Below are 54,764 nucleotides of genomic sequence, written 5' to 3'. Positions count from 1 at the left end.
GGCGACGAGACTCACGGTCGCGGTTCTGTCACCTGAACACAAAGGGGATCCGGTCGACCCGGCTCACTCGTCGTCGGCGAACGCCCCGGCGGTGCCCAACACGAACGGGCCGGCCGACAGCGTCCGCAGCGCGACCGTCGCCGCGCGCAGCACGTACGCGGCCAGCGTCATGAACGGCGCGAGCGAGACGGCGTAGGCGGCCGTCATGAACACCAGCACCGTCGGCAGCCCGAGGACGGTGCCGTCCAACCGCGCGACGTCGACCGCGAGGATGACGTACGAGATGCAGACGATGACGGGGATGGAGACGAGCAGGAGGTCGCGCGCCAGCCGGGCGAACTCCCGCTCGAAGTACAGCGACTTCACGAACTCGCGGGCGGCGGCGAACCGCTGGAGCGCCTCCTCCATCTCGCCGACCGCCTCGTCGGCGGCCGCGGGCAGTTCCGCCCCCGGCGCGCGCGGAACGCCCGGAGCCCGTGCAGTTGGGCGGCGTAGTCGTACTCCAGCGCCGCGAGCAACACGCCGATGCCGCCCGACGCGGCCCCTCCAGCGACCGCGCGGTCCGGGCGGACTCCGCGTTCGCCAGCGCCACGATGCGCTCGGCCTCCGCGGCCGGGTCGCCGGCGGTCGCCTCGTCGAGCCCCGGGTGGCCGGGGTTCGCCTCGACGGCCGCACGGAGGTCCTGCGCGGCCGACAGCGCCGCGCCCGCGACCGCCCGGAGGAACGCCCCGACGCTCGCGGGCGCCATGCTCGTCTCCAGCAGGTCCTCCGTGTCGCGGCGGAACCGGGCGGCGCGCTCGATGCGGTCGCGCTGCTGGCCGACGGGGGACAGCTCCTGGGAGACGACGAGGGAGGCGACCGAGACGACGATGGAGACGAGCAGGATCACCCCCGAGAGGAACGTGTCGAACAGCCGGCCGGTGTTCGCGCGGGTGAACAGCACGGTCACGTCGACCGCGGAGTACGCCGACAGCGGGATCACGACGCCGGGCACCACGAGCACCAGCGCCGCCGCGACGGCCCGGCGGTCGCCGGTGAGCAGCAGCCACCGGCGTAGCCGTGCGAACGGCGAGCGGTCCGGGAGGCCCGGTGCGTCGTCGCCGTCGCCGGCGGCGGTGCTGTCGTCGGCGCCGACCGCGGCGTCGGCCGCCGGGTCCGGCGTGTCGATCCCCGACGGCTCCGAGGGCCCGCTCATCGTCCGGGCCACGACCGCCGGCGGCTTAACTCCGGGCGACTCCGGCAGGCACGCGCGGGCCGGCGCGAACGGGGGCGGCGGCGCGCCGTCGCGCGCGGTCGCGGCTCACTCGGCGCCGAGCGCCGCCCGGAGTTCCCCCGCGTCACCGTCTCGGCGTCGACGCTCATGGACCCGCCGCCGTAGCCGACGCCGGTGGCGACGCACGCGACGTGCTCGCCGGCGTCGACCGCCCCCTCGGCGCGGAGCCGCCGGAGCGCGGCCAGCGGCGTCGCCGAGGCGGCCTCCACGCGGAGGCCGGCGCCCGCGAGGTCGCACTGCGCGTCGCGGATCGCCGCGTCGTCGACGGCGACGACGGCGCCGCCGGTGTCGCGCGCGGCCGCGAGGGCGCGCGTGCCGCTCGGCGGGTCCGGGTTCGCGATGGAGTACGCGACCGTCTCGCCGACGGCGTCGGCGTCGAGCCGCGTCACCGCGTCGTCGCCGCGGGCGTACGCCCGGGCGACCGGGGCACAGGCGGCCGCCTGCACGAAGTACAGCCGCGGCGGGTCGTCGAGCAGGCCCGCCGCCGTCGCCTCGCGCACCGCCTTCCACGCGGCGCTGGCGTGGCCGCCGCTGCTGACCGGCATGACGACCGCGTCGGGGGCGGCGGGCGCGTCGGCGCCCGCCTCGCCCGCGGCGAACGCGCGCAACAGCTCCAGCGTCGTCGTCTTCTGCCCGGCCACGCGGAGGGGGGAGTCGGAGTTGACGAACTCGACCCCCGCGGCCGGCCCGAGTGCCAGCGCGTCGTGGTACAGCCGGCCGTAGTCGCCGTCGACGCGGAGGATCCGCGGACCGTACGTCGCGATCCGCTCGAGCCGCGCCGTCGGGATGTCCGCCGGGACGAGCACGACGCAGTCGAGGTCGGCGCCGGCGGCGTGGGCGGCCATCGAGGCGGCCATGTTGCCGTGGGAGACGGTGCCGACGGCGTCGGTGCCGGCGGCGAGGGCGGCCGCGACGCCGACGGCGCTCCCGCGGTCCTTGAACGAGCCCGTCGGGTTCGTCCCCTCCACTTTCACGTGGACTCGCGCGCCGTCGACGTCGAGGTCGGGAGTTCGCACCAGCGGCGTCCCCCGGCGGCGGCGGCCAGCCCGTCCGCCGGCCGGGCGACCGGGAGGAGGTCGGCGAACGCCCACACGCCGTCGCGGGCCGGCCAGTCGACCCCCGCGGCGTCGGCGTCGAACCACAGCGGCTCGCCGCAGTCGCACCGCTGGCCCCCTCGGCGGTCCGGCCGCAGGCGTAACACGAGCGCATACGCGATGGCCGCGGGCCGCGAGCAAAAGCCCCGCGCCGTCGACGGCCTGTCGGCCCGCCGGGCGGGTCGCCCCCGTCGCGAGGCGGTCCCCGGCGGCCGACGTCACCCCGGACTCACGGGCGGGTGTCGCGGCGACATCCCGGTCCGCGTTTCGGTAGCGATCCCCACGCCGTATGCCAGTATTCCACGTTCGGGAGCGACGGATTCTTTCGTCCGTGTCGTCGACTTCGACCCACTCCGGTGTCCCGTACACCGTGAGTGTCTCCCCACATGAACGCACGAACCACGCTCCCCGCGCTCGTCCTGCTCTCCGTGCTGGTCGGCGCCGTCGCCCTCGCGGGCGGCCTCGCCGCCGGCACCGCGACCGCACAGACCGCGAACGCCACCGCGGACGTCTCCGTCGACGACCAGTCCGGCGCCGAGTCGGTCGTCGTCGCCTCCGCGACGCTCCCCGACGGCGGCTTCGTCGTCGTCCTGAACGCCTCCGGCGGCGTCGTCGGCAGCTCCGAGTACCTCGAGGCCGGCAGCCACGAGGACGTCACCGTCGAGGTGTCGCCCGAACTGGCGCGCAGTCAGGTCGTCATCGGACAGGTGTACGCCAACAACGGCTCGCAGACGTTCGACGCCGCCGCCGACCCGGTGTACACGAACGACAACGGCCAGCCGATCGGCGACACGGCGTACGTGACCGTCGAGACGACCGAGACCGCCACCGCGACGGCGACGCCGACCGCGACGGCGACCGAGTCCGCCGACTCGACGACCGAGTCGGCCGCGAGCGCCACCGAGACGACCGGGCCCGGCTTCGGCGCCGTGGCCGCGCTCGTCGCGCTCGCGGGCGCCGCGCTGCTCGCGCGCCGGTAACCGCGCCGCCGCGTCGCCGCCTCCGACCCGTTCGACGACCGCGGCCCGGGGCTCCGGGTCGTCCGCGACTTCTCCGCGCGCTCGCGCCGCCAGCGGCCGCTTCGGCGAGGGCGGCCGCGGAACGCGGGATTGAACCCGCGGCGCGCGCAAGCGGCGTCCATGACCGACGAGGCGACCGCGGCCGACACCGACGACCCGGACGAGGAGGCGTGGCGCGAGCGCCTCGCCGAGATGCGCGCCGAGAAGGACGCGTTCCTCGCGGACGACCCGCAGTCGCCGGTCGCCCCCGAGCGCCGCGCCGACTTCGACGGGCTCGACTACTTCGCCCCCGACCCCGCCTACCGCGTCGAGGCGGCCGTCGAGGTCCACGACGACCCGGACGCGGTGGAGCTGACGGTCCGCAACGGCAGCGCCGAACGGTTCCACGCGGTCGCGACGCTGTCGTTCGCCGTGCCGAACGCCGCGGGCGAGCCGGTCGAGCAGACGCTCACGGCGCTGCGCGCGCAGGGGTCGGCCGCGCTGTTCCTCCCGTTCCGCGACAAGACGACCGGGCAGCAGACGTACGACGGCGGCCGCTACATGGACCTCCACCCGGAGGGCGACCTCGCGGCCGTCGACGCGGTGACGCTGGACTTCAACCTCGCGTACACGCCCTTCTGCGCGTTCTCCGAGGCGTTCGCGTGTCCGCTGCCCCCGACGGACAACTGGCTTGACGTGGCGATCCCCGCGGGCGAACGCGACCCCGAGCTGTGAGCGACGCCGCGGCGGGCCCCGCCGGGGCCGTCCGCCGCGAGAACCGGCGACGCGGGCCGCCCGAAAAGTAACCCTTAGTACGCGCCGTCCCCCTACACCGCTGCATGGAGCGAAACGCGATCATCGGCGGCGTCCTCATGCTCGTCGGCACCGTGCTGTTCATCCCGGGGCTCGGGGCGCAGGCGAGCCAGCTCGCGACGCTGGCGCTGCTCCCGGCGGCCGCGCTGCTCACGTACGGCACGTACCTCCTCGGCACCAGCGAGGACGGGCGCGCGGTCTGACCCGCCGGACCGGCCGACTACTCCTCCCCGACCCGCTCGTACCGCTCCAGCGCCGCCTCGGCCCCCGCCGCGAGGTAGCCCGCGTCGACGCCGACGATCTGGAAGTCGAACCCGAGCGTCGCCCACCGCTCCACCTCCGCGGGCGACGTCGCCAGCGTCCCCACCGGCACCTCGCTGGCCGCCAACACGTCCTCGACGGCCCCGACGAAGCGGTCGGCCCCGTACTCGCCGAACACCCCCAGGTCCGCCGAGAGGTCCGCCGGCCCGACGAGCAGCGCGTCGAGGCCGTCGACCGCGGCGATGGCGCCGGCGTTCGCGACCGCCTCGGCCGTCTCCACCTGCGCGATCGTCGCCACCTCCCGGTTCGCGCGCCCGTAGTAGTCGTCAAGGTCGCGCCCGTACGCCGACGCGCGGGCGCCGGCGACGCCGCGGCGACCCGCGGGCGGGTACCGCGCCGCCGCGACGAACGCCTCGGCCGCCTCCGGGGTACTCACCTGCGGCGCCATCACGCCCGCGGCGCCGGTGTCGAGCACGCGCTTGATCCGGACGTGGTCGTTCCACGCGACCCGGACGACCGCGGCGGTGTCGGCGGTGTCGCCGCCCGCGTCGCGGGCGTTCGCGGCGTCGACCGCCCGGACCGCGGCCTCGACCGACTCGATCCCCGTCGGGGCGTGTTCGGTGTCGACCACGACGAAGTCGGCGTCGGTGAGCGCGAGCCGTTCGGCGACCTGCGGGGAGGGGATCGAGAGCCAGTGGCCCGCGGGGTTCGACCGGAGCGTCGCGCGCAGGCCGCTCACGTCGCTGTCGTCGTCCATGCGCACGCTCCGCGTCGGCGTCACATGAAGCCGTGAGAACCCCCGCTCGCCTGCCGCTACGCCGACGCCGAGCGGACGATGCCCGCGAGGAAGGCGCCCCCGACCGCCGCCACCGCCACGACGGAGACGCCGACGGCCTGCTCGGGGGAGGTGTCCACCCACCGCTGGAGCCACCACGCCCAGTACTGGAGCTGTGTGTACACCGCGAAGCGGTACGGGAAGTGGAGCCACGCGAGCAGCGTCACTACCGAGATGCCGAGGTAGTCGACGACGTCGCGCTCCCGGACCAGCATGGCTCGCCCTCCCCGGTCGGGACCCAAAAGCGTTCGTCCCCGACTCTCGGGTGTGAGAACCGGTAGCGCGGCGGTCGGTGCGGTCGCCGACGGGGCGGTCGGCGGGTCGCGGACGCGCGCGGCGCCGGGGCGCCGGGGCGCCTACTCGTCGCCGCGGGCCGCCTCGACGCGGGCGGCGTACGTCTCCAGTTCGTCGGCGAGCTCCCGCGCCTCCGCCGCCGACAGGGTGACCCCCTCGGCGTGGGCGGGGAGGTGGTCGAGGCCGCTGTTGTCGAGTTCGAGTTCGAGCGTGACCTCCTGCGGGTTCTCCCGGGGCGCCGTGACGTTCAACACGGCGACGCTCTCCTCCTCGAAGTCGTGGCCGCGCGCGAAGCCGTCGAGCAGGTCGAACGTGGTGTAGGCGTTGACGCGGATGAGGCGGTCGGGCATGGACTCGCTCAGTCGTCGGAGGTGATGGGTGTTCCGTCGGCGCGGGCGGGCGCCGGCGAGTCGTCCATCCCGTCGGCGTCGGCGTACGGGTACCACGTCAGCTTCGTGTTGTGCATGTACGGGTCCTCGTAGTCCGTCTCCTCGGGCTCGACGAGGGCGGCCAGCGTCTCCTCGTCGGTGCGCTCGACGAAGTCGCGGAACGACTCGTCGCCCTCGCGGCGCTCCGCGAAGGTGGCGAGCAGGTTCGCGATGGCGCCGGGCACCTCGTCGGCGGGGACGCGCTGTTCGACCCAGTCGGCGAAGCGCGGGTCGGCGCCGAGGCCGCCGCCGAGGCCGATGTCGAGCGCCTCGACCGCCTCGCCGTTCTTCCGGGTCTTCATCCCGCGGAGGCTGATGTCGGCGATCTGGGGCTGCGCACACGACGCCGTGCAGCCCGACAGGTGGATGTGGAAGTCCTCGACGCCGGCGGGCACCGCGACGTTGTCCTTGAGCCAGCGGGCGTAGCGCACCTGCCGGTTCTTCGTCTCGACGATGGACAGCGAACAGAACTCCGTCCCCGTGCAGGCGATGGAGCCGCGCATGAACGGGTGCGGGTCCGGCTCGTACGTGTCGAGGAGGTCCTCCGCGAGCAGGCCGTCGAGGTTCGCCTCGGGCACGTCGGTGACGATGACGTTCTGGCGCTGGGTGAGGCGCACCTCGCCGGAGCCGTACTCGTCGGCGATGCGCGCGAGTTCACGGGTGTCGGCGGCGCCCATCCGCCCGACGAGCACGTTCAGGCCGACGTAGTAGTTGCCGTCGTGCTGCTCGTGGACGCCGACGTGGTCGTGGTGGCCCGCGTCGTTGCGCCCGGAGTTGTACGTGTACTCGTCGCGGAGGTCCTCGCCCGCGGTGGAGAGGTCGACGTCGACGTACTCCTCCTGCAGCACCCGCCGGATCTTCTCGGTGCCCCACTCGTCGGTGAGGAACTTCATCCGGGCGTTGTAGCGGTCCTCGCGGTCGCCGTGCTCGCGGAACAGCGCCGACAGCCCCGCGGCCACCTCCTGTGCCTCCTCGGGCGTGACGAACACGTCGATGGAGCGCGCGAGGCGGGGTTCGTTGCGCGAGAGGCCGCCGCCGACGCGGACGTTGAACCCCTTCACGCCGTCCTTCTCGGCCGGCTCGAACGCGAGGTCGTTGATGTCGCCCTGCCCGCAGCCCTCCTCGCAGCCGGTGACGCTCACCTTCCACTTGCGCGGGAGGTTGGCGTACTCCTCGTCGCCTTTGAACGTGTCGTGGAGGTCGAGCGCGACCGGGAGCGCGTCGACGAACTCGTTGGCGTCCTTGCCGGCGACGGGACAGCCGACGATGTTGCGCCAGGAGTCGCCACACGCCTGCTGGGTCGAGAGGCCGTTCGCCTCCAACGTCTCGAAGATCTCGGGGACGTCCTCCAGCCGGATCCAGTGCAGTTGGATCGACTGACGAGTGGTCCAGTCGCAGTACGCCGCGCCGAACTCGGGGTTGTCGGCGGGGCCGCGGGCGTACTCGTCGGCGACGTCGGCGACGACCTCCAGCTGTCCCGGCTCCAACACGCCGTTCGGCGTGCCGATCCGCATCATGAAGTAGCTCTCCTGGCCGTTCCGCTGGTGGTACAGTCCCCACCACTTGAAGCGCTCGAACCACGCGTCGCGTTCGTCGTCGGGGATCGACTCCCACCCCGCCTCGGCGAACTCGAACAGGTGCTCCCTGATCTCGTTGCCGTACACCTCCGACTTCCAGTTCTCGACGTCCGTGGGCATTCGTGGACCGATCCACGCGCCCCACCTACATGACGCGCGTCGCCGCGTCAATCCTCCCCGGCGCTACCGGGAACCGGCAAGCGTTGCACGGCCGGCCGACCCGCCCCGGGGAGACCGAACCGCGTCGGCCGCGAGCGGCCGGAACGTCCCGTCGACGACGCGCCCGACCGGGAGGCCAGCGACGCTCGCCGTCTCGCCACACCGGATACACTGGCCGTACACGTCGGCGGTGACGGTGCGGCCGTCGGCGCCGACGTCGGTGAACCCCTCGACGACGAAGTCCGCGCAGTCGCACGCGCAGACCCGTCCGTCACCGGCGCCCGCGACGCGCCACAGTTCGCTCACGCTGACCCGGCGCTCGTCGTTCACCGACACCCACGCGCCGTCGTCGAGTACCCGGAGGGCGACGCCCATACTCCGCGGGAGGCGGCGGCGAGCCATACCCCCACCGTCGTCCGCAACCGCCGACGCTTCCGGTGACGGGGGATCCCCGGGGATCGCGCCGCCCGCGGTCGGTTCCGTCGACGGGGGGCGTGCGAGGTACCGGCAACCCCGTACGCTACCGGGGAGCGTCGGACACGATTGACCCTGCGGACTCGGTTAAGCCGGTCGGGACCGTGGGTCGTCGTGATGGCAGAACAGTCGGACGACGAGCGGTACGGCGACGACGACGTCGACACCTCCCACCTCGACGACCTGGAGGACGGCTGCGGCTGTGCGGAGGTGTGGGAGCACCTCTCCGAGGAGGCGGAGGAGCCCGCGGCCGACGCGGAGTAGCGCCGTCGCCGCGGTGCCGCCAGTCGGGCGGGTCGTCGCGGACGCCGACCGGAGCGCGACGGCGGTCCCTCCCCGACGGCCGTGTCAGGACGAGTCCGCGCGCCTCGCCGTCACCGTGCGGTCGTGGGCGACGCGAACGACGACGCCCTCGTACTCGAACTCGACGTGGCCCCGCCCGCCGACGAACAGCGCCTCGACCGCCTCCGGGTCGACCGCCTCGTACAGCGGGGTCGTCAGCGACTCGACCGGCGCGTCGCGGGCGTCCGCGACCGCCTCCAACACCGCTCCGACGACGCCGTCGGGGACCGCCCGTCCGCCGGCGACTCCACGGCCCGGTGTGCTCCCGGGGTCCGCGTGTCGGTTGCGTCCCGATTGGTCCTCTGACATGTGTTCGGTAGTAGCACTCCGCGGCCATGAGGGGGGTCCCGAAATACTTCGACTCTTTATCAGTCTGTGGCGGCCTCTCGCCGCGGACCGGACCGGTGTCGACCGTCGGCTTCACCCCCGATCACCCGATCTCGGGGGGCGGTGCGGACCGCTCCCGGGATCCGGACGGGGCAGTACGAGACGTCCACCGAGCCGCCGGGCCGCCGTGGGTGCTGTTCTGGGTCGCCGCCGACGGGGGCGGGACGTACGGCGCGTTCGAACGGACGATCGCGGACGCGGAGCTATCGGAGGCGGTCGACCGGGCACTCGGTCGGGGACGCGACGGGCCGCGGGAGGGCGGCCGCGTCGCTCGTCGGGACGATCCGCGTTCGAGAACGTGTCGATGCCGGGGGTGGGCTCCGAACCCACGATCTCCGCATGGCCCAGGTACGAGGCTCGGCGGGCCCCGTTGGGGCGGAGGCTTCCAAGGCGTTCCGCACCGAATCTCGAAACCCTATGAGTGCGGCGCTATGTCCAGCTAAGCCACCCCGGCTCGTCTTCACGTCGGGCGGTCCCGCTCTTGAACCTTCTCATCCGCGGTCGGTACGCCACCGCGGGCCACACCGAGGCGACGGGTCGAGGGGCCGCGCGCCGGGCGACGTGTCGGGCGCGCGACCGACGTACCCGCCGGGTTTAAGCCACGCGGCGGGTGAGACGGAGGCATGAGCCTGCCGGAACTGGTCCGGGGGGAACTGGGCGACGAGGACCCCGTCGCCCGGGTCCACCTCGGCGGGGACGACGAGCTGTTCGTCACCCCGACCCGCACACTGATCTACCGCGCCGAGGGGCTGCTCTCCGACGAGTCCGTCGCGGAGTTCCCCCACGACGCCGAGCGCGTCGCCGTCGCCGAGTCGCGCCGGAAGGCGAAGTTCTCGCTCGAGTACGGCCTCGACGACGACCGGACGTTCTCGGTCCCGCGCGGCAAACTCGACGAAGTCCTCCACCCCGTGCTCGCGGGCGTCCTCGCCGCGGCCGGCATCACCGAGCCCGGCGAGACCGTCGAGCGCACCTTCCGCTTCTCGGAGCTGACGCTCGTCGTCACCTCCGCGCGCCTCGTGAAACACGTCGGCGCCGCCGTCTGGGACGGCGACTACGAGGAGTTCCACTACGACGACGTGAGCGACCTCGACTTCGAGGAGGGGAGCGTCGCCACCTCGATCGTTCTCACGGCCAACGGCCGCCACGAGCGGTTCAAGGCGCCCAGCGACAGCGCGCGCGAGATCCGCGACCGGCTCACGAACGCCCTCCTCGCCCACTACGACGTCGGGTCGCTGGAGGCGTTCCGCGCCCTCTCCGCGGAGGCCGACGGCGAGGAGGACGCCGCCGGCGACGCGACCGACAACACCGACTTCGGCGACGGGCCCGACCCGCTGTCGGCCGAGCCCGCGGAGGTGGACACGGACGCCGGCACGCGCGAGGACCCGCTCGTGGACGACGCCGGCGAGTCGGCGTCGGCGTCGGCGGGCGCCGGCGCCGCCGCCGCGGCCGAGGTGCGCCCCGAGCCGGACGACGCCGCCGCGGCGGCCGCGGACGCGGCCGTCGACGACGACGCCTTCGGCGACACCGGCTTCGAGCCGGCCGAACCCACCGACGACGTGGCCGCGGAGGTGGCGGCGCTTCGCGAGACCGTCGAGCGACAGGCCGAACAGCTGGAGCGACAGAACGAGCTCGTCGAACAGCTGATCGCGGAACTGCGCCGCGGGCGCTGACGCCGGGGGCGCTCGGGCGGTCGGCCGCGGCTCACTCCTCGCGGCCCGTCACTTTCCGGATACACGACGAGCCGAACGGCCCCAACTCGCCCGCGTCGAGCTTCACGAAGTGGCCCGTGGTGATCCCCGCGCCACAGCGCCGGCACGAGAAGTCGCCCTCGCGGGCGACGACCTGCGAGTCGAACCGGACGACCCCGGAGCCGTGGACGCGCACGACGGCGTCCTCGCGCTCGATGACGCCGCGCCGTTCGGCCTCCTCCAGCACCTCGCGGGTGACGGCCGGGCTCGTCGTCACCGTCTCCAGCCGGTCGAGCAGCTCCGGCAGCGGCAGCTCCTCGTCCTCCAGGTGGGCGAGCAGTTCGACGCCGAGCGCGACCGTCTCCTCGCGGGGCCGCATCGGCGCGTCGTCGTCCGGGGACACGTCGCCGGGGGTTGCCCGCGGCGGCGCTTAAGCCTCCCGAGACCCGGGCAGCACGCCCGCGACCGGCGTTCGCCGCCGGGATCGCGCCGCTTATTCGGCCGACGAACCCATCACCGACGTGAAGCGTCGCGTCCTCGCCGGCGGGCTCGCGGTCGCCGCCGTCCTCGTCGCCGCCCTCCTCACGTCGCCGGCGGCGGTGCTCGAGCGGCTCGCGTGGGTCGCGGCCGACCCCGTGCGCCTGCTCGCGGTGCTCGTCGCCATCGCGGTCGTCCGGCCGTTCCTCGCGTGGCCGGTGACGCTCGTGGCCGTCGTCGCCGGCTACGGGTTCGGGCTGGCGGCGGCGCCGCTGTCGCTCGCGCTGATGGTGTGTACGTCGGTGCCGCCGTACCTCCTCGCGCGCCGCGGCCGCGCCGACGACGGCAGTCTCGCGTTCGCGGCGGGCGGGGGCCGCGCGAGCGACGCGCTCGGACGGCTCGTCGGCGCGAGCGAGCGGGCCGTCTCCGTCGCTGGGGGACGCGCTCCATCGCCGCCTCCCGACTGCTCCCGCTCCCGTCCGACGCCGTCTCCGTCGCCGCCGGGCTCGCCGGCGTCCGGACGGTGCCGTTCGTCGTCGGCAGCGCCGTCGGCGAACTCCCGTGGGCCGTCGCCGGCACCGTGGCCGGCGCCTCGGCCGGCCGGATCGCGACCGACGGCCTCGCGAGCGTGTTCGACCCGTGGCTCGTCGCGGCGGCGGGGCTCGCGGGCCTGCTCCTCCTCGCGGGGCCGGCGTACCGCCACTACCGGTCGTCGGCCGCCTGAGCGGGGTCGCCGACGAGCAACAGCGCGTCGGTCCCGTCGTCGTAGAACGCCGGCCGACGCTCGACCCGCTCGAACCCCAGCGAGTCGTACAGCCGTCGCGCCGGCCCGTTGTCGACGGCGACGAGGAGGGTCACCGGCCCCGTGGCGTCCGCGAGCAGCCGCGAGAGCAGCGCCGACGCCCGACCCTCGCGCCGGCGGGCCGGGCGGACGACGGCTCCGCGACGTGGAGCCCGTCGCCGGCGACCGCGAGGAGGTAGCCGGCGGGGTCGCCGCCCCCGGTTCCCCCGGTCGTGTCGGCCGCCGGCGTCGCCGCGTCGACGAGGACCCCGCCCGTGCGGAGGCCGTGCGACAGCAGCGAGGGGCTCGGCTCGCGGAGGTGGGTCTGGAGGCGGCGCAGCGCGGGTTCGTCCGCCGGCCGGCCCCGACGGACGGTCACGCGACCGTCGCGACGCCGGCGGCGGCCGCGAGCGCGTCGACGACCGTCGCGAGCGCCGCCGGCGTCGGGAGCGGCGCCGCGCCGAGGAGCACCGCGAGCAGGACGCCCGCGAGCGCGCCCGACAGCGTCGCCAGCGTGTTCACCGCCTGGTTCCCCAGGTCGTCGCCCTCGACGGTCGCGCCGAGCACGCTGTCGACGGTCATACCGACGACCCCCGCGCCGGCGACGGCGACGACGACGGGGGCCACCCCGCCGCCCTGGTAGCCGGCGACGACGGCCGGCGCGAGGCCGACGCCCGCGCCGAGCGGCATCGCGAGCGCGGCGATGGCGGCGACCAGCGCCGCGCCGGCGACGCCCGCGACCTCGCCCTGCCACGTGACCGCGCCGTCTGTGCCCGGGTCGACCCGTCGCAGCGTCGTGACGAGCCGCGGCGAGTCGAACAGGCCCCCGAACTCCGAGGAGAGCGTGTCGGCCATCGCGGTCGCGACCGACCCCGCGAACGCGAACGCGAGGACGGCGGGCACCGGCGTGTCGGGGACGGCCGCGCGGGCGGCCGCGTACCCGAGCACCGCCACCAGCGCGACCCCGGAGTTGCCGAGGACGTTGCCCGCGCCCCGGGCGCCGTCGTTCCCCTCGGCGACGCCGCGGGCGTCCTTCTCCGCGAAGCGGAACTTCGCGGCGAGCCCGCCGATGGCGAAGAAGGAGATCAGCACGGCGAACCAGCCGACGCCGCCGAGCACGACCGTCGTGAACCCCAGCAGGACGCCCGTGAGCATCCCGGAGACGGACGCGGTCTCCAGCACGTACGAGACGATGCCGAGGCCGACGGTGACGGCGAGGCCGGCGGCCACGAGCGTCGGCGTCGGCGCCACGCCGCCGGCGGCCACGAGCGCCGACAGCAGCCACAGCAGGAACCCCACCGACACCATCACCAGCGGGTCGTCGCGGGGGAACAGCACCGACCGGAGGAGCGCGGCCACGAGCGCCGCGGTGGCCGCGAGGAACACGTACTCGGGGACGGCGGCGACGGCGAAGGCGTCGGCGGCGACCGCGACGGCGACCTGCCCGACGGTCGCGGCGGCGAACGCCGTCACCGCGAACGCGGTGGAGGTCGCGAACTCGTCGCTCGTCGACTCGCGGACGAACTCGCGCCCGAGGACGCCGTACGCCAGCGCGAGCACGCTGGCGGCGTACACGGTCGTCGGCATCGGCGCCTGCGGGAGCGCGGTCAACACGCCCAGCGCCGTCGCCGCGAGCGCGAACCCCGCGAGGCCGTTGAGGCGGCGGTCCTCGTAGTCGCCCGGCCGGGCGAACAGCTCGAAGAACCGACCCTCGTCGACGACGAACGCGGCCAGCACCGCGACGGCGGCGAACGGGGCGGCGGCGGCCGGCCCCAGCGCGGGCGCGGCCAGCACCGCGGAGGCGACGACGGCGAACCCCCGCGCGCCGGAGTCGGTGTCTCACGGGCGGTGGTTTCCCCGACGCACACTTAACCGTCTCGGGACGACCACAGGCGGCCGCGCGGCCGCCGCGGCCCGGTCGGGGGCGGTGCGGAGGGCGCGGAAGGAGCGGACCGGAGGGAGCGGAGGGGAAAGCTTTCGGCCGCCGGGGGTGGACGTGCGAGCGACCGTGGGACTGTACGACGCGTACCTCGGCCTCCGGCACCGCCGCAACGAGGGGGAGCCGCCGGCCCACGTCGCGCTCGTCATCACCGAGCGCGACCTGCTCGAACAGGGCGCCTACGACACGCTGGCGGCGTTCCTCGGGTGGGCGTTCGAGTTCGGCGCCGAGCGCGTCACCGTCTCCGTCTCCGTGCTCGACGAGGCGGTCGTCGACACGCTGGCGCGCGAACTCGCGGACCTCGACGTCCCCCCGCGACGTCGCCGTGCGCACGCCCGACGACACCGCCCGCGCCGACGCCCCCATCCGGGTGAACATCGGCCTCGGCGGGAAGCGGGAGTTCGCCGCCGCCGTCCGCGACATCGCGGCGGCCGTCGAAGCCGGCGACCTCGACCCCGACGCCGTCGCGGAGGCGGACATCGAGGAGCGCCTCGTGTTCCCCGAGGAGCCGGATCTCGTGATCAAGACCGGCGCCGAACGCCTCTCGGACTTCCTCATCTGGCAGTCCGTCTACTCGGGAGCTGTACTTCACCGACGTGAACTGGCGCGACTTCCGCAAGCGCGACTACCTCCGGGCGGTGCTCGACTACCAGAACCGGCAGCGCCGGTTCGGCCGGTGAGCGGCGGGCACCCGTCGACGCGACCGGACGATACTTCCTCCCGCGCTCGTCCCGAAGGGTATGGAGCACTCCACCGCCGTCGCCGCGGTCGGCGTCCAACTGACCCTCCTGAGCGTCGTCGTCTTCCAACACGCGTCGACGGCCGACGCCGGCCCGCTGCTGTCGGGCCTCCTCGCGGTCGCCGGGACGTTCCTCGTCGGCTACGCCGCCGCGAGGCAGCGGTGACGGCGGGCGCTCGCCGACACCGACCCGGCCGCTCACCGTTCGTCTGCGTCCGTGACTCCTGCTCGCCGCCGTCGCCCCCGTCGCCGCCGCGTCGGCGCCGGGCGTCCGGCGGTTCGTGGCGCGGCTGCTGACGTAGTCAGTCGGTCGACCGCCCCTCGGCGAGCGCCTCGTCCAACTCCGCCCCGCTGGTCTCGACCGGAAGCCGCTCGCGAAGGCGGGCGGCGACCGCCCGCGCCTCGTCGAACTCGACGGCCGCCAGCGACCGCACCAGCGCGGCCGCCCGCTTCGCGCGCGCCCGGCGCCACGACTCCTCGCGCGCCTCGTACGTGCGGATCGACCGCAGGAAGTCCACCTTCGAGAACTCCGGCCAGTACGGCGAACAGAAGTACGCCGCCGCCTCGTTGCCGTTGGCGTGCCACGGGAGGAAGTTCGAGGTGCGCTCGTCGCCGCCGGTGCGGATGATGAGGTCCACGTCGCGCACCGGGCGGCGGTACAGCCGCGACTCCACCTCGGCGACGCCCACGTCGTCGACGGCGAGGTCGCCGTCGGCCACGTCGCGCGCGACCGCCCGCACCGCCCCGAGCAGTTCGTTGCGGCCGCCGTACGCCAGCGCGATGTTGAGCGTGAACCCGTCGTAGTCGGCGGTGCGCTCCTCGGCGTACGCGACCGCCTCGCGCACGCGTTCGGGCAGGCGGTCGACGTCGCCGAGCGCGCGGATACAGACGCCCTGCTCGTGGACGCGGTCGGCGTCGGCGAACTCCCGGAGCTTCGCCTCCAGCAGGTCGAACAGCGGCTCCAACTCCTCGGGCGGGCGGTCGAAGTTCTCCGTCGAGAACGCGTACAGCGTCAGCTCCTCGACGCCCAGGTCCGCACACCAGTCGAGGACGCGCTCGGTCGTGTCGGCGCCGGCGCGGTGGCCGTCGGGCGCGTCGCCGCCGCGGCGGCGGGCGTACCGGCGGTTGCCGTCCTGGATGATCGCGACGTGGTCCGGACCGTCGCCGACCTCCCGCCGCAGCACGCGCTCGTAGGCGGCGTCGACGAGCGTCCGAACGCGCGAACGGAGGGTCACTACCGGCCCAGTAACCGCGCTGGGGTATGTGTCTTTTGACGGGACCCGGGGGGCGGCGGGGGCCGCACGACCGGGAGGCGCCCGGGTCGCTGCCGGCCGGTCACCGGCCGGTCACCGATCGGTCACCGGCCTTTCACTCGCCGGGCGCGGCGTCGCTGCCGCCGTCGGCCGTGACGGACTGGTCGGCGACCGACTCCAGCACCTCCACCTCGCCGGTGAGCTGACGGTGGACGTACGGCATGTCGATCCCCTCCTCGTCGAAGCGCTCCTTCACGGCCTGCACGTACTGCGAGCGGGTACGCACGAAGTCCGCGCGGTCGGGCTGGTCGATCCAAAAGCGGCTCTGGAGGCCGACCGCCGAGTCGCCCAGTTCGGTGACGCGCACCGAGGGCGCGGGGTCGTCGAGGATGCCGTCGACCCGCTCGGCCTCCTCGACGATCGCGTCGGTGGCGTGGTCGATGTCGTCGTCGTAGCCGATGCCGAAGACGAACTTCTGGCGCAGCGTGTCGTACGCGACCGGGTTGGTGATGGCGTTGTTCGCCAGCTCCCCGTTCGGGACGGTGATCCGCTCGTTGTCGAAGGTGCGGACGCGCGAGACCCGCAGGTCGATGTCCTCGACGCGGCCGCTGTTGCCGTTCCACTCGATCCAGTCGCCGACCTCGAACGGCTTGTCCTTGATGATGAAGATGCCCGCGACGAAGTTGCCGATGAGGTCCTGCGCGGCGAACCCGATCGCCAGCGCGAGCGCGCCGCCGAGCGTCGCCGCGGCGGTGAGGAACCGGGGGAAACCGGCGGCCATGAAGCCGATGGAGATCGCGAGGACGACGACGAGCGCGCCCATCACGCTGTCCACGAGGCTCAACACGGTGCGGTCGAAGCCCCGCCGCTCCAGCACGCGCCGGACCAGCGGCACCACGGCGTACTTCCCGATCAGGTACGTCAGGACGAAGCCGGCGACGAAGCCGATCACGTTCGTGACGTAGCCGCTCAACGTCTCCTGTAACCCGGCGACCGTCGTCTGCACCACGACAGGATCCATGTCGCACGGCGGTTGGGTAGTGGCGCCAAAGAACTTGCCGGCCGCTTGAACGCTTGTTCGGCCCGGAGGCGGCCGTTCACACCGACAGGGGCCCGTCGCGACGGGCGACCCCGCGGAAGCGCTCGGCGTGGACGTCGTCGCCGGCGAGGGCGGCCGGGATCCGGCCGTGGAGCCACTCCCCGGCGGCCGGTTCGCGGCGACCGTCGGCGGACCCCGTCCGGCGGTACGCGGCGGGGAGGTAGCGCTCGTGGGTCGGCAGGCGCTCGGCGAGCGGGACGCCGCCGGCGTCGGCGATCGCCCGGAGTTCGTCGAGCGCGGGCCACGCGTAGTCGGGGTTGATGTAGTCGTCCGTCACCGGCGAGACGCCGCCCAGATCGTCGACGCCGCAGTCGAGCAGGTCGCTGACGGGCGCGAGGTTCGGCGGCGACTGCACCGACACCGTCGCCGGGAGCGCGGCCCGGGCCATCGCCGTCACCCGGCGCATCGTCGCCGACGAGGGCGCGTCGAAGTCGGAGCGCTCGTTGGGGACGACCGGCTGGACGATCACCTCCTGCACGTGGCCGTAGCGCTCGTGGAGGTCGCGGATCGCCAGCAGCGACTCGGCGCGGTCGCGCCAGTCCTCGCCGATGCCGACGAGGATGCCCGTGGTGAACGGGACGCGCGCCTCCCCGGCGGCCCGGATCGTGGCGAGGCGCTGGCCGGGCGTCTTCCGGCGTCCCCCCGCGTGGGCGTCGACGTCGGCGGTCGTCTCCAGCATCACGCCCATCGAGGCGTTCACGTCGCGCAGGCGTCGGAACTCCGCCTCGGTGAGGTCGCCGGGGTTCGAGTGGGGGAGCAGCCCCTCCTCCAGCGCGATCTCGCAGGCGCGCTCGTGGTAGTCGACGATCGAGTCGTACCCCCAGTCGGCCAGTTGCTCGTGGATCGCGGTGTAGCGGTCGTCGGGCTTGTCGCCGAAGGTGAACAGCGCCTCCGTGCAGCCGGCGTCGGCGCCGACGCGACACCGCTCGCGCACCTCCTCGGGCGACAGGAGGCTCGCCTCGCCGGGCACGTCGTAGTAGGTGCAGTACGTGCAGGTGTAGCGGCAGGCGGTCGTCAGCGGGACGAACACGTTGCGGGCGAACGTCAACTCGGGCGCGGCGTCGACGTCGCCGGGGCCGACCGACAGCAGGCGCTCGACGTCCGTGTCGGCGACCGTCACGTCGACTCCGTACTCCTCGGCGCCCGGGAACACGCCGTGGAATCGCCGACGGAGGGGCAAAAGGGAGTCGGTCGCGGCGGAGCGGGGGCGGGTGCGGGCGGGGGAGGCGACGGCCACGACGGTGCCGCGTGGAGGAACCGATAACACCGCCGTCACTGCCTGACGCGGGCGTCCGCGAGTGGTTATCCGCGCCGGCGACCGCCGGTCGGACACGATGACCACACCGTACGGCCCGTCCGGATCGGGTTCCGCCACCACAACGGCTTCCCCCGTGGCGGGAGGTGCATCGAGCGATGACTGACATCGACACGACGGGCGTCGAGGGCCCCCACGGCGGCCAGCCGGTCCGCCACGCGGGCGCGGACCTGGCGGACGCGAACGCGGCGGTCGTGATGGTCCACGGCCGGGGCGCGACCGCCCACAGCATCCTCGGGATGGCCGGGGAGTTCGGCACCGACGGCGTCGCGTACCTCGCGCCGTCGGCCGCCCGCAACACGTGGTACCCCTACTCGTTCATGGAGGAGCCGACGAAGAACCAGCCCCACCTCGACTCGGCGCTCGCGTTCGTCGGGAGCGTGGTCGACGCCGCCGCCGACGCCGTCGGCCGTGAGAACGTCCTCCTGCTCGGCTTCTCGCAGGGGGCGTGTCTCTCCTCGGAGTGGCTGGCGCGCAACGCCGCCCGCTACGGCGGGCTCGTCGGCTTCTCCGGGGGGCTCATCGGCCCCGAGGGGACCCCGCGCGACTACGACGGCGACCTCGACGGGACGCCCGTGTTCCTCGGCTGCTCGGACGTCGACCCGCACATCCCGCTGGAGCGCGTGAAGGAGACGACCGAGGTGCTGGAGGGGCTGGGCGCGGCGGTCGACGAGCGCATCTACGAGGGGATGGGCCACGGCGTCAACGAGGACGAACTCGCGGCGGCGAAGGCGATGGTGACGAGCCTCGACGTGGAGTAGCCGCGCGACCCCCGCCCCGACCGGTCACCCCTCCCGCACGACCGACACCCGCCCGTCGCCGGTGTCGAGCTCGAAGCCCGCGTCGACCAGCCAATCGCGCGCGGCGCCGTCGCCGTGCGACAGCACTTCCGCGAGGTCGGCGCGTTCGTCGACGTCCGTCGCCAGCAGCCGCGAGTCAACCTCGCGGACGCTCGCGTCGACGCGGCGGGCCGCGCGCAGGTGGTCGAGGTAGGAGCCGCCGTGGTAGTCCACGCGGAACTCGGGGCGGCGCGTGAGCAGCGCGTTCGTCCCGCCGCCGAGTCCCGCCGCGAGCACCACGTCGCCCGGCGCGCGCAGCCGCGAGAGCGCCCGCGGCGTCGCCAGCGCGAGGTCGGCCATCACGACCGCCAGCGGCGCCGCGGGCGACGGGTCGTGTGCCGCGACGGCGGCGTTGACCGCGTCGCTCAGCGGCCGTTCGTCGACGGTCTCGGGCACGTCGCGGTCGGTCGGCTCGGTGGTCAACAGTCGCGGCCGGAAGCCGGCCGCCGACAGGGCCGCGAGCACGTCGTCGAGCATCGCGTCCGCGAACGCGCGCCGCTCGGCGGGCGAGAGCACGTCGGAGAGGCGCGTCTTCGGGCGGTCGGCCGCGAACGGAACGAGCGTGTCGGTGGGGTCGGCCACGGCAGAAAACGAGGGAGACGCTCAGCCGAGTTTGTCGTAGCCGCTGTCGCGACTCCGGAGGAACAAGAAGACCCCGCCCGCGACGAGCGCCAACACGACGACTGCCGCGACGCCGTAGATGATGAGTTGGGTCTGCTGTTGTGAGCTCTCGGCCTGGTTCGCCTCGGTCTCGGCGCGTTCGGCGTTGCTGATGGCGTTGTCGAAGTTACCTGCCTCGTACGCGTCGACCGCACTCGCGAACGACGTCTCTGCGGTTTCGGGGTTGCCCGCGGCGTCGATGGCCGCCCGCGCGGACTCGAGCGCCTCACGAGCCTCCTGGCTCTCGGCCGTGTACTGGGCGGCCGAGACGTTCGAGAGCGCGTTCGAGGTGCCGCCCTCGCGGGTCTGATCGAGTGCGAACAGCGTGAACGACTGCTGTGGGTCGTAGCTGTACTCCTCGATTTCGGGCACAGTACCCGTCACGCGAACGCGCACCTCGGCGGTGCCCTCGTTGATGTCGACGGTCGCGCCGGAGAAGTTCTGTCCGTCGAACGACTCCTGGCGCACCTGGTTCCCGGCCTGATTGACGAACGTGACGGTCCACGTCACGTCCTGAAGCCCGGTCGACCCGGCGAGTTGCCACGTCTCGTAGGTATCGTACAGTTCCGTCAGCGTCACCGTGGCCGTCACCTGCGACCCCACCTCACCCTCTTCGGGAACGTCGGTCTGCCCGACGGAGACGGCCGCCGCTGGGGCGGCCGCCGCGAGCAGGAGGGCGAAGACGGCGAGGACCGCGGTGAGCCTAGAACAGCGACTCAAGTTCGTCCTCGTCATCGCTGATGAGGCTGTCGAGGTTGTCCTGGCTCTCCTGCCGGATGTCCTCGATGTTGTCCTGCGCCTCGATGGCGACCTGCTGGAGCTCCTTGATCCGCGGGACGTTCGTCACGCCCGACAGCAGGATCACCGAGGCGACGAACCCCGAGCCGGTGACGGGGTAGTCCCCGCCGCGGACCTCCATCGAGCCCGTCTGCTCCTCGAGCCACTTGCGGCCGCGCTCGATCCCCTTCCGGTTGAGGTGCTGGGGCGGGCCCGCCATGACCAGCAGCGCGCGCTCGGAGCCCTCGATCTCACACGGCAGCGTGAGGCGGCCAAGCGCCGCCTTCCGCACGAGCGAGGTGATCCGGTTGGTCGTGTGGGCGGTGTCGAGGTCGTCGTCGCCGTTGTCGCCGGTGAGCCGCGAGAGCAGCCCGCCGCCGCCGGCGGCCTCCTCGACCTCCTCGCTGGCGTAGCCGACCGTCGAGACCCCGCCGCCGGCGAGCGTGTTGATGATCTCCGAGGAGTCGACGACGGACTCGGCGACCTCCTGCCCTTGGTCGATCTCGCCGGCGCCGAACAGGATGCCGAACCGCTTGACGATCTCCTCGTTGATCTCGTCGTAGCCGCCGGAGACGGACTCCCCGGTCTTGCGCCACGCGTCGTTGTCGAACACCATGAGGTTGTCCACCTCGCGGACGAACGTCTGGAACGAACGCGCCGCGTTGAGCGTGTAGATGCCACCCTCGTCGGAGCCGGGCAGGACGCCCAGCCCGTACACCGGTTCGGTGTAGATGCGCTTCAGGTGCTTCGCCAGCACCGGCGCGCCGCCGGAGCCGGTGCCGCCGCCGAGCCCGGCGACGACGAGGAACGCGTCGACCTCGTGGACCGGGATCGAGTCGATGGCGCCCTGCACCTCGTCGATGTCCTCCTCGGCGACTTCCGCGCCGAGCTCGTTGTCCGCGCCGACCCCGTGCCCTTTGACCCGCGACTGTCCGATGAGGACGCGCTGGTCGTTCGGGATGTTCGTGAGGCCCATCAGGTCCGCCTTGGCCGTGTTCACCGCGACGGCCGCGCGAACGATGTCGCTGCCGGTACGCTGATCGTACTCGACGAACTTGTCGACGATCTTCCCCCCCGCTTGCCCGAAGCCGATGAGTGCTAGTTTCATGCGTCTCCCCTCCTCATTAGGCGTGAACGAATCGCACGACAGTAAAAAGCCTTGTGATGCGGGTATCAAAGACGAGAGGTGTGGAGCGCCGCCGAACCCCCGAGATCGCCGGATGGCGGCGGGACGATTCTGTCCTCTCCCCTGCGACAACGACCACGACGGTCGGCTCGTCTGACACGTTTATCCCTTACGGCCGGAGCGGTCCGATACTAGGGCGTTTCGGCCGCCCCGCCGGTTCGATCCCCGTCCCGCGCGGCCGTCGTAGGGCCGGATTACCTCTCGCCGTCGCGAGACGTGTGCCGAGTACGGCGCCCGTTACGGGGTCGCCGTGGCGCCGGCCTGTTCGTTGCCCGACACCAGTCCGAGGTACTCGTCGAACGTCCGCAGGTCCGCCTCGTTCACTCCGAACGCGCCGACGTCGTTGTCGGCAGTCACGTTGTCCAACTGCAGCGACCGGTACTGGTCTTTGCCCATCGGGAAGCCGACCGAGCCCAGCACCGTGAGGCCGACCTTCGCCAGCCCCATCGGGAGCGGGACGACGCTGATGGAGTCGCCGTCGGCCTCGAACACCTTGTTCGAGATGTCGCGCAGCGACAGCACGTCGGGGCCGCCGATCTCGTACGTCTGCCCCTCGTGTTCGGCCTCGGTGACGCCGTCGGCGAGCATCGGCGCGAGGTCCCCGACCCAGATCGGCTGGAAGCGGTTGCGGCCGCCGCCGGGCAGCGGGTAGACGGGGACGCCCGGCGCGAAGATCTCCTTCAGGCGCTTCGTGAAGTGGACGAACTCGCCGCCGTCGCCGAAGACGACCGACGGCCGGAAGATCACGTGCTCGGGGTCGGCCTCGCGGACGATCCCCTCCGCGCGGCCCTTCGCCCGGATGTAGTGGGTGCTGCCGTTCGGGTCCGCGCCGAGCGCGGACATCTGGACGAACCGGTCGACGCCCGCCTCCTCGGCGGCGTCGACGAGGTTGGCCGTCCCCTGTCGGTGGATCCGGTCGTGCATCTCGTCGCCGCCGTCGGGCTTGAACAGCGGCGACAGCGCCACGAGGTTGACGACGACGTCCGCGCCCTCGACGAGCGGGGCGATCGACTTGCGGTCGGTCACGTCGCCCGCCTTCGTGACGACGCCGTCGGGGAGGCCCGCGCTCGACGGCTCGCGGGCGATCGCCACCACGTCGTGGCCGCGTTGGTCGAGCTCCGTACAGAGGTGCGTGCCGATGAACCCGGTACCGCCGGCGATGATTACGCGCATGGGCTATGCAGGAGTGGACGAACCATAACGATGTGGTCACCGACAGCCGTCGCCCCTGTCGGTTCCGAGGCGCCGCGCGCGGCGGCCCACCGGCGGAGGACGCGGCGCGCGGCCGGCGACACCGGTCGGGCGCGAGACACGTCCAGACGGCTCCGAAACGGTTTTCCACCGCCTCGCCGGACGGGCAGTATGCCGACAGAACAAACGGGGTACGACCCCTCGCTGGGTCGCAAGTTCATCTTCGTCACGGGCGGGGTGATGTCCGGACTGGGGAAGGGCATCACCGCCGCGTCCACGGGCCGGCTGCTCGCCAACGCCGGCTTCGACGTGACCGCGGTCAAGATCGACCCGTACCTGAACGTCGACGCGGGGACGATGAACCCGTACCAGCACGGCGAGGTGTACGTGCTGAAGGACGGGGGCGAGGTCGACCTCGACCTCGGGAACTACGAGCGCTTCCTCGGGACGGACATGACCTCCGACCACAACGTCACCACGGGGAAGACGTACCAGCACGTCATCGAGAAGGAGCGCGCCGGCGACTACCTCGGCAAGACGGTGCAGGTGATCCCCCACGTCACCGACGACATCAAGCGTCGCATCCGCGAGGCCGCCGCGGGCACCGACGTCTGTCTCGTCGAGATCGGCGGCACCGTCGGCGACATCGAGGGGATGCCGTACCTCGAGGCGCTCCGGCAGTTCGCCCACGAGGAGGACGACGAGGACATCCTGTTCACCCACGTCACGCTCGTCCCCTACTCGAAGAACGGCGAGCAGAAGACGAAGCCGACCCAGCACTCGGTGAAGGAACTGCGCTCCATCGGCCTCCAGCCGGACATCCTCGTCGGGCGCTGTGACGACGAACTGGACCCCGAGACGAAGGAGAAGATCGGGCTGTTCTGCGACGTGCCCACCGAGGCCGTCTTCTCGAACCCCGACGTCGAGGACATCTACCACGTCCCCCTCACCGTCGAGGAGGAGGGCCTCGACGAGTACGTGATGGAACGGCTGGGGCTCGCCGACGAGGCGCTCCCCCCCGCCGAGCGCGAGAACACCTGGCGCGAACTCGTCACCCGCGAGCGCACGGGCGAGGTCGACGTCGCGCTCGTCGGCAAGTACGACCTCGAGGACGCGTACATGAGCGTCCACGAGGCGCTCAAACACGCCGGCCTCGAACACGGCGTCGACGTGAACGTCGTCTGGGTCGACGCCGACGAGGCCGACGGCGCCCACGCCGACCGCCTCGCGAGCGCCGACGGCGTCGTCGTCCCCGGCGGCTTCGGCTCCCGGGGCACCGAGGGGAAGGTCGAGGCCGTCCGCTACGCCCGCGAGCACGACGTCCCGTTCCTCGGGCTGTGTCTCGGCTTCCAGATGGCCGTCGTCGAGCACGCGCGCAACGTCCTCGGCTGGGAGGGCGCCGACTCCGCGGAGTTCGAGCCGGAGACCCCGTACCCGGTGATCGACCTGCTCCCGGACCAGCACGACGAGGAGGACATGGGCGGGACGATGCGGCTGGGCGCCCACGAGACGACCATCGAGCCCGGGACGCTCGCCGAGCGCATCTACGGCGACACCGCCTGCACGGAGCGGCACCGCCACCGCTACGAGGTGAACCCCAACTACATCGAGGAGCTGTCGGCCGACGGGCTCACGTTCTCGGGGACCGCCGGCCCGCGCATGGAGATCCTCGAACGGGACGACCACCCGTACTTCGTCGGCACGCAGTTCCACCCCGAGTTCCGCTCGCGCCCCGACCGCGCCTCGCCGCCGTTCGTCGGCCTGCTCGACGCGGTGCTCGACGCGACGGACCCGCGTGAGCCGGTCGCGGACGAGGAGGTGACCGCCTGATGGTGGACGTCGAGGAGTTCATCGACGAGGCGACGACGGAGATCAGCGAGGCCATCGGCGACGCCAACGCGATCATCGCGCTGTCGGGCGGCGTCGACTCGTCGGTCGCCGCGGCGCTCGCGTACCGAGCCATCGGCGAACAGCTCACCCCCGTGTACGTCGACACGGGGCTGATGCGCAAGGGCGAGACCGACCAGATCCGCGAGACGTTCTCCTTCATGGAGTCGCTCGAAGTGGTGGAGGCGCAGGACCGCTTCCTCGACGCGCTCGCGGGCGTCACCGACCCCGAGGAGAAGCGTCACGTCATCGGCGAGCAGTTCATCCGCGAGTTCGAACGCGAGGCGAAAGAAACGGACGCCGAGTACCTCGTGCAGGGGACCATCTACCCCGACCGCATCGAGAGCGAGGGGAACATCAAGTCCCACCACAACGTCGGCGGCCTGCCCGACGTCGTCGACTTCGACGGTATCGTCGAGCCGGTGCGTGACCTGTACAAAGACGAGGTCCGCGCGGTCGCCCGCGCGCTCGACCTCGAGTCGGTCATCTCCGAGCGCATGCCGTTCCCCGGCCCCGGCCTCGCGGTCCGCATCATCGGCGAGGTGACCGAGGAGAAACTGGAGGTCGCCCGCGACGCGTGTCACGTCGTCGAGGAGGAGGTCGCCGAGCACGAACCGTGGCAGGCGTTCGCCGCCGTCATCGGCAAGGCGACCGGCGTGAAAGGCGACAACCGCGTCCACGGCTGGGTCGTCTCCGTGCGCTCGGTGGAGTCGCGCGACGGCATGACCGCCCGCGCACAGAACCTCCCGTGGGAGACGCTCCAGCGCATCCAGTCGCGGATCACCGGCCAGAACGACAACGTCGCGCGCGTCGTGTACGACGTGACCCACAAGCCGCCGGCGACCATCGAGTACGAGTAACGGTCCGCGGGTCGCGCTCGCCCCGACCCCGCTGTCGTCGCGGTTCCGAGACACGAAGCTTATCCCCGCCAGCCCGCTTCCACCGACAATGACCGACCTCTCCGCGATCGTCGCCGGCCCCGACACCGAGGACCTCACCGGCGAACTCGAGGCGCTCGACGTCGCCGTCACGCGCATCGAGGGCGCCGTCAACGGCACCACGCTGGCGGACGCCGGCATCGACGACGCCGCCCTGTTCGTCCTCACCGACATGGCCGAGGCGACCGGCATCGCCGTTGCCAAGGAGCGCAACCCCGACGTGCGCGCGGTCGCGTACGCCGCGGAGACGCTCCCCGAGTACGCCAAGGGACAGACGGACCTCGCGGTCGACCCGGAGCTGCTGTCGGCCGCGGTGGTCGCCGACGAACTGGTCGCCGGCGCCTGAGCCGGGAGGTTCGAGCGCTTAATCGGGGTTAATTCGGCTTTACAGCGGTTCAATACCCGGAATTCGGGTTCGCCGTGGCGTCGCTTCTTTATCGGGTAGTTACAGGGTGGGAGTGAGATGAACGCCAGAACGCTGTTCGCGGTCGCCCTGGCCTCGCTCCTCGTGAGCGCCGGCGTGGGCGCCGCCGCCACGGGCACCGGGGCAGGAACGACGGTCGCCGACTCGCACGCGAGCGTCGACGGCTACGACGCCGTCGCGACGTACGACAACGGGACGGTGACGTTCACCGTCACCGAAAACGGCACCGCCGTCTCCGGCGCCCCCGTCGGCGTCGACGGCGACGGCGTCGGCGTCACCGACGCCGAGGGGAGCGTCACGTTCGCCGTGAACGCCTCCGAGGAGGTCACCGTCACCGTGAACGACGGCGAGGTGGCGGGCACGTTCACGTACGCGGTCGACAACGGCTCGCTGACGTTCGTCGACGGCGGCTTCGAACTCGTCGACGACGGCACCGAGAACGGGACGGAGACGAACGAGACGACGACCAACGAGACCGACCTCAACGAGACGGAGACCAACGAGACCGACCTCAACGAGACCGAGCTCGACGGGAACGAGACGCGCGACGTCCGCGGGCCGCAGCTGGCCCTGCCCGCGAACGCGTCCGACAACGCGCGGGCGGTGCTCGCGGCGATCAACGCCTACTTCGCCGGCGACACCGACGCCTCCTCGGTCGGCGAGGCGGTCAGCGCCGTCGCGGGCAACGGGAACGGTCCGGGCGACGCCGGGCCGCCCGAGGACGCCGGCCCGAAGGACGACAAGGAGCGCGGCCCGCCCGAGGACGCCGGCCCGAAGGACGACAAGGAGCGCGGCCCGCCCGAGGACGCCGGTCCGAAAGACGCCGACGGTGACGACGAGAACGACGAGGACGACGAGGACGGCGGGGACGACGACGAGGCCGGTCCCGGGAACGGGAACGGCAACGGGAACAACGGCAACGGGAACGGCAAGTAAGCCGACGTCCGCCGCCGGGAATCGAGCGACGAGCGACCGACGGAAGCCGACCGCGGAACGGGCGCCCGGTCCCTTCGGGGACCGTCGCCGCGTCCGTCCGCCGCCGCGAGGCACGGTCGGCACGACTGACACGCGCGACCGAGGGCTATCGTACCCTCGGCACCGAGAGAGGCACGACGGGACCGGCCGTCACCCGTTTCGCCGCGGCGCCCGCCGCGACGCGGGCGGATACGACAGCCCTCCGCGGGAGTCCACACGGGACGGCGACGCGACGAGCGCCCCGACGCGGGGCCCGGCCGCGGCCCCCGCATCGCTTTTGTCACGCGACCTGGAGTACCGAGCATGGCACTCGACCTGTTCGCCGACGCGCTCGCCGACCTCGACCCCGCGGCGGGAGCCGTGGAGACGGCGGAACTCGTCGTCAGCGACGACGTGCTCGTGAAACTGTTCGCGCTCGGCCCCGGCGCGGAGCTGTCCCCGCACGAACACGCCGACAGCACGAACGTCTTCCACGTCCTCGACGGCGAGGTGACGGTTGTCCGCGACGACGAGACGGAGTCGATTGCCGCGCCCGGCGTCGTCCTCCACGAGCGCGGCGACGTGCACGGCGCGCGCAACGAGACGGACGAGGTCGTCGCGTTCACAGCGAGTCTCTGTCCGTTGCCGGGGAGCGGCTGAGGGACGAACAGCGACGGAGACAGCGACCGCCCGATCACCCGCCGGTGATTCTCGACTCGCGGGACCCACCGTCTGAACGGAAGCGGACGCCAGTCGTACAGACCCACGAGAACCGATGTTCAACCAGTTCACCCGCTCGTTCGACCTGCCCGCGCCCGTCAAGAAGATCCTCCGCCCCCTCGTCGCGTGGGCCGCCATGGCCGTCCTCGCGGTCGCCAACGGCGTCTTCCGAGAACTGGCGATCATCCCCCGGATCGGCGAGTACCCCGGCCACGTCGTCAGCACGGCGCTTCTCGTCGCTGCGATCCTCGCGGTCGCGTACGCCTACTTCGCCCGAACGCCGGACGCGTACACGGTGCGGGAACTCGCGGCGATCGGTCTCGGGTGGATGGTCATGACGGTTGGGTTCGAGTTCCTCGTCGGGTACGCCGAAGGGACCCCGGTGTCGGTGACGCTCGGCCAGTACGACGTGCTCGCGGGGCAGGTGTGGATACTCGTGCCGGTGACGCTGGTCGCCGCCCCGCTGCTGTTCGGGCGGTCGCGCGGGAGGGACGCCGGGGGAGGGGGAGACGGCGCCGTCGCTCAGGGAGCGAAGTGAACGGGAGATAGGCGTCTGTCGGCGTTACTCGTCGAGGAGGACGGCGTTGACCTGCCCGGTCTGCCCCGGACGGGACGTGACGCGGGCCTGCCCCTCGCTGGTGGCGATGACGGCGCCCTTCGTGATGATGTTCCGGCGGACGTAGTTCACGTTCGAGGGGTTCTCGTCGACGCCCTCGATGTCGGCCTCGACGGTCTCCTCGCCGGTGGCGACCTGCGCGACGTTCGTCGACAGCGCGCGGGTCTTCTCCTTGGTGCCGCGCGAGTCGATGACGCGGAACCGGGGTTCGCCGACGGTCGTCTCGGCGGGCTCGCGGCCGAGCTCGTGGCGCTTCTTGTTGCTGGAGGGTCGCCGCCGACCGCCCGTCCGCTTTCGCTTCCTGCGTCCGCTCTGGTCTTTCATAGCAGGTGAAACCCCGTGCGGCTACTTGAATCGCTCGAATCGAACCTCACGCCCCCTCGCGGTCGTCCGCGGGGTCGTGGCCGGTCGGGCGTCCCGCCCGGCTCGCGTCGGCTACGGCTCCTCGACGTCCTCGACGCCGGCGTCGGTGATCCGGAAGCGCGCGGAGCCGCCGGCGGGCTGGGAGCGGTGTTTCTCCAGCGTCGCCCGGCGGTTGCCGCCGCGGAACCGTTCGAGCCGGAGGATCACGCCCGTCCAGTGTTCGAGCGTGTTGCCGCCCAGCGGTCGGTCGCGGTCCGCGTCGGGGTCGGTGAACACCTGGTTCGTGACGAGCACGCCGAGGTCGTGCCGGCGCGCCAGCGACAGCAGTTGGGTGACGTGGCGGGCCACCTCGCGGACGGACTCGCCGCCACGGGAGTCCTCGGTGCGCTCCAGCCGGTAGAAGCCGGTGGCGGAGTCGAGGACGATCAGGTCGACGCCGTCGGCGAGTTCGGCGGCGTCCTTCACCGCCTCGCCCTGTTCGGCGAAGCTCATCGCCTCGCTGACGACGAGCCGGCTGGCGACCTCCTCGACGGGGACGTCGCTGCGGGCCTCCGCGATGTCGCGAAAGCGCACCATCGAGAGGTCCTCGGAGTCGATGTAGAGGACGCTGCCGCCGGCCGCGGCGACCTCGACGGCCGCGGTCAGCGCGAGGTTCGTCTTCCCCGACGCCGGCGGGCCGTACAGTTGGGTGACGACACCCCGCTCGATCCCGCCGCCGAGCAGGTCGTCGACGGCCGCGCTGCCGGTCGTGAGGAACTCGGTCACGACCGGGGTTCGGTCGTCACCCCGCAAAAACCTCCCGAGTGCGGGCTCGGAGCCCGCCCCGTGCGCGGCGGTCGTTCAGTCGTCGCCGCCGCGCGGGGGCGAGTCGTCGCGGTCGTCGCCGAACTCGAAGCCGTCGCCGTCCGTCATCGCGACCCCCGGCCCGTCGGCGGCGGGGGAGGCGCCGGCGGGGTCGTCCGTCGCGGTCGCGACCTCGCCGTCGACGGCCGCCCCGTCGACGTCGACGTCCGAGACTTCGAAGCGCCGCACCAGTTCCCGCAGGTCCTCGACGCGGCCGGAGAGTCGCTCGGCGGAGGCGCTCACCTCGGCGACCGCGGCGGTCTGTTCTTGCGCGGCCGCGGCGGCGTCGTCGATCTCGCCGCTGGTGCGCTCCCCGATGTCGGTGACCTCCTCGGCCATCGTGACGACCTCCTCGGTCGTGGCCGCCTGGTCGTCGGTGGCGGTGTCGATCGACTCGACGGCGTCGTTCGTGTCCTCGATCCGGTCGCCGACGGTCTCGACGGCCTCGAGGGCGTCCTCGACCACGTCGACCCCCTCGTCGACGACGGACTCGGTGGCCGCCATGTCCGCGGCCGCGGCCTCCGAGGCCTCGCGCAGGCGGTCGATCCGGGCGGCGATGTCGTCGGTCGCCGCGCTCGTCTCCTCCGCGAGCGTCTTCACCTCGCTGGCGACGACCGCGAAGCCGTCGCCCTCCTCGCCCGCCCGCGCCGCCTCGATCGAGGCGTTCAGCGCCAGCAGGTTCGTCTGCTCGGCGATCCCGTCGATGAGGTCGACGACCTCGGTGATCTCGGCCATCTCCTCGGCGACCTGTTCGACCTCCGTGGCGGTCCGGTCGGTGTGGTCCGCGACCTCGTCGAACGCCTCGAGGGCGTCCTCGGCGGCGGCGCCGGCCGTGTCGGCGCTTTCGGCCGCCTCGCGCGAGAGGGTCGTCACGTCCGCGGCGGTCGCGGCGATCTCCTCGACGGTCGCCGACAGGCCGCCCATCTCGCCGCTGACCTCGGCGAGCCGCTCGGCCTGCTCGTCGCTGGCGCCCGCGACCTCCGTCATCGAGCGGCTCACCGACTCGCTGGCGTCCTCGATCTGGTCGGCGCCGGCGGCGACGGCGCTGGCGCGGTCGTCGGCCTCGTCGGCGAACGCGCGGACGGTGCCGACCGTGTCCTCGAGGTCGTCGACCATGCGGTTGAACGAGACGGCGATCTCGCGGAGCGCCTCGTTGTCGGCGTCGTCGTCGAGTCGGACGGTGAGGTCGCCGTCGGCACACCGCGCCATCGCGTCGCCGTAGTCGTCGGCACGCCGCTCCAGCGACTCGGCCATCGACTCGGCCTCGGCCCTCGCCTCGGCGGCGCGCTGTTGCTCCGTGCGGACCTGCGAGATCCGGTCGTCGAGGTCGTCGCGCATGTCGCCGAACGCGCCGTACAGCGTCCCGATCTCGTCGATCCGGCCCGTCGACACCGTCACGTCGAGGTCGCCGCCGCCGAGCGCCCGGGCCCGGTCGGCGAGGTCGTCGAGCGCGTCGCCGGTCGGCTTGGCGATGAGGAGCCCCGCGACGACGAACCCGAGGATCGACGTGGCGACGAGCACGATGATGTCGAACCGGATCACCGACGCGAGCGCGTACGCGCTGCTCGCCGGGGCGTGGGCGGCGACGACCCAAGTGGTGCCGGGGACCCGGGCGTACGAGACGACGAGTTCCGTGTCCAGGGCCTCCTCGACGGCCGCGTCCTCCGTGACGACCTCGTTGCCGTCGAGGGCGCGCTGGAACGCCGCGCCGTCGGCGCCGAGGTACGCGCGGCCCATCGCCCCCTGGTCGTCGGCCATCAACACGGTGCCGTCCGGACCGACCACCCGCGTGAAGCCGCCCTCGACGGGCGTGCGGAAGCCGGCGGCGATCTGCTCGACGTCCGCGACGACGACGACCGCGCGATTCGGCGCCGAGGGGACGGCGCTGACGAACCCGACCATCCGGCCGTCGTCGGTCCGGTACACCATCGAGGTGGCGGCCCGCTCGGCCGACACCGGGACCGTCTCGGGCGCCCACGCGAGACTGGCGCCCGCGAGCGACGCGTCCTCGGCGTCGGGGTCGCTGGACGCCAGCACCCGCCCCGCCTCGGTGTCGATGTAGTGGATCGCGTGCACGTCGTTCGGGAGCGCGCGCAGTTCGCTCGTGAACACCGGCCTGAGTTTCGCCGTGTTCCCCTCCCGGACGTCCTGGTACTCCGAGATCATCCGAACGGCGGTCTCCCGTTGACCGATCCAGTCGGAGAGTTCCTGTGCCTGCAGCGTCGTGACCGACTTCATCTGTGCGTTGACGTCCCCGTGGAGCTTCTCCGTCGAGTCGACGACGGTGTACGCTCCCACCGCTCCGACCGCGATCACCAACACGAGGAGCACCGTCGCGAACTTGCGTAGGATCCCCCCCCTGATCGCGTTCGGGACGAGGCGGGCGCCGACGCCGGACCCGGGCCTGTCTGTCATCTCGATCCGACCTTCCCGATCCAACGTTTAACTCTACCCACCCGAATATCGACACGGAGAACTCGACGGGCGATTACTTGTGGTCGTGGCCCGCGCGGCGCGCTCGGGCGTCACGGTAAAGCCGGACGAGCCCCCTCCAACGACCCAGTGATCGTCGTCGCGACCGACGACTTCGCGCTGTACCACGCCGCGGTCGCCGGCTCCGCGACCGCGGCGCGACGTTCACCACCCGCGAGCCGGGCGCGGACCTGCCCGAGCGGGCGACCGTCGTCGTCTCCGCGCCCCACGACGGCGTGAGCTACCGCGCGGAACCGGTCGACCACGTGACGACCACCGCTGCCGACGCCCGCGCCGGGGTCGAGGAGGCGCTCGGCGTGCTTCGCGGCGGCGACGGCCGGACGGTCGTCGGCGTCGACCCGGGGACCGGCCCGGGATCGCCGTGCTGTCCGGCGACACCGTCGTGGCGGCGTTCCACGTCCCGCTGGCGGACGCGGTCGCGACGGTGCGCGCCGAGGTGGCCGACCAGCCGGACGCGCTGGTGCGCGTGGGGGACGGCGACCGCCTGCGCAGCGCCCGGATCGTCAACGCCTTGGAGGACGTCGCGGTCGAACTCGTCGACGAGTCGGGGACGACCCCGACGCTGGGGCGGGGGGCCGGCGGGAAGGGGATGGCGGACGTGCTCGCCGCGGTCAACATCGCCCGGCTGGAGGGCGAGCCCGTCGAGACGCGCGACGTCGAGCCGACGGCCGGGGAGATCCAGCGGATCAAAAACGAGTCGCGCGACGCCTCCGGCGGCGACCTCACCATCGGCGACGACCTCGCGCGCCGGGTCGCGCTCGGCGAGGTGACGCTGGCGGACGCGGTCGCCGAACAGCGCGAGGGCGGCGACGCCGACGGCGACACCGACGCCGGGTGACTCAGTCGCCGCCCACGAACACCGTCTTCACGCGGGCGCCACACGCCGGACAGCACAGCGTCTGCCACGTGTCGGCGTCGAGGTCGCCCATCGTCGCCGTCCGCGTCGCCTCGCGGGCCGCGAACTCGGCGCCGCAGTCGTCGCAGGCGTAGCGCCCGTCGCGCTCGTCGCGCTCGTCCCCGTCGGGAGCGTCGCTCATCGCTCGTCGTCGGGGTCGGTCGCGGCGTCGGCGTCGAGCAGGTCGCTCGCGGCCGCCTCGGCCCGGCGGAGCACCTCGCGGACCGGGAGACCCGCCGCGCGGGCGACCGCGGCGGCGTCGTCGTACTCGGCGCTCACGTCGTACACCGTGCCGTCGCCGTCGCCCGCGACCTTCACCGGCACCTCGTACGTCTCGCCGTCGACGGCGAGTTCGACCGTCTCGAAGGAGCGCTCGGCGATCCACCGGTGGCTCGCGCCGCCCTCGCGGATCCCGAGGGTGCCCGTCTCGACCGCGAGCCGGCGGGCGACGCGGTCGGCGTCCTCGGGCTTGCAGATCACCTTCACGAGGTGGCCCGGACGCGACTTCTTCATCGTCGCCGGCAGGACCGACACGTCGCGGGCGCCGGCGTCGGCCAGCGTCTCCTGCAGGCCGCCCAGCACCTCCGGGGCCGCGTCGTCGAGGGTCGTCTCGAGCACGGCCACGTCGTCGCGGACGAGGCCGCCCCGTTCGACCTCGCCGACGAGCGCGCGGAGGACGTTCGGCCGGTCGGGGAACGTCCAGCCGCCGGCGCCGTACCCCGACTGCTCGACCCGGAGCGAGGGAGCCGCTCGACGCCCGCGGCGTAGTGCGCGAGGATCGCCGCGCCCGTGGGGGTGAGCAGTTCGGCGTCGACCGGGCCGCCCCGCAGCGACCAGTCGGCGCGCTCGGCGATCTCGACGACCGCGGGGACCGGGACCGGGTAGACGCCGTGGCTGAACTCCACCTCGCCGCCGCCGGTCGCCAGCGGCGTCGTCACCACGCGGTCGGCGTCGAGGTCGTCGAACAGCAGGCACGCGCCGACCACGTCGGCGACGGCGTCGTCGGCGCCGACCTCGTGGAAGTGGGTCGCGTCGAGATCCGACCCGTGGACCGACGACTCCGCCTCGCCGAGGACCTCGAACACCGCGAGCGCGTCCTCGCGGACGCCCGCCGGGAGCGCCATCCCCTCGACCAACTCGACCACCTCGGCGTACGTCCGCTGCGGGCCGTGTCCCTCGGCGTCGTGGTCGTGGTGGTCGTGGTCGTGGCTGTGGTCGTGGTCGTGACTGTGGTCGTGGTCGTGACTGTGGTCGTGGTCGTGACTGTGGTCGTGGTCGTGACTGTGGTCGTGGTCGTGACTGTGGTCGTGGTCGTGACTGTGGTCGTGGTCCCCGGCGTCGGCTCCCCCGTCGCCGTCGGCGTCGCGGTGGCGGACGCGCGCGCGGGTGCTGGCGATGCCGTTGCGGTCCACCGACTCGAACTCGTAGCGGACGGGGAGGGCGTCCTCGACGGGCGCGAGGACGTCGCGGTCCGCGCCGGCCGCGACGAGCGCGCCCAGCAGCATGTCCCCGGAAGCGCCCATCCGGCCGTCGAAGGCGATCGTTCGCATGGCCGGAGGGTCGCGGGCCGACGACAAGTCGCTACCGCCACGCGGCCGCCGCGTGTCGACGCCGGTGGTGTTTTCAAGCCGGACGCCATACCGTGCGATAGATTAGCACGTCCTACGTCCGTCCGGGGGGCCAGTGGGAGCGACGTTCCGGCCCGACGACACGCAACGGAGGGCTTAACCGCCGTCCGGACCGACGTATTTCGAACGAACACCCGTCCATCCATCATGAATGAAGTCCAACTCGAAGTCGCGAAGGCGTACCCGAACGACTCCGGGAGGGGGATCGCCCGCCTCGACCCGGACACCCTGCTGCACTTAAAGCTCTCCCCCGGCGACATCATCGAGATCGAGGGCGCCGAGACGACCGCCGCGAAGGTGTGGCGCGCCGACCGGCAGGACTGGAACACCGACACCGTCCGCATCGACGGTTTCACGCGCCAGAACGCCGACGTCGGCATCGGCGAGCGCGTCACCATCCGCAAGGCCGAGGCGAAGAAGGCCGAGTCGCTGACGCTCGCGCCGCCGGAGGAGGCCTCGGTCCAGTTCGGATCCGACGCCGCCGGCATGGTGAAACGCCAGATCCTCAAGCGCCCGGTCGTCGAGCGCGACATCGTCCCCGTGATGTCGTCCACGAACCACCCGTTCATGCGCTCGCCCGGGCAGGCGATCCCGCTGATCGCCGTCGACACCGAGCCCGAGGGCGTCTGCCTCATCACCGAGGACACCGAGGTGGAGCTCCGCGAGGAGCCCATCTCCGGGTTCGAGAAGACCGGCGGCGGCATCACCTACGAGGACATCGGCGGCCTCCAAGGCGAGATCCAGCGCGTCCGCGAGATGGTCGAACTGCCGATGAAACACCCCCAGATCTTCAAGAAACTGGGGATCGAGCCGCCGCAGGGCGTGCTGCTCCACGGCCCGCCCGGCACCGGGAAGACGCTGCTCGCGAAGGCGGTCGCCAACGAGACCTCGGCGAGTTTCTTCTCCATCGCCGGGCCGGAGATCATCTCGAAGTACTACGGCGAGTCCGAACAGCAACTGCGCGAGATATTCGAGGACGCGAAAGACGAGAGTCCCAGCATCATCTTCATCGACGAGTTGGACTCCATCGCGCCCAAGCGCGAGGACGTCACCGGCGAGGTCGAACGCCGCGTCGTCGCCCAACTGCTCACGATGATGGACGGGCTGGAGACGCGCGGACAGGTGATCGTCATCGCGGCGACGAACCGCGTCGACTCCGTCGACCCCGCGCTGCGCCGTCCCGGGCGCTTCGACCGCGAGATCGAGATCGGCGTCCCGGACGAGGTGGGGCGCAAGGAGATCCTCCAGATCCACACCCGCGGCATGCCGCTGTCGGACGACGTCGACCTCGACCACCTCGCCGACGAGACGCACGGCTTCGTCGGCGCGGACATCGAGAGCCTGACGAAGGAGGCGGCGATGAAGGCGCTGCGCAGGTACCTCCCGGAGATCGACCTCGACGAGGAGGACATCCCGCCGAGCCTCGTCGACCGGATGATCGTCAAGCGCAACGACTTCCAGGGCGCGCTCGCGGAGGTGGAGCCCTCGGCGATGCGGGAGGTGCTCGTCGAGCTCCCGAAGGTCACCTGGGAGGACGTCGGCGGCCTCGCCGACGCCCAGCAACAGGTGAAGGAGGCCGTCGAGTGGCCGCTGACGACGCCCGAGAAGTTCGACCGGATGGGCATCGAGGCGCCGAAGGGCGTGCTGCTGTACGGCCCGCCCGGCACCGGGAAGACGCTGATGGCGAAGGCCGTCGCCAACGAGACGAACGCGAACTTCATCTCGGTGCGCGGGCCCCAACTGCTGAGCAAGTGGGTCGGTGAGTCCGAGAAGGCGATCCGGCAGACGTTCCGGAAGGCCCGGCAGGTGTCGCCCACCGTCATCTTCTTCGACGAGCTGGACAGCCTCGCGCCCAGCCGCGGGCAGGAGATGGGGAACAACGTCTCCGAGCGCGTCGTCAACCAGCTCCTGACGGAGTTGGACGGCCTCGAGGAGATGGGCAACGTGATGGTGATCGGGGCGACGAACCGCCCGGACATGATCGACCCGGCGCTCATCCGTTCGGGCCGGTTCGACCGGCTCGTGATGATCGGCCAGCCCGACGAGGAGGGGCGCGAGCAGATCCTCAAGATCCACACCGGCGACACGCCGCTGTCGGCGGACGTGAGCCTGCGCGAACTCGCCGAGCGCACCGACGGCTACGTCGGCTCCGACCTGGAGTCGATCGCCCGCGAGGCCGCCATCCAGGCGCTGCGCGAGGACGACGACGCCGAGGACGTGAACATGCGCCACTTCGAGCAGGCGATGGAGAACGTCCGGCCCACCATCTCGGAGGCGATCATGGACTACTACGCGGACATCGAAGAGCAGTTCAAGGGCGGCGGCACCGACAGCCTCCGCGCCGACCGGAGCGGCCGGATCGGCTTCCAGTAGAACCTCTTTTAACGGGGTCCTCGCGCGCTTTCGGCGCGCTCGAACCCCGTCAAAACCCGTTCATGCCAAAAGGCCGCTCGCTCGGGCCTTCGGCCCTCGCTCGCAGAACTACCGTAGTGTGGACCGCGAGCGCAGGTGGGTTTCTATTTGTGTGCCCGAGAAAATCGGTAGAACGTTATTTCGAGTAGTTGAGGGTCAAGTAGCTGATCGATATGAGCTGCGAAGTTTTTGATCGTCGGCATAACATATGAGTACGAAGTAACTATTCACGAGGGTGTAACCCAACGAAGAGATATGAGTGGACGGTCCGCCCGTGCTGGCAACACAAGGCACCTTCTCTCAATACTTGGTCTCGGTACACTCCTTGTTTTGGCAGGGTGTATGTTGCCAATTGACCAGCCTACCAAGCAGGATCATCCCGTCAGGATTCAGTTCAACAATACGATCAATGAGACAACGACGTTTGAGGTCTTTGTAGTCCAGCGACCGGCAAATGTCACCGCCTATATGAACGATGGCCGAGTGAGCGAGGGACCCATTTCCGAAGGAAGTTCAAAAACATATTCGGGTGAAAATCAAACATACAACAGAATCGAATTACCCGAATCAGCCTATTTCCACGGCCGATTTACTGTCGGGCCCGGTGAATCAAACCGAACGGAGATCGACGAGGAACACCTCCCAGTGAACTTTGCACTGGTCATTACGGTCTACGAAACGGAAAATCAAATACAGGCCTATATGACTATGAACTGTGATGACCTCGACCTGAACGGATACCGGGCAACCCGGACCTCCTATGGTGTGAGTGTCGCGCATTCGTGCGGATAAGTACAATTCACATCAGTCGATCAGACGGCAGCCCTAACCACCTGCCCTGTATCTATCGCTGACTGCTCCACGTTTCAGAGCGGCCCGAAATACGACAACTCGTAGGCCGGGACTGCGGAGATAGCATCCGCGAGCGAAGCGAGCGGTTCACCGGACCCGACCGAAGGGAGGGTCCGGCCTTTGATCATCGACGGGTTTTGGCGGGGGTCGAGCGCCCGAAGGGCGCGAGGCCCCCGCGAAAAGTGGTCGGTTAGTAGATCAGCGCGTCGTCGTTCTCGATCATGTACAGCGTCCGCGCGGCGATGTTGACCGCGTGGTCGCCGACGCGCTCGAGGTCGCGGATCGTGAGCAGCAGGCGCGAGACGTCCGCCATCAGCGTCTCGGGGTCGGCGGTGTCGAGTTCGTCCCCCTCGATGAGGTCGAGCATCACGTCCGTCGAGGCGGTCTCACACAGCTCGTCGACGTCGTCGTCGGTCGCGGCGACGGCGAAACACGCCTCGGCGTCCTCGTCGGCGTACGCGCGCATCGCGTCGTCGAGCATGTCGAGCGTGGCCTCGCCGATGCGCTGGACGTCGACGTCGGGGAACACGTCGCGCTCGGCCTGGAGGGTGTACTCGCCGAGGTTGGTCGCGAGGTCGCCGATGCGTTCGAGGTCGGTGATGATCTTGAACGACGCCGTGACGAAGCGGAGGTCGCCGGCGACGGGCTGTTGGAGCGCCAGCAGGTCGACGCAGTCCTGTTCGAGGTCGAGGTACAGGCGGTTCACCTCGGAGTCCTCGTCGATGACCCGTTGTGCGAGCGCCTCGTCCTTCTCGGCGAGCGCGTCCATCCCCATGCGGAGCCGCTCGGCGACGATCTCGCTCATGTAGAGCACGTCCTCGCGAAGCTCCGCGAGGCGTTCCTGGTACTTCTCTCTGGGCATACGTCCCGGTGTTCCGCCGCGGGGTGTAAACGTTCGGTTCGTGCGGCGACGGCCGCCGCTCCGGCGCGGGACGGCGAGCGCGGCGGGGCTTCTTGTACGGCCCGCGCGTACCGCGTCCATGGATCGACGGCGGTTCCTGTCCGCCGGCGTCGCCGCGCTCGCGGGGCTCGCCGGCTGTTCGTCCGGGGAGAGCGGCGGCCGGCGGACGGTGAACCCGGCGCTGCGGGACACCCCGACGGGGACGCCGACGCCGACCGCCACGCCCACGCCGGAGCCGCCGGCGTACGGCTCGGCCGCGGCCGACAGCCTCGACCGTCCCCGCTCGGTCGTCGTCCGGAACCGGCTCGTCGGCCCCGACTGGATCGCGCTCCGGATCGCCGACGGCGACACGGTGGCCGTCGAACGGACCCTGCGCGTGCCGCCGGCCGACCGGGTCCGGCTCGACGCCGTCATCGGCGCCGCGCGGACGTACGACGTGGAGGTGCGAACCACCGACCGCCGCCGCGGCCGCTTCGAGTGGGCCCCTCGCGCGGGCGGCGGCGACCTCGAGATCGACCTCGGGGGAGCGTCGCGACGCGCGACAGCTACCCGCCGTCGACGGCGCCCGAGTTCGTCGTCGGGTCGACCGGCGGGGTGGTCGTCGGCGGGGCGACCGCGACCGGCACGGTCGTCGTCGACACGCCGGGCGAGGGCGGTCGCGTCCGGCTCTCGTTCGCCGACGGCGACGGCTCCGCGGGGGTCGACCTCCGCGTGCCGGCCGCCTCGCGGGTCCCCGTCCCGGTGTCGATGCCCGACGGGCCGGTGTCGGTCGCGGTCGACACCGCCGCGGGGAGCGACCGACGGGAGTGGCTCCCCGGCGAGGACGGGGCGCTGTACTGTCTGCACGGCTCGCCGCCGCGGCTGGTGTGTGACCTCCTGATCCGCGACGTGGTCGTCGAGAACGCGACCGACGACGACGCCGCCGTCGACGTGGAGGTGGTCGCCGACGGCCGCACCAGCCTCGACTGGACGGTGTACCCCGTCGCGGGCGGGAGCGTCACCGTGCCGACGGCGGTGTCGCCGGCGGGGGAGTTCCTCGTCGCCGCGAGCCACGGGGACCGCGAGGTCCGCCGTCGGCTCGACCGGTGTCCCGCCCGGGGGCCGTTGACGGTCCGCGTGACCGACGACGGCATCGCGGTCGGGTCGCGCGCGGTCGAGTGACCCGCCGGTCCGGGACCGCCCCCGGCGACACCCGACGCCACCGGAGCGCTCCCGACGACACCGGATCACACCCCGTCAGCGACGGTGGGTCGCTTTCACGTGCCCGCCGGCCGTAGCGCGACCATGTTCAGACGGGCGGTCCTCTCGGCGGTCGCGGCAGGAGTCGCGGGGCTGGCCGGCTGCGGCGCCGACGGCTCTGGGGAGCGGTCCCGGACGGTGAACCCGGCGCTGCGGGGGACGCCCACCCCGACGCCGACGCCGACCGCCACGCCCACGCCGTACGGCGCGGCGGCGAACGACGCGCTGGCGACGCCTCGGGCCGTCGTGGTCGGGAACCGGCGGCTCGACGCCGTGGCCGTCCGGGTCGCCGTCCGGGAGGGGGAGACGCCGGTCCTCGACCGGACGGTCCGGGTTCCGGGCGGCGGGGAGACCCGGATCCCGGGGGTGTTCGGGGCCGCGCGGGAGTACGCCGTCCGCGTGACGGCCGCGGACGGGCGGGGGACCGAGACGACGTGGGACCCGGGCGACGGCGGCGCCCACCTCGGCGTCGGCGTCGGCGCGGCGGTCCGGGCGTTCTCGCTGTACGACCCGCGCGAGGTCGCGCCGTTCGTGGCGGCGGACCCGGGGGCTCGTCGGCGTCGACGGGGGACGGTGCCGCTCCTCGTCGACGCCCCGGGTCGGCCCGCCGGGTCACGCTCTCGGCGGACACCGGCGGGGCGGCCACGACGGCCACGCTGGACGTGCCGGCCGGGAGCCGACTGACGGTCCCGCTCGCGGTGCCGAGCGCGGCGGTTCGCGTCCGGGCCGGCGTCGACGGCGGGACGACCGCGACGTTCCGGTGGCAACCGCTCGCCGACGGCTCGCTCGTCCTCCGCCTCGACGACGAGCCGCGGTTCCTGTGTGACCTGCTCGTGCGGGACCTCCGCGTCCGGAACGACCTGGAAGCCGAGGCGACCCTCTCCGTCGCCGTCGCCGCGGACGGGCGCGAGCGGTTCGCGCGCTCGTTCACCCTCGCCGGCGGCGCCGCGACGACGGTGCCCGCGGCCGTCCCCCCGCGGCCGGCTACGTGTTCGACGTCACCGTCGACGGCGAGACGGAGCGCGTCGACTGGGCCGTCTGTCCCCCCGTCGGCCCGGTCGTCGTCCGGCTGGCCGAGCGCGGCGTCGCCGTCACGGTCAGCCCGACCGGCCCCGACCGGTGACCCGGGAGTATATAGATATATAGTCCGGATCGATCCGGTACGGGAACGACGAACGGGACAGTTCGGCCCGAACCGCGGGTCGATCCGACGCCCGATTCGCCTCGCAGCCACGCGATCGGGCTGCGGTGGGTCGGCCCGCGGTCCGGCGAGCAACCGCGGCGCGGTCGGACGGTCCTCCGAGGACCGCAGAGAGATATATAGAGCATCGGCAGATTTAATCCGGGCACGGCCCGAGGTGAGGTCGATGGTCGAGACACGGAAGGTGCAGGTGACCGGCGGGTCGACGTACACGGTGTCCATCCCGAAGGACTGGGCGACCGACAACGGGGTGAGCGCGGGCACCGAGGTCGAGTTCTACCCGGAGGGCGACTCGCTGTTCCTCACCCCGGTGAGCGAGGAGGAGCGCACCGAGGGGACGCTCGACATCGGCGACCTCTCGGGCGACCAGCTCACCCGCGCGGTGATGACGATGTACGTCTCCGGCTTCGACATCATCGCGCTGGAGGCGCCGCGGATCACGAACGACCAGCGCCGGACGATCCGCGACTCCGTCCAGAGCCTCGTCGGGCTGGAGGTGCTCGAGGAGACGCGCGACCGGGTCGTGATCCGCGACCTGCTCGACTCCTCGGAGCTGTCGATCCACAACGCGGTGACGCGGATGCGCCTCATCGCCGTCTCGATGCTGGAGGACGCCGTCGACGCCCTCACGACCGCCGACGAGGACATGGCGTTGGACGTGATCCAGCGCGACGACGACGTCGACCGCCTGTACATGGTCGTCTCGCGCATCTTCCGGGCGACCCTCCGGACCCCGAAGGCGGCCGAGGACATCGGCCTCTCGCGGGAGGTGTGCTTCGACTACCACTCCAGCGCCCGCCAACTCGAACGCGTGGCCGACCACGCGACCAAGATCGCACACATCACGCTGGAACTGCTCGGCAGCGACGAGGCCTCGAACGTCGGCGGCGAGGAGCCGCGCATGCCGGACAGCGACGGCTTCGACCTGCCGGAGGAGTTCGTCGACGCGCTGCGGGAACTGGACGAGGACGCCCGCGAGGTCGTCGACCGGGCGATGGAGGCGCTGTTCGCCGACGACAGCGCCGAGGCGACGACGCTCGCCAACGAGGCCCGCGGCGCCGTTCGCGGCGTCGACGAACGGGCGCGCGGGATCGACGAACTCCTGCGCGACATGGACCCCGCGCAGGCGCAACTGCTCGGCCTCATCGTCGACTCCGTCTCGCGTGCGGGCGACTACGGCGGCAACATCGCCGAGACCGCCCTCCAGAAGGCCGCGCCGACGCCGTAAGCCGCCGTCGACCGCTCCCGCCGGCGACCGCCTGCGCTCTACCGTTCGTACCCCGCCAGCGACGCGAACACGTCGTCGCCGTCGCGGACCGCCGCCGCCAGCGCCGTCACACCCGGCTTCCCCGCGCGGGCGTGGTTGGCGTACACCCGCACCGGCTGGGTGCCCAGCGGCACGAACCCCGTGTCGAGCCGCTCGGCCGTCGCGCGCAGGCCGAGGCCCACGTCCGCGTCGCCCGCGAGCACGCGGCGGGCGGGCGACTCGTGGGCCCGCACGGCGCGGTCGAAGCCGTCGACGGCCTCGGTCGCCTCCCGACGGGTCGTCCCGCGCTCGTCGGCCAGATCGGCCAGCGCGTTCGCGAGGTCGGTGCGCAGCCCCGAGTTCGAGTCGCGGTTGACGAACCGGAGGTCGCGGTCGACCAGATCCGCGAGCCCGGTCACGTCGTCGGGGTTGCCGGCGGGGACGACCAGTCCCCACTCGCGGTGCCACTCGCCGACGAGGTCGGCCGGCTCGGGTGCGGCGTCGCCCGTCGGGTCGGGGGCGGCGACCGGGTCGCGGCCCGGTTCGCCCGCGACGACGGCCGCGTCGGGGACGCCGTCGCGCAGGCGGCGCAGCCCTCGCGGGAGCCGAGCGCGAGGTACCGGGGGCGCTCGACGCGGTCGAGCAGGCGCGACAGCGCGGGGTCGTCCTCGCCGACGGCGAACAGCGTCGGCGCGCGCACCTCCGGCGAGAACAGCTGCACCGCGACCGACTCGCCGGCCGCGAGGTACTCGGTGTCCGGGTCGACGACGACGACGCCGTCGGCCTCGACGAGGCTCGTCGTCGCGCCCGACCCCTTGTCGACCGGGTAGACGAGCGTGTTGCCGTCGCCGTCCGCCACCAGGCCGGCGGGCATGAGCCGCATCCGGCCCTCAGAGTAGCGCTCCTCGACGGCCATCCGGCCGGTCGCCGTCGCCGTCGCCGGCTCGGGGACGCCGGCCGCCCGCCGGATCGCCGGCGCGACGAACGTCCGGAAGATGGTGAGCGCCGACACCGGGTAGCCGGGGAGCCCGACGTACGCGGAGTCGGCGAGGCGCCCGACGAGCATCGGCTTGCCCGGCTTGACCGAGACGCCGTGGAGGAGCAGCTCCCCCCGGTCCTCGATGACGCGGTAGATGACGTCGACCGCGGAGGCGGAGGTCGACCCCGACGACAACACGAGGTCGCACTCCTCGCTCGCCTCGACGAGCAGGCGCTCCATCTCGTCGTAGTCGTCGCCCGCGTGGGGGTACAGCCGCGCCTCGCCGCCGGCCTCCTCGACGCCCGCGGCGATGGTGTAGCTGTTCACGTCGTAGATCTGGCCGCGCTCGCTGTGGAGCTCCTCGCCCGGGCGGACGAGCTCGTCGCCGGTGGAGACGATCCCGACCGTCGGCCGGCCGCGGACCGGCACCTCGTCGACGCCTAGCGCCGACAACAGCCCGATCTCGCGGGGCGTGATCTCCGTGCCGGGGCCGAGCGCGCGGCCGCCGGCCGCGATGTCGGCGCCCGCGAACATGACGTGGTCGCCGGGCGCGACCGAGGTGCGGATCTCGACGGCGTCGCCGTCGCCGTCGGCGCCCGCCCCCGCGACCTCGGTCGTCCGTTCCACCATCACCACCGCGTCGGCGCCGTCGGGCATGACGGCGCCCGTCGAGATCTCCGCGCAGGTGCCCGGCTCGACGGTCACGGTCGGCTCGCTCCCGGCGTGGACCTGTCCGACCAGCGCCAGCGTCGCGGGGTCGGCCTCGTCGGCGCCGAACGTGTCGCGCGCGCGCACCGCGTACCCGTCCATCGACGCGCGGTCGAACCCCGGCACGTCCAGCCCGGCGTCGACCCGCTCGGCGAGCACCCGGCCGCGCGCCTCCCGCAGCGGCACCGACTCGGGGTCGGGCGCGAGGTCCAGCGAGGCGATCGCCTCGTGGGCCTCCTCCGGCTCGGCGAGGTCGCGGAACTCCTTGCGGTCGCTCATTCGCTCACCTCCCACAGCGCCACGTCGACGGCCTCGCCGGCGTCGAGCCCCTCGCGCGACTCGGGGACGACGACCCAGCCGTCCGCGAGCGCGACCGACGACAACATCCCGGAGCCGGAGGCGCGCGTCGGCGTCGCCTCCGTCCCGTCGTCGCCGTCGGCGAGCCGCACGCGGGCGAACGTCCGCACGCCCGGTTCGGAGGACACCTTCCGCGTCAGCGTCGCCCGCCGCGTCGGGTGCGGCTCGTGCGGGAGCCGGCCGACCTCGCGGACCAGCGGGCGGAGGAACTGGACGGCGTTGACGATGCACGCGACCGGGTAGCCCGGGAGCATGACGACGGGCGTGTCCCCGACGACGCCGAGCGCGACCGGGTGGCCCGGCTTGAGGGCGACGCCGTGGACGAGCACCTCGCCGAGGTCGTCGACCACCTCCGGGACGAGGTCGCGCTCGCCGACGGAGGAGCCGCCCGTCGTGACGACCACGTCGTGGTCGCGGTCGCGCTCGACCGCCTCGCGCAGCGCCGCCTCGTCGTCCGTGACGATGTCGCGGTACGTCGCGTCGGCGCCCCACCGCTCGGCCAGCCGCGAGACGGTGAGCCCGTTCGTCTCGATCACCTCGCCGGGGCCGGGGTCGGCCTCGACCAGCTCCTCGCCGGTCGGGATCACCGACACGCGGGGGCGCTCGGCGACCGTCACCTCGGTCAGGCCGACGGACTTGAGCAGGCCGAGGTCCGAGGGGCGCAGGCGGTGGGGCGGCTCGTACAGCGTCTGCCCCTCGGCGACGTCCTCGCCGGCCGGCCCGACGTTCTCCCCCTCGGCGACGGCGTCGAACACCTCCACCTCGTCGCCGACCTCGTCGACCTGTTCGATCATGACCACGGCGTCGGCGCCGGGCGGCAACTCGCTGCCCGTGTGGACGCGGACCGCCCCCTCCGGGCCGACTTCCCCGTCGTCGGCGACCAGCACCGAGGGGGAGCGGGCGGACGCGCCGAAGGTGTCGGCGGCCCGCACCGCGTACCCGTCCATCGCCGCGCGGTCGTAGCCGGGCACCGGCACCGGCGACGCGACCGGCGCGGCGACGGCGCGGCCGTCGGCCGCGGTCAGCGGCACCGTCTCCGTCCGCCCGTGCGGGGTCGCCGCCGCGAGCAGGCGCTCGCGGGCGTCGGCGACGCGCGTGCGCTCCTTGAACCCGGAGCGTGTGCGGTCGTGACTCATACCGGATCGTTGCCGCGCCGGCGTAAAAAGGCCGCCAGTCGACCCCCTCGGCTTACTTCTCCGTGCCCCGGCGCCGCTCGGCCGACCGCCCGCCGCCGAGGAGTCCGCGGAGTCGCCCGCCGAGGAGTCCGCGGAGTCGCCCGCCGAGCGCCCGTGCCGCCGCGAACGGGCGGAACGCCGCCGGCGACTCCCGGCGACGGTCCGGCGGGACCCACGGGTCGACCGCGACCACCGCGGCGTCCGGCTCGACGCGAACCGGGACGCCCGCGGTCGCCGCCGGGTCGGTCGGGGACTCGCGGTCGCGCTCCTCGGCAGCCTCGTGCATACTCGGGCGCACCTGTCCCGGCGGCATAAATCCTCGGGAGACACTCACACGCACGGGACGGCGCCGTCACCGCGGCCTTTTTCGACGCGCCGCCCCTTGTCCCGTCCATGTCGAAGCTACGAGAGGCGCTCCGGGACCTCCCCGAGCCGGTGTTCGCCGATCTGTTGGAGAGCGACGACTCGTACCTCCTCGTCGTCGACCTCCCGGGTGCGAGCGCGGACACGACCGACGTGCGCCTCGAACGGGGCCGACTCCACGTCGAGGCGCGCCGCGAGAAGGCGACCGACGCCGCGTTCAGCTACGTCGAGGAGGACCGCCCGCTGTTCCTCGACGCGGAGATCCCGCTGCCGCCGGACGCGACCCACGAGGGGAGCGACGCCGAGATGGACCGCGGCGTCCTGACGGTGCGGCTCCCCAAGCGCGCGACCGCGCCCGACCACTCCATCCCGGTGTCGGACGCGTAACCCGGGTGGTCACGCTGGTCTCACTGCGTGCGTATCGACGGTTCCCCGTCGTCCTCTACCGATTCCTGCCGCTGATCGTCGCGCTCCTCCGCGACCGGAAACGCTTCCTCGTCGTCGGGGGGTCCCGCGAGGTCACCCGCGAGATGCGGCTGGAGCGCGCGGAGGTGCTGCTCGATACGCTGCTCACGCTCGGCCCGACGTTCATCAAACTCGGGCAGATCCTCTCGACGCGGCCGGACGTGCTCCCGGCCTCCTACATCGAGGTGCTGTCGTCGCTGCAGGACGACGTGCCGCCGGCGCCGTGGCCCGAGTCGAAGGCGGTGCTGGAGGAGGAGCTCGGCCCCGTCGACGAGGTGTTCGACGAGTTCGACACCGAACCGATCTCGGGGGCGAGCCTCGGGCAGGTGTACGTGGCGACGTACGAGGGCGAGCAGGTCGCCGTGAAGGTGCGCCGCCCGGGCATCGAGGAGCTCGTCGAGGCCGACCTCACCGTCATCAAGTGGTCGGTGCCGCTCCTCTCGCGGTTCGTCGGGCAGGGGCAGGCGTTCTCGCTCGACAACCTCGCCGAGGAGTTCGACAAGACGATCCACCAGGAGATGGACTACGCCCGCGAACAGCGCGTGCTCCGGGAGATCCGGGCGAACTTCGAGGGCAACGACCGGGTCGTCATCCCGGAGCCGGAGCCGGGCGCCTCGGGGCCGCGCGTGCTCACGATGGAGTACCTCCCGGGGACGAAGATCTCCGACGTAGCCGCGCTCGATCGAATGGGCATCGACCGGACCGAGCTTCGCGACGACGCTCCAGCGCGTCTACCTCCAGATGATCGCCGAGGACGGCGTGTTCCACGCCGACCCCCACCCGGGGGAACCTCTCGGTGACGCCGGAGGGACAGATCATCTTCTACGACTTCGGGATGGCCGGCCGCGTCGACCCGTTCATCCAGGAGAAGATCATCGACTTCTACATCGCCGTCGCCAACCAGAACATCGACGGCATCCTCGACGCCCTCGTCGAGATGGGGACGCTGTCGCCGGAGGCCGACCGACAGGTGATGGCCGACGTGATGGAGCTGGCCATCGCGGACGTCCGCGGCGAGGACATCGAGCAGTACCGCGTCCAGCAGGTGATCGAGCAGGTGGAGTCGACCATCTACGACTTCCCGCTGCGCCTGCCGCAGAACATGGCGCTGGTGTTGCGCGTCGCGACGGTCGTGGAGGGCGTGTGTGTCACGCTCGACCCCGAGTTCGACTTCATCGAGGTCGCCACCGAGTACCTCTCCGAACAGGGGTACCTGGAGGACACCGCCCGCCGGCTCGCCGGCGAGGCCGCCCAGCAGACCCGGCGGACGGCGCGGGCGCTGTTCACGGTCCCGCCGAAGCTCGACGACGTGCTCGACACGGCCCAGCGGGGCGACCTGAACGTCAACGTCACGCTGAACGACGAGAACAACGTCCTCGACCGGCTGGCCAAGCGGATCGCCTACTCGATCCTCACCGCGGTCGGCGGGCTGTCGGCGGCGATCATCTACTCGTTCAACCAGACGCCCGACTCGATGCTCAACGTCTACCTCTCGGTCGCCATCGTCGTCGCCACCCTCCCGATGGTGTTCTTCCTGTACCGCTCGTTCACGAAGGAGCGGCGGGGGCTGCGCGCCCAGCCGCAGTTCACCCGGCAGAACCTCAAGGAGCGGCAGGCGGCCGAGCCCGGCGAGGACGAGGACGGCCCCGGCACCGTCGACGCGATGATGCCCGGGTCGGTGAACCAGGCGGGCGGGGGCGCGGCGACGGACGACGACGAGGAGTCGACGGGACCGACCGCCGACGGCGGCCGCGACCTGCGCGAGCGGCGCCGCGGCCGGCGCGACTGGGACGACGACGCCGGCGTCGCCATCGGCGTCGCCGACGAGCGCGAGGAGTAGCCGCCCTCAGGCGAGTTCGTCGACGATGGCGTCGGCGACCTTCATCGGCTGTTCGTGTTGGACCCAGTGGGTCGCCTCCTGGAACGTCGTGAGCCGGCCGTCCGCGCAGTAGTCGACGGAGTCGTACGCCATCCGGCGCTTGAGGAACTGGTCGTGGACCCCCCAGATCACCCGCGTCGGCACCGTCACCTCGTCCGTCTCCGGGGCGGGACGGTGGCGGCCCGACGCGCGGTACCAGTTGAGCATCGCCGTAAACGCCCCCTCGCGGTTCCACGCGGCGCGGTAGCGGTCGAAGTCGGCCGTCGAGAACGTGCCCGGCATCGACGACTCGCGCAGCATCGTCACCGGCAGGCGCCAGTTGGCCGCGCGGATCACCGCCTCCGGCACCTTCGGCACCTGGAAGAACAGCGCGTACCCCGAGCGGAGCAGTTGCGCCGGGTCGCCCGACAGCGTGCGCCGGATCACCGTCGGGTGGGGCGCGTTGACCGCGACGAACGCCGAGAGCCGTTCGGGGCTGTGCAGCGCCGTCCACCAGCCGACGACGCCGCCCCAGTCGTGGCCGACGACCGCGGCCGTCTCGCGGTCGTACGCGTCGATCAGACCGACGACGTCCGCCGACAGCGCCTCGATCCGGTAGTCGGCGACGTCGCCCGGGCGCTCGCTGCGGTTGTAGCCGCGCTGGTCGGGGACGACGACGCGGTACCCCTCGTTGACGAGCGGGCGGATCTGGTCGTGCCAGCCGTACCAGAACTCGGGGAAGCCGTGCAACAGCAGGACCAACTCGCCGTCGGCCGGGCCGGCCTCGACGACGTGGAACGTGCGGCCGTTCGCCTCGACGAACGTCGACTCCCCGGGCACGTCCGCGGGGACGTCGTCCGGCTCGCGGGCGGCGCGAAGCGTCGTGGGCATACCCGTCCGTACGCGCTCGGCGGCGAAAACGTACCGGCCGGACGAGCCGTTCAGACCTCGACCGACCGGCAGCGGTCGACGACCGCGTCGACCGAGCCGCCGTGGTCGCGGTCGAGGCTCACGAGGACGCCCCCGCCGGTGCCGGTCGGCACCTCGACGACGACCGCCCGCTCGAACCGCCGGACGGTCGCCTGGAACGCCCCCGCGACCGAGAACAGCCGCTCGTAGTAGTCGCGCTCCAACGAGTCGAACACCGCGCCCTGTCTGATCGCGTCGAGGTCGTCGTCGTCCAACGCCGTGGCCACGTCGTCGCGGAGGTACGTCACGTGGTACGTGTCGCCGTCGTACGATCCCACCGCACGGAGGGCGTCGCCCACCTCCGCGCGGAGGTCGGCCACGAGCGCGTCGGTCATCGATTCGAACCGATCGCTCCGTCCGTGAAAAATATGTCGCGAAGCCGGCGGGCCGCCCGCGGCCTACTCGTCGCCGACCGCGAGCGTCCAGACGGCCGTCGCCCCGAGCAGCAGCGCCGGGAGGAACGGCAACACGAGCATCGCCGCGAGGAAGCGCAGACCGATCTCGTCGGGGATCGTCGGCCGGAGGTAGATCGCCCCCGGGACGACGAGGAACGCGACGACGACGACCGCGACGAGCACCCAGCCCGTCCGCCCGAGGTCGTCGTCCGCGTCGGCGGTCCCCGCGCGGTCGCCGTCGTCCGCCGGGTCGACGCGCTCGTAGCCGTCGCCGGTGTTGACGACGCGCGTCTCCCCCGAGTCGTTCTCAGAGCTCACTATCGGGTCTAACCACCACTTTCCCAAAGCCCTCTCGGTTCTCGATCATCTCGTGGGCGCGGGCGGCCTCGCTCATCGGCAGCACCTCCCGGACGCGCGGCTCGAACGTGCCGTCCCACACGAGTTCGAGCACGTCGTCGACCTCGCCCGGGGTCGCCATCGTCGACCCGATCACCTTCAGCTGGTTCCAGAAGATGCGGTTGATGTCCGTCTCGGGGCGGCCGCCGGTCGTGGCCCCGCAGGTGACGACGCGCCCGCCCTTCGCGAGGCTCTTCAGCGAGTCGGTCCACGTCGCCGCGCCGATGTGGTCGACGACCATGTCGACGCCGCGGCGGCCCGTCAGCTCGCGGATCTCCGCGGCGAAGTCGTCCTCCTCGTAGTTGATCACGTGTTCGGCCCCGCAGTCCTCCGCGTAGCGGAGCTTCTCCTCGGTGGAGGCGGTGGCGTACACCTCCGCGCCGACGAAGTCCGCGATCTGGACGGCGGCGTGGCCGACGCCGCCGGAGGCGCCGAGCACGAGAATCTTCTCGCCCGGGGCGAGTTCGCCCTGCGAGAGCAGCATCCGCCACGCGGTCTGGAACACGAGCGACGCCGAGCCGGCGACCTCCCAGTCGACGTGGTCGGGGACGGGAACGAGGTTGTCCGCCGGGACCGCCGCCAGCTCCGAGTGGACGCCGCGCTGGTGCTCGCCGATGATCGAGAAGCGGACGCACTGCGACTCCTCGCCGTGGCGGCAGAACTCGCAGGCGCCACAGGAGACGCCCGCGGTGACCGCGACGTGGTCGCCCTCCGCGAAGCGCGTGACGCCCTCGCCGACGGCGGTGACGACGCCGGCGCCGTCGGACCCGGGAACGTGCGGCATCTCCAGGTCGATCCCCGGCAGCCCCTTTCGCGTCCAGATGTCGAGGTGGTTGAGCGCGCCCGCCTTCACGTCGACGAGCACCTCCCCGCGCCCCGGTTCGGGGTCCGGGAAGTCGCCGTAGTCGATCACGTCGCGGTCGCCGTGCTCCGAGAACTGGACGGCTTTCATGCGTGTTCGCACGTGCCACGCGGGGGGAGTAAACCCTTCCCCACCCGGCGATCCGAACGTGTCAACCGCCCCGGCGGTAGAACTAAGTATGGGTGTAAAGTACGCTTTACTGTAAAGCGAGCTTTACACACCATGTCCACCACCACCCCCGAATCCACCCCGCTCGTCTCGAACCGCCTCGTGCTCGCCGTCGTCTGGGCGGCGGCGACGCTCTCGTACGTCGGCCTGCTCGCGGTCGGTCGCGAGGTAGCCGCCGTGGGGGCGTTCGCCCTCGTCGCCGCCGTCGCCGTCGGCTACCGACGCCTCGCCGGCGTCCGCTTCGACGAGCGCGACGCCGACGTGGTCACGACCGCCTCCGGCTACGCCGTGCAGGTGTTCGGCGTCACGTCGGGCGTCGTGTTCCCCGCGCTCGTGCTCGCCAACGGGCTCGGCTACTACTCGTGGACCGCGTTCACCGCGGGGATCGCGACGACCGTCGCGGCGTTCTTCCTCGTGTGGGGCGTCGCGCTCGCCGTCGTGAGGGCCCGCCGATGACGGAGGCCGTGTCCGCGCCGACGGTGTCGCGGCGGCGTCGCTACCGCGGCCTGCTGTTCGGCGCCGTCGTCGTCGGGTCGGTGCTCGGCGTCGGGCTCCGCGTCCTCGGCTACCCGATCGTCGGCGAGGCCGTCTACTGGGTCGGCATCCTCGCGTTCCTCGGCGTGTGGCGGTTCACCCCCGTCACGCTGTTCGACGAGCGCGACGCGGAGTTGGAGCGCCGCGCGAGCAACGTCACCCTCGTCGTCGCGGCGGTCGCGCTCGTGGTCGGCGCGTCCGCGGCCCGGCTGGCCAGCGTGACGGGCGCGTTCGAGGTGCCCGCGACGGTGTCGGGCGCGCTGTACGGCTACGTCGCGCTGTTCGTCGTGTTCGCGCTCGCGCTGGGGTACACCAAACTCGCTCGATGAACAACGACGTGCGCGCCCGCCGCGAGGAGCGCGGCCTGAGTCAGGCGGGACTCGCCGAAGAGGTCGGGGTCACCCGCCAGACGATCAACAGCATCGAGCGTGGCCGCTACGACCCGTCGCTGGAGCTGGCGTTCCGCCTCGCCGGCTTCTTCGAGTGCCGGATCGAGGAGCTGTTCGACCCCGACCTCGACGAGTCGTAGCCGGCGCCCCCGCCGACCCTCGGCCCTCCCCAAAGCCCATTATCGGTCGTTCGACACGTCCGGTGTGGACCGTCCCCGCCTCCTCGCCGCCCTCCGCGCCGCCGTGCTCGGTCTCGGTCTCGTCGGCCACGTCGCCGTCGCCGCCTTCGTCGCCGACCTCCCGCCGCCGACGACGACCGGGGACGGCGTCCCCGCGGGTTTCGGGTTCGCGTTCGCCCTGATCGGCACCGCCCTCGCGGGCGTCGTCACCGCCGTCGGCTACGGCCTCCCCGCCGGCGAGGGACGCCTGCGCGTCGGGCCGTTGGCGGACCGCCCGTGCCGGCACCGGCTCGTGGCCGGCGGCGGGGCCGGCGCCGTGACCGGGGTGTCGCTCGTCGTCGGGCTCGCGATGCTCCTCCCCGGCCGGGCGGCCGGGGTGGTGTGGGTGCTCGGCGTCGGGCTCGTCGTCGGCGGCGCCGTCGCGCTCGCGCTCGGCGGGCTGGCGCTCGCCGTCCGCCTCGGCGTCGACGGCGTCCGCGAGTCGCTCCGGACGCGGGCTTGAAGCGCCCGGGGCGGGAACGCCCGGACATGAGCGACGACGATCACGCACACGACGGGAGCGACGGTCGCGACCACGGCCACGACGGCCACGACCACCACACACACGACGACCACCACGCCCACGACCTCGACACGCTCGGCTACGCCGTCGTGACGGTGTCGTCCTCGCGCACGCACGACGACGACCCCGCGGGCGACGCCATCGAGGCGGCCGTCGCCGACGCGGGCGACGAGACGGTCGTCCGCGAGATCGTCGCCGACGACTTCGACGGCGTGCAGGCGACGGTGAACCGCCTGATCGGGCGCGACGACGTCGACTGCGTCGTCACCACGGGCGGGACGGGCGTGACCCCCGACGACGTGACCGTCGAGGCGGCGACGCCGCTGTTCGACAAGGAACTCCCGGGGTTCGGGGAGCTGTTCCGCGCGCTCAGCCGCGAGGAGATCGGGACGATGGTTGTCGGCACGCGCGCGACCGCCGGCGTGTCCGACGGCGTCCCGGTGTTCTGTCTCCCGGGCAGCGAGAACGCCGCGCGCCTCGGGAGCGAGGCGATAATCGTCGAGGAGGCGGGCCACCTCGCGGGGCTGGCGAGACGGGAGTGAGCGCCGAGGCGACGCCGCTGGCGGCGCCGCGGGTCGCAGACGAAGGGTGTCCCCCGACCGGGGGTCGAACGGGGGACGAGGAGGGCCGGGCAGTCGGGGACCGATGCTCGGGGGCGATTACGCCTACCCCCCTCACCCACATCACTTCACCGTCCGAACGCGTTCCCGCCGAGCGGTGAGCTTCCCGCCAAGCGGAACACCCATCACGGGTCCGGCCCTTTCGCCGACGATGACCGCCGGCGACGCAACCGAGATCGCGGGGACGCTCGCCAAGCGTCGGGACGTGTTGGCGGCGTTGTTCGAGGGGCCCGTCCGCAAGCGGACGCTCGTCGAGGAGTTGGGCGTCCCGCGGACGACGCTCGACCGCGGCGTCCGGGAACTGGTCGACCACGGGCTCGCCGAACGGGTCGACGGGGGGTTCCGGGCGACGGTGACCGGCGCGAAGGCGCTGGAGAGCCACGACCGCTACCACGCCGAACTCGAGGGGCTCGCGGCCGCCGGGCCGCTGTTCGAGTCGCTCCCGCCGGACACGCCGCTCGACGGACGGTTCCTCGCCGGCGCGCGCGTCAGCCGACCGGACCCGAGCGTGCCCGACGGCGTCGTCGAGCGCCTGTTCGACTCGGTCCGGAACGCGGCCAGCGTCCGCGGCCTCGCCCCGGTCGCGCTGGCGGGCCACGTCGAGACGTTCGACGCCGAGGCGACCACGCGCGGGGCGGTGCCGGAGATGGTGCTGACGCCCGCCGTGTTCGACCACCTGGTCGAGAGCCGGCCGGACCGCCTCCGCGAGCAGATCCGCGAGGGGGAGTTCGAGTTCCTCGTCGGCCCCATCGAGGGGCGGTTCGGGCTGTGGATCGCGGAGCACGAGGACCGCCCCGACGAGGCCGGGCTGCTCGTGTACACCGACACCGGCGTCGGCGGCGTCGCGATCAACGACACGCAGACGGCTGTCGCGTGGGCCCGGTCGCGCTACGAGGCCGCCCGCGAGACCGCCGAGCCGGTCACCCTCGACCGCGTCGACGAGCGGGCGGCGGAGCCGGTCACGCGGGCGAGGACTGAGCCACGGAGCCGAGTCGGCGGGCGTCGTCGCCCGGGAGCGACGAGCGCCGCCGCGTCGCGCGCGCCACGCGAGCGCCCCACACACCGGGGGCGACATGGACGCCTTTTTGAGCCGGAGCGGCCCAGTTGGGATATGTTGCTAACGGTCTCCGGCCCGCCGGGCAGCGGGAAGAGCACCACCGCCGCCGCGCTCGCGGAGGCGTTCGACCTCGAACACGTCTCCGGCGGCGACATCTTCCGCGAACTGGCCGCCGAGCGCGACATGACGCCCGTCGAGTTCAACGAACTCGCCGAGGAGGACGACCAGATCGACCGC

General features: G+C 72.5%; 56 protein-coding genes, 1 tRNA gene and 9 pseudogenes (2 of these 66 only partly in view). 31 read left to right on the top strand and 35 right to left on the bottom strand.

What is annotated here, in order from left to right:
- From P0R35_RS00635 to P0R35_RS00620, 4 genes and pseudogenes are all read right to left on the bottom strand, one after another.
- Positions 1-15 carry the 5' portion of a helix-turn-helix domain-containing protein gene (locus tag P0R35_RS00635; protein WP_284013319.1) on the bottom strand. It extends 648 nt beyond the left edge of the window, so the window shows 15 of its 663 coding nt (coding positions 1-15); its start codon is at positions 13-15; its stop codon lies off the left edge, out of view.
- A gap of 48 nt (positions 16-63) precedes the next feature.
- Positions 64-408 (bottom strand): DUF7972 family membrane protein, encoded by a 345-nt coding sequence (locus P0R35_RS00630; RefSeq protein WP_284013318.1) that lies wholly within the window; start codon positions 406-408, stop codon positions 64-66.
- Positions 409-601: 193 nt separating this feature from the next.
- Positions 602-1,195 (bottom strand): annotated as a pseudogene (locus P0R35_RS16785) (DUF7972 family membrane protein); the annotation flags it as partial.
- Positions 1,196-1,332: 137 nt separating this feature from the next.
- Positions 1,333-2,482 (bottom strand): annotated as a pseudogene (locus P0R35_RS00620) (threonine synthase); the annotation flags it as partial.
- Positions 2,483-2,753: 271 nt separating this feature from the next.
- Here P0R35_RS00620 and P0R35_RS00610 point away from each other — a divergent pair.
- The 3 genes from P0R35_RS00610 to P0R35_RS00600 all read left to right on the top strand — a co-directional run bounded on the left by P0R35_RS00610 (position 2,754) and on the right by P0R35_RS00600 (position 4,381).
- On the top strand, positions 2,754-3,347 hold the full coding sequence (locus P0R35_RS00610; RefSeq protein WP_284013314.1) for a DUF7282 domain-containing protein: 594 nt from the start codon (positions 2,754-2,756) through the stop codon (positions 3,345-3,347).
- Between the two features lie 159 nt (positions 3,348-3,506).
- Entirely contained in the window at positions 3,507-4,100 is a 594-nt protein-coding gene (locus P0R35_RS00605; RefSeq protein WP_284013313.1) for a DUF1684 domain-containing protein, read from the top strand.
- A gap of 104 nt (positions 4,101-4,204) precedes the next feature.
- A complete protein-coding gene (locus P0R35_RS00600) occupies positions 4,205-4,381 on the top strand; it encodes a DUF8178 family membrane protein (protein ID WP_284013311.1) in 177 nt (58 codons plus the stop codon).
- Between the two features lie 17 nt (positions 4,382-4,398).
- Here P0R35_RS00600 and P0R35_RS00595 read toward each other — a convergent pair whose 3' ends face one another.
- From P0R35_RS00595 to P0R35_RS00575, 5 genes are all read right to left on the bottom strand, one after another.
- Positions 4,399-5,196 carry an HpcH/HpaI aldolase family protein gene (locus P0R35_RS00595; protein ID WP_284013310.1) on the bottom strand — a complete coding sequence of 266 codons (798 nt, stop codon included), beginning with the start codon at positions 5,194-5,196 and terminating at the stop codon, positions 4,399-4,401.
- A gap of 56 nt (positions 5,197-5,252) precedes the next feature.
- Entirely contained in the window at positions 5,253-5,489 is a 237-nt protein-coding gene (locus tag P0R35_RS00590) for a hypothetical protein (RefSeq protein WP_284013309.1), read from the bottom strand.
- Positions 5,490-5,630: 141 nt separating this feature from the next.
- The gene (locus tag P0R35_RS00585; RefSeq protein ID WP_284013308.1) at positions 5,631-5,918 is read right to left on the bottom strand and encodes a DUF6360 family protein; all 288 of its coding nucleotides are present in this window, start codon (positions 5,916-5,918) and stop codon (positions 5,631-5,633) included.
- A gap of 8 nt (positions 5,919-5,926) precedes the next feature.
- Positions 5,927-7,693 (bottom strand): nitrite/sulfite reductase, encoded by a 1,767-nt coding sequence (locus P0R35_RS00580; RefSeq protein WP_284013306.1) that lies wholly within the window; start codon positions 7,691-7,693, stop codon positions 5,927-5,929.
- Between the two features lie 63 nt (positions 7,694-7,756).
- The gene (locus tag P0R35_RS00575; RefSeq protein WP_284014665.1) at positions 7,757-8,107 is read right to left on the bottom strand and encodes a DUF8134 family protein; all 351 of its coding nucleotides are present in this window, start codon (positions 8,105-8,107) and stop codon (positions 7,757-7,759) included.
- A 216-nt stretch (positions 8,108-8,323) separates the two neighbouring features.
- On the opposite strand from P0R35_RS00575, the gene P0R35_RS00570 reads away from it, so the two are divergent.
- Positions 8,324-8,470 (top strand): DUF8595 family protein, encoded by a 147-nt coding sequence (locus P0R35_RS00570; protein ID WP_284013304.1) that lies wholly within the window; start codon positions 8,324-8,326, stop codon positions 8,468-8,470.
- 84 nt (positions 8,471-8,554) lie between these two features.
- Here P0R35_RS00570 and P0R35_RS00565 read toward each other — a convergent pair whose 3' ends face one another.
- Positions 8,555-8,857 (bottom strand): HalOD1 output domain-containing protein, encoded by a 303-nt coding sequence (locus tag P0R35_RS00565; protein ID WP_284013303.1) that lies wholly within the window; start codon positions 8,855-8,857, stop codon positions 8,555-8,557.
- 383 nt (positions 8,858-9,240) lie between these two features.
- Positions 9,241-9,389, bottom strand: a tRNA-Met gene (locus P0R35_RS00560).
- A 169-nt stretch (positions 9,390-9,558) separates the two neighbouring features.
- Here P0R35_RS00560 and P0R35_RS00555 point away from each other — a divergent pair.
- Entirely contained in the window at positions 9,559-10,605 is a 1,047-nt protein-coding gene (locus P0R35_RS00555; RefSeq protein ID WP_284013301.1) for a DUF7115 domain-containing protein, read from the top strand.
- Positions 10,606-10,636: 31 nt separating this feature from the next.
- Here P0R35_RS00555 and P0R35_RS00550 read toward each other — a convergent pair whose 3' ends face one another.
- On the bottom strand, positions 10,637-11,002 hold the full coding sequence (locus P0R35_RS00550) for a DUF5830 family protein (RefSeq protein ID WP_284014664.1): 366 nt from the start codon (positions 11,000-11,002) through the stop codon (positions 10,637-10,639).
- A gap of 390 nt (positions 11,003-11,392) precedes the next feature.
- Here P0R35_RS00550 and P0R35_RS00545 point away from each other — a divergent pair, with 390 nt between their 5' ends.
- Positions 11,393-11,824 (top strand): VTT domain-containing protein, encoded by a 432-nt coding sequence (locus tag P0R35_RS00545; protein WP_284013300.1) that lies wholly within the window; start codon positions 11,393-11,395, stop codon positions 11,822-11,824.
- Here the strand turns inward: P0R35_RS00545 and P0R35_RS00540 are convergent.
- Genes P0R35_RS00540 through P0R35_RS00530 form a run of 3 tightly spaced genes read right to left on the bottom strand, consistent with a single transcriptional unit; the run spans position 11,803 to position 13,675 of the window.
- The gene (locus P0R35_RS00540) at positions 11,803-11,982 is read right to left on the bottom strand and encodes a GNAT family protein (protein ID WP_284014663.1); all 180 of its coding nucleotides are present in this window, start codon (positions 11,980-11,982) and stop codon (positions 11,803-11,805) included. The genes P0R35_RS00545 and P0R35_RS00540 overlap by 22 nt on opposite strands.
- Positions 11,955-12,260, bottom strand: coding sequence for a hypothetical protein (locus P0R35_RS00535; RefSeq protein WP_284013298.1), 306 nt, complete (start codon positions 12,258-12,260; stop codon positions 11,955-11,957). Before P0R35_RS00535 ends, P0R35_RS00540 begins: the two co-directional genes overlap by 28 nt.
- Entirely contained in the window at positions 12,257-13,675 is a 1,419-nt protein-coding gene (locus P0R35_RS00530; RefSeq protein ID WP_284013297.1) for a DUF92 domain-containing protein, read from the bottom strand. Before P0R35_RS00530 ends, P0R35_RS00535 begins: the two co-directional genes overlap by 4 nt.
- Positions 13,676-13,889: 214 nt before the next feature.
- On the opposite strand from P0R35_RS00530, the pseudogene P0R35_RS00525 reads away from it, so the two are divergent.
- Positions 13,890-14,500 (top strand): annotated as a pseudogene (locus tag P0R35_RS00525) (undecaprenyl diphosphate synthase family protein).
- A gap of 60 nt (positions 14,501-14,560) precedes the next feature.
- On the top strand, positions 14,561-14,725 hold the full coding sequence (locus P0R35_RS00520) for a hypothetical protein (protein ID WP_284013296.1): 165 nt from the start codon (positions 14,561-14,563) through the stop codon (positions 14,723-14,725).
- Positions 14,726-14,861: 136 nt separating this feature from the next.
- Here P0R35_RS00520 and uppS read toward each other — a convergent pair whose 3' ends face one another.
- The 3 genes from uppS to cofG form a co-directional block, all read right to left on the bottom strand.
- Positions 14,862-15,794 (bottom strand): polyprenyl diphosphate synthase, encoded by a 933-nt coding sequence (gene uppS / locus P0R35_RS00515; protein ID WP_284013295.1) that lies wholly within the window; start codon positions 15,792-15,794, stop codon positions 14,862-14,864.
- A 133-nt stretch (positions 15,795-15,927) separates the two neighbouring features.
- A complete protein-coding gene (locus tag P0R35_RS00510) occupies positions 15,928-16,833 on the bottom strand; it encodes a mechanosensitive ion channel family protein (protein ID WP_284013294.1) in 906 nt (301 codons plus the stop codon).
- A gap of 76 nt (positions 16,834-16,909) precedes the next feature.
- A complete protein-coding gene (gene cofG / locus P0R35_RS00505; RefSeq protein ID WP_284013293.1) occupies positions 16,910-18,064 on the bottom strand; it encodes a 7,8-didemethyl-8-hydroxy-5-deazariboflavin synthase subunit CofG in 1,155 nt (384 codons plus the stop codon).
- A 260-nt stretch (positions 18,065-18,324) separates the two neighbouring features.
- Here cofG and P0R35_RS00500 point away from each other — a divergent pair, with 260 nt between their 5' ends.
- A complete protein-coding gene (locus tag P0R35_RS00500) occupies positions 18,325-18,987 on the top strand; it encodes an alpha/beta hydrolase (RefSeq protein WP_284013292.1) in 663 nt (220 codons plus the stop codon).
- Between the two features lie 24 nt (positions 18,988-19,011).
- Here P0R35_RS00500 and cofC read toward each other — a convergent pair whose 3' ends face one another.
- The 4 genes from cofC to P0R35_RS00480 all read right to left on the bottom strand — a co-directional run bounded on the left by cofC (position 19,012) and on the right by P0R35_RS00480 (position 22,861).
- Positions 19,012-19,647, bottom strand: a complete 636-nt coding sequence (cofC, locus tag P0R35_RS00495; protein ID WP_284013291.1) for a 2-phospho-L-lactate guanylyltransferase — start codon at positions 19,645-19,647, stop codon at positions 19,012-19,014.
- 21 nt (positions 19,648-19,668) lie between these two features.
- Entirely contained in the window at positions 19,669-20,460 is a 792-nt protein-coding gene (locus tag P0R35_RS00490; RefSeq protein ID WP_284013290.1) for a hypothetical protein, read from the bottom strand.
- The gene (locus P0R35_RS00485; RefSeq protein WP_284013289.1) at positions 20,429-21,610 is read right to left on the bottom strand and encodes a tubulin/FtsZ family protein; all 1,182 of its coding nucleotides are present in this window, start codon (positions 21,608-21,610) and stop codon (positions 20,429-20,431) included. Before P0R35_RS00485 ends, P0R35_RS00490 begins: the two co-directional genes overlap by 32 nt.
- Positions 21,611-21,925: 315 nt before the next feature.
- A complete protein-coding gene (locus tag P0R35_RS00480; RefSeq protein WP_284013288.1) occupies positions 21,926-22,861 on the bottom strand; it encodes a complex I NDUFA9 subunit family protein in 936 nt (311 codons plus the stop codon).
- A 189-nt stretch (positions 22,862-23,050) separates the two neighbouring features.
- On the opposite strand from P0R35_RS00480, the gene pyrG reads away from it, so the two are divergent.
- From pyrG to P0R35_RS00450, 6 genes are all read left to right on the top strand, one after another.
- Positions 23,051-24,709 carry a CTP synthase gene (gene pyrG, locus P0R35_RS00475; RefSeq protein WP_284013287.1) on the top strand — a complete coding sequence of 553 codons (1,659 nt, stop codon included), beginning with the start codon at positions 23,051-23,053 and terminating at the stop codon, positions 24,707-24,709.
- Positions 24,709-25,626, top strand: a complete 918-nt coding sequence (guaA, locus tag P0R35_RS00470) for a glutamine-hydrolyzing GMP synthase (protein WP_284013286.1) — start codon at positions 24,709-24,711, stop codon at positions 25,624-25,626. The genes pyrG and guaA overlap by 1 nt, the downstream gene beginning before the upstream one ends.
- 88 nt (positions 25,627-25,714) lie before the next feature.
- Positions 25,715-26,050 (top strand): DUF7126 family protein, encoded by a 336-nt coding sequence (locus P0R35_RS00465; RefSeq protein ID WP_284013285.1) that lies wholly within the window; start codon positions 25,715-25,717, stop codon positions 26,048-26,050.
- Positions 26,051-26,167: 117 nt separating this feature from the next.
- On the top strand, positions 26,168-27,064 hold the full coding sequence (locus P0R35_RS00460) for a hypothetical protein (RefSeq protein WP_284013284.1): 897 nt from the start codon (positions 26,168-26,170) through the stop codon (positions 27,062-27,064).
- A 342-nt stretch (positions 27,065-27,406) separates the two neighbouring features.
- Entirely contained in the window at positions 27,407-27,742 is a 336-nt protein-coding gene (locus tag P0R35_RS00455) for a cupin domain-containing protein (protein ID WP_284013283.1), read from the top strand.
- Between the two features lie 115 nt (positions 27,743-27,857).
- On the top strand, positions 27,858-28,340 hold the full coding sequence (locus tag P0R35_RS00450) for a hypothetical protein (protein WP_284013282.1): 483 nt from the start codon (positions 27,858-27,860) through the stop codon (positions 28,338-28,340).
- A gap of 24 nt (positions 28,341-28,364) precedes the next feature.
- Here the strand turns inward: P0R35_RS00450 and P0R35_RS00445 are convergent, their stop codons facing one another.
- The 3 genes from P0R35_RS00445 to P0R35_RS00435 all read right to left on the bottom strand — a co-directional run bounded on the left by P0R35_RS00445 (position 28,365) and on the right by P0R35_RS00435 (position 32,039).
- Complete coding sequence (locus P0R35_RS00445) at positions 28,365-28,742, bottom strand: 30S ribosomal protein S8e (protein WP_284013281.1); 378 nt, start codon at positions 28,740-28,742, stop codon at positions 28,365-28,367.
- A 111-nt stretch (positions 28,743-28,853) separates the two neighbouring features.
- Entirely contained in the window at positions 28,854-29,546 is a 693-nt protein-coding gene (gene radB / locus P0R35_RS00440) for a DNA repair and recombination protein RadB (protein ID WP_284013280.1), read from the bottom strand.
- Between the two features lie 75 nt (positions 29,547-29,621).
- The gene (locus P0R35_RS00435; protein WP_284013279.1) at positions 29,622-32,039 is read right to left on the bottom strand and encodes a methyl-accepting chemotaxis protein; all 2,418 of its coding nucleotides are present in this window, start codon (positions 32,037-32,039) and stop codon (positions 29,622-29,624) included.
- A 147-nt stretch (positions 32,040-32,186) separates the two neighbouring features.
- Between P0R35_RS00435 and P0R35_RS00430 the strand changes: the two are divergent.
- A pseudogene (locus P0R35_RS00430) lies at positions 32,187-32,955 on the top strand (hypothetical protein).
- Position 32,956: 1 nt separating this feature from the next.
- Here P0R35_RS00430 and P0R35_RS00425 read toward each other — a convergent pair.
- Complete coding sequence (locus P0R35_RS00425) at positions 32,957-33,154, bottom strand: hypothetical protein (RefSeq protein ID WP_284013278.1); 198 nt, start codon at positions 33,152-33,154, stop codon at positions 32,957-32,959.
- A pseudogene (larC, locus tag P0R35_RS00420) lies at positions 33,151-34,562 on the bottom strand (nickel pincer cofactor biosynthesis protein LarC). Before larC ends, P0R35_RS00425 begins: the two are co-directional and overlap by 4 nt.
- Positions 34,563-34,787: 225 nt before the next feature.
- On the opposite strand from larC, the gene P0R35_RS00415 reads away from it, so the two are divergent.
- On the top strand, positions 34,788-37,013 hold the full coding sequence (locus tag P0R35_RS00415; protein WP_284013277.1) for a CDC48 family AAA ATPase: 2,226 nt from the start codon (positions 34,788-34,790) through the stop codon (positions 37,011-37,013).
- A gap of 1,081 nt (positions 37,014-38,094) precedes the next feature.
- On the opposite strand, the gene phoU is transcribed toward P0R35_RS00415, so the two are convergent.
- Positions 38,095-38,766, bottom strand: a complete 672-nt coding sequence (phoU, locus tag P0R35_RS00410; protein ID WP_284013276.1) for a phosphate signaling complex protein PhoU — start codon at positions 38,764-38,766, stop codon at positions 38,095-38,097.
- A 118-nt stretch (positions 38,767-38,884) separates the two neighbouring features.
- Between phoU and P0R35_RS16780 the strand changes: the two are divergent.
- From P0R35_RS16780 to P0R35_RS00390, 5 genes and pseudogenes are all read left to right on the top strand, one after another.
- Positions 38,885-39,259, top strand: a pseudogene (locus P0R35_RS16780) (hypothetical protein); the annotation flags it as partial.
- A gap of 23 nt (positions 39,260-39,282) precedes the next feature.
- Positions 39,283-39,966, top strand: a complete 684-nt coding sequence (locus P0R35_RS00405) for an Ig-like domain-containing protein (protein ID WP_284013275.1) — start codon at positions 39,283-39,285, stop codon at positions 39,964-39,966.
- Between the two features lie 123 nt (positions 39,967-40,089).
- Positions 40,090-40,728: an Ig-like domain-containing protein gene (locus P0R35_RS00400; RefSeq protein WP_284013274.1), complete on the top strand. Its 639-nt coding sequence runs from the start codon at positions 40,090-40,092 to the stop codon at positions 40,726-40,728.
- Between the two features lie 304 nt (positions 40,729-41,032).
- Positions 41,033-41,167 (top strand): Ig-like domain-containing protein, encoded by a 135-nt coding sequence (locus P0R35_RS00395; protein ID WP_284013273.1) that lies wholly within the window; start codon positions 41,033-41,035, stop codon positions 41,165-41,167.
- 244 nt (positions 41,168-41,411) lie between these two features.
- Positions 41,412-42,473, top strand: a complete 1,062-nt coding sequence (locus P0R35_RS00390) for a PhoU domain-containing protein (RefSeq protein ID WP_284013272.1) — start codon at positions 41,412-41,414, stop codon at positions 42,471-42,473.
- A gap of 38 nt (positions 42,474-42,511) precedes the next feature.
- Here P0R35_RS00390 and P0R35_RS00385 read toward each other — a convergent pair.
- The 3 genes and pseudogenes from P0R35_RS00385 to P0R35_RS00375 all read right to left on the bottom strand — a co-directional run bounded on the left by P0R35_RS00385 (position 42,512) and on the right by P0R35_RS00375 (position 45,996).
- A pseudogene (locus tag P0R35_RS00385) lies at positions 42,512-44,457 on the bottom strand (molybdopterin biosynthesis protein).
- Positions 44,454-45,671 carry a molybdopterin molybdotransferase MoeA gene (locus P0R35_RS00380; RefSeq protein ID WP_284013271.1) on the bottom strand — a complete coding sequence of 406 codons (1,218 nt, stop codon included), beginning with the start codon at positions 45,669-45,671 and terminating at the stop codon, positions 44,454-44,456. Before P0R35_RS00380 ends, P0R35_RS00385 begins: the two are co-directional and overlap by 4 nt.
- Before the next feature lie 52 nt (positions 45,672-45,723).
- Positions 45,724-45,996, bottom strand: a complete 273-nt coding sequence (locus tag P0R35_RS00375; protein WP_284013270.1) for a hypothetical protein — start codon at positions 45,994-45,996, stop codon at positions 45,724-45,726.
- A 107-nt stretch (positions 45,997-46,103) separates the two neighbouring features.
- Here P0R35_RS00375 and P0R35_RS00370 point away from each other — a divergent pair, with 107 nt between their 5' ends.
- Both P0R35_RS00370 and P0R35_RS00365 read left to right on the top strand, forming a co-directional pair.
- A complete protein-coding gene (locus tag P0R35_RS00370) occupies positions 46,104-46,460 on the top strand; it encodes an Hsp20/alpha crystallin family protein (RefSeq protein ID WP_284013269.1) in 357 nt (118 codons plus the stop codon).
- Between the two features lie 5 nt (positions 46,461-46,465).
- Positions 46,466-48,153, top strand: a pseudogene (locus tag P0R35_RS00365) (ABC1 kinase family protein); the annotation flags it as partial.
- Positions 48,154-48,384: 231 nt separating this feature from the next.
- Here the strand turns inward: P0R35_RS00365 and P0R35_RS00360 are convergent.
- From P0R35_RS00360 to P0R35_RS00345, 4 genes are all read right to left on the bottom strand, one after another.
- Complete coding sequence (locus P0R35_RS00360; RefSeq protein ID WP_284013268.1) at positions 48,385-49,287, bottom strand: alpha/beta fold hydrolase; 903 nt, start codon at positions 49,285-49,287, stop codon at positions 48,385-48,387.
- A 50-nt stretch (positions 49,288-49,337) separates the two neighbouring features.
- Positions 49,338-49,700: a DUF7522 family protein gene (locus P0R35_RS00355; RefSeq protein WP_284013267.1), complete on the bottom strand. Its 363-nt coding sequence runs from the start codon at positions 49,698-49,700 to the stop codon at positions 49,338-49,340.
- 63 nt (positions 49,701-49,763) lie between these two features.
- The gene (locus P0R35_RS00350) at positions 49,764-50,078 is read right to left on the bottom strand and encodes a DUF7977 family protein (RefSeq protein WP_284013266.1); all 315 of its coding nucleotides are present in this window, start codon (positions 50,076-50,078) and stop codon (positions 49,764-49,766) included.
- Entirely contained in the window at positions 50,068-51,108 is a 1,041-nt protein-coding gene (locus P0R35_RS00345; protein ID WP_284013265.1) for a zinc-binding dehydrogenase, read from the bottom strand. The genes P0R35_RS00350 and P0R35_RS00345 overlap by 11 nt, the downstream gene beginning before the upstream one ends.
- 132 nt (positions 51,109-51,240) lie before the next feature.
- On the opposite strand from P0R35_RS00345, the gene P0R35_RS00340 reads away from it, so the two are divergent.
- From P0R35_RS00340 to cmk, 7 genes and pseudogenes are all read left to right on the top strand, one after another.
- Entirely contained in the window at positions 51,241-51,642 is a 402-nt protein-coding gene (locus P0R35_RS00340; protein WP_284013264.1) for a hypothetical protein, read from the top strand.
- Positions 51,639-52,049: a DUF2178 domain-containing protein gene (locus P0R35_RS00335; protein ID WP_284013263.1), complete on the top strand. Its 411-nt coding sequence runs from the start codon at positions 51,639-51,641 to the stop codon at positions 52,047-52,049. The genes P0R35_RS00340 and P0R35_RS00335 overlap by 4 nt, the downstream gene beginning before the upstream one ends.
- Entirely contained in the window at positions 52,046-52,249 is a 204-nt protein-coding gene (locus P0R35_RS00330) for a helix-turn-helix transcriptional regulator (RefSeq protein WP_284013262.1), read from the top strand. Before P0R35_RS00335 ends, P0R35_RS00330 begins: the two co-directional genes overlap by 4 nt.
- 64 nt (positions 52,250-52,313) lie before the next feature.
- The gene (locus tag P0R35_RS00325; RefSeq protein ID WP_284013261.1) at positions 52,314-52,790 is read left to right on the top strand and encodes a hypothetical protein; all 477 of its coding nucleotides are present in this window, start codon (positions 52,314-52,316) and stop codon (positions 52,788-52,790) included.
- A 26-nt stretch (positions 52,791-52,816) separates the two neighbouring features.
- Positions 52,817-53,392, top strand: coding sequence for a MogA/MoaB family molybdenum cofactor biosynthesis protein (locus tag P0R35_RS00320; RefSeq protein ID WP_284013260.1), 576 nt, complete (start codon positions 52,817-52,819; stop codon positions 53,390-53,392).
- A 103-nt stretch (positions 53,393-53,495) separates the two neighbouring features.
- Positions 53,496-54,317: pseudogene (locus P0R35_RS16470) on the top strand (helix-turn-helix transcriptional regulator); the annotation flags it as partial.
- Positions 54,318-54,581: 264 nt separating this feature from the next.
- Positions 54,582-54,764, top strand: the 5' end (the start) of a protein-coding gene (gene cmk / locus P0R35_RS00315; RefSeq protein WP_284014662.1) for a (d)CMP kinase. The gene runs 396 nt beyond the window's last position; the window shows 183 of its 579 coding nt (coding positions 1-183); it begins with the start codon at positions 54,582-54,584; the stop codon falls past the right edge of the window.

The organism is Halobaculum litoreum (genome assembly GCF_030127125.1).
GTDB lineage: Archaea > Halobacteriota > Halobacteria > Halobacteriales > Haloferacaceae > Halobaculum > Halobaculum litoreum.
The sequence above is the reverse complement of the archived record's forward strand: the minus strand, read 5'-3'. Positions and strand labels throughout refer to the sequence as shown.

Coding starts and splice junctions, on each gene's coding strand:
- guaA (WP_284013286.1), top strand. CDS start 24,709: ATGGTGGACGTCGAGGAGTTCATCGACGAGGCGACGACGGAGATCAGC.
- P0R35_RS00445 (WP_284013281.1), bottom strand. CDS start 28,742: ATGAAAGACCAGAGCGGACGCAGGAAGCGAAAGCGGACGGGCGGTCGG.
- P0R35_RS00480 (WP_284013288.1), bottom strand. CDS start 22,861: ATGCGCGTAATCATCGCCGGCGGTACCGGGTTCATCGGCACGCACCTC.
- P0R35_RS00435 (WP_284013279.1), bottom strand. CDS start 32,039: ATGACAGACAGGCCCGGGTCCGGCGTCGGCGCCCGCCTCGTCCCGAAC.
- P0R35_RS00630 (WP_284013318.1), bottom strand. CDS start 408: ATGGAGGAGGCGCTCCAGCGGTTCGCCGCCGCCCGCGAGTTCGTGAAG.
- P0R35_RS00580 (WP_284013306.1), bottom strand. CDS start 7,693: ATGCCCACGGACGTCGAGAACTGGAAGTCGGAGGTGTACGGCAACGAG.
- P0R35_RS00375 (WP_284013270.1), bottom strand. CDS start 45,996: ATGCACGAGGCTGCCGAGGAGCGCGACCGCGAGTCCCCGACCGACCCG.
- P0R35_RS00370 (WP_284013269.1), top strand. CDS start 46,104: ATGTCGAAGCTACGAGAGGCGCTCCGGGACCTCCCCGAGCCGGTGTTC.
- P0R35_RS00425 (WP_284013278.1), bottom strand. CDS start 33,154: ATGAGCGACGCTCCCGACGGGGACGAGCGCGACGAGCGCGACGGGCGC.
- P0R35_RS00330 (WP_284013262.1), top strand. CDS start 52,046: ATGAACAACGACGTGCGCGCCCGCCGCGAGGAGCGCGGCCTGAGTCAG.
- P0R35_RS00340 (WP_284013264.1), top strand. CDS start 51,241: ATGTCCACCACCACCCCCGAATCCACCCCGCTCGTCTCGAACCGCCTC.
- P0R35_RS00605 (WP_284013313.1), top strand. CDS start 3,507: ATGACCGACGAGGCGACCGCGGCCGACACCGACGACCCGGACGAGGAG.
- P0R35_RS00335 (WP_284013263.1), top strand. CDS start 51,639: ATGACGGAGGCCGTGTCCGCGCCGACGGTGTCGCGGCGGCGTCGCTAC.
- P0R35_RS00465 (WP_284013285.1), top strand. CDS start 25,715: ATGACCGACCTCTCCGCGATCGTCGCCGGCCCCGACACCGAGGACCTC.
- P0R35_RS00510 (WP_284013294.1), bottom strand. CDS start 16,833: ATGGATCCTGTCGTGGTGCAGACGACGGTCGCCGGGTTACAGGAGACG.
- P0R35_RS00590 (WP_284013309.1), bottom strand. CDS start 5,489: ATGCTGGTCCGGGAGCGCGACGTCGTCGACTACCTCGGCATCTCGGTA.
- P0R35_RS00500 (WP_284013292.1), top strand. CDS start 18,325: ATGACTGACATCGACACGACGGGCGTCGAGGGCCCCCACGGCGGCCAG.
- P0R35_RS00520 (WP_284013296.1), top strand. CDS start 14,561: ATGGAGCACTCCACCGCCGTCGCCGCGGTCGGCGTCCAACTGACCCTC.
- P0R35_RS00450 (WP_284013282.1), top strand. CDS start 27,858: ATGTTCAACCAGTTCACCCGCTCGTTCGACCTGCCCGCGCCCGTCAAG.
- P0R35_RS00460 (WP_284013284.1), top strand. CDS start 26,168: ATGAACGCCAGAACGCTGTTCGCGGTCGCCCTGGCCTCGCTCCTCGTG.
- phoU (WP_284013276.1), bottom strand. CDS start 38,766: ATGCCCAGAGAGAAGTACCAGGAACGCCTCGCGGAGCTTCGCGAGGAC.
- P0R35_RS00400 (WP_284013274.1), top strand. CDS start 40,090: ATGTTCAGACGGGCGGTCCTCTCGGCGGTCGCGGCAGGAGTCGCGGGG.
- P0R35_RS00595 (WP_284013310.1), bottom strand. CDS start 5,196: ATGGACGACGACAGCGACGTGAGCGGCCTGCGCGCGACGCTCCGGTCG.
- P0R35_RS00610 (WP_284013314.1), top strand. CDS start 2,754: ATGAACGCACGAACCACGCTCCCCGCGCTCGTCCTGCTCTCCGTGCTG.
- pyrG (WP_284013287.1), top strand. CDS start 23,051: ATGCCGACAGAACAAACGGGGTACGACCCCTCGCTGGGTCGCAAGTTC.
- P0R35_RS00565 (WP_284013303.1), bottom strand. CDS start 8,857: ATGTCAGAGGACCAATCGGGACGCAACCGACACGCGGACCCCGGGAGC.
- P0R35_RS00360 (WP_284013268.1), bottom strand. CDS start 49,287: ATGCCCACGACGCTTCGCGCCGCCCGCGAGCCGGACGACGTCCCCGCG.
- P0R35_RS00415 (WP_284013277.1), top strand. CDS start 34,788: ATGAATGAAGTCCAACTCGAAGTCGCGAAGGCGTACCCGAACGACTCC.
- P0R35_RS00455 (WP_284013283.1), top strand. CDS start 27,407: ATGGCACTCGACCTGTTCGCCGACGCGCTCGCCGACCTCGACCCCGCG.
- P0R35_RS00570 (WP_284013304.1), top strand. CDS start 8,324: ATGGCAGAACAGTCGGACGACGAGCGGTACGGCGACGACGACGTCGAC.
- P0R35_RS00555 (WP_284013301.1), top strand. CDS start 9,559: ATGAGCCTGCCGGAACTGGTCCGGGGGGAACTGGGCGACGAGGACCCC.
- P0R35_RS00600 (WP_284013311.1), top strand. CDS start 4,205: ATGGAGCGAAACGCGATCATCGGCGGCGTCCTCATGCTCGTCGGCACC.
- P0R35_RS00550 (WP_284014664.1), bottom strand. CDS start 11,002: ATGCGGCCCCGCGAGGAGACGGTCGCGCTCGGCGTCGAACTGCTCGCC.
- P0R35_RS00355 (WP_284013267.1), bottom strand. CDS start 49,700: ATGACCGACGCGCTCGTGGCCGACCTCCGCGCGGAGGTGGGCGACGCC.
- P0R35_RS00485 (WP_284013289.1), bottom strand. CDS start 21,610: ATGAAACTAGCACTCATCGGCTTCGGGCAAGCGGGGGGGAAGATCGTC.
- P0R35_RS00575 (WP_284014665.1), bottom strand. CDS start 8,107: ATGGGCGTCGCCCTCCGGGTACTCGACGACGGCGCGTGGGTGTCGGTG.
- P0R35_RS00345 (WP_284013265.1), bottom strand. CDS start 51,108: ATGAAAGCCGTCCAGTTCTCGGAGCACGGCGACCGCGACGTGATCGAC.
- P0R35_RS00490 (WP_284013290.1), bottom strand. CDS start 20,460: ATGACGAGGACGAACTTGAGTCGCTGTTCTAGGCTCACCGCGGTCCTC.
- P0R35_RS00320 (WP_284013260.1), top strand. CDS start 52,817: ATGAGCGACGACGATCACGCACACGACGGGAGCGACGGTCGCGACCAC.
- P0R35_RS00585 (WP_284013308.1), bottom strand. CDS start 5,918: ATGCCCGACCGCCTCATCCGCGTCAACGCCTACACCACGTTCGACCTG.
- P0R35_RS00390 (WP_284013272.1), top strand. CDS start 41,412: ATGGTCGAGACACGGAAGGTGCAGGTGACCGGCGGGTCGACGTACACG.
- P0R35_RS00380 (WP_284013271.1), bottom strand. CDS start 45,671: ATGAGTCACGACCGCACACGCTCCGGGTTCAAGGAGCGCACGCGCGTC.